Genomic DNA, 56,528 nt, shown 5'->3' with positions numbered 1-56,528 from the left:
CGTGGATTTCTCCGGCAGCGATTTCCCGGCCGTGGCGCAGGCGCTCGGCGGCGTCGGCCGCTGGGTCGATGATGCGGAGACGCTCGCGGGGGAAGTCGAAGCTGCGCTTAGCCGCGCCGCATTCACCGTGCTGGCCTGCCGCATCGCGCGGCGCGCTTATGACGGGAAGATCTGAGGCGGCGGACAGAGACGGCCCGGCTGGAGCTGGAAAAGGGCGGGCGATCTTCGCTTGAAGTCGCTTGCCAACTCGGCAGGATGAATGCTGCCTGCTATCGTCGCGGGCTCTCAATCTAAGAGTGAGAGCAGGATCAATGCGAAAAACCGGTGCCCACTTTTTCGCACCTTGCTCTTGCGGAGGGTCTGCCGTGCTTCGTGTCCTGACAGCCTTTTCGCTCGGCCTCGCCTTCACCGCCGCGGCACTCGCGCAGGAGGCCCCGGCCAAGGGCGAATTTCAGCAGTCGCCGGCTTTGCGCGCGCGCTATGCCGATGTGCCGGTGACATTGCGCTCGCCTTTCTTCGCGGAGGCGCGCGCCCGCGGCTATGATCCGGGGCGGGAGGCTGCCGGCTTCACCACCCAGGCCGAGATGGAGGCCTTCATCGCCGCGCTGGGCAATGCCGCCAATCTCGGCATCGGCTCGCTTGGGCGCTCGCTCGAAGGCCGCAACATTCCCTATCTCCTGTTCACGGCCGAGGGCGCTCGCAGCCTGGAGGAGGCGGCCAGGAATCAGCCCGCCGACCGGCCGGTGGTCTGGCTGATCGGCCAGCATCACGGCAATGAACCCGCCGGCGGCGAGGCGATGCTGGCGCTGGCGAAGGACCTCGCCTCGGGCGGGGAGCTCGCCGAGCTGATGCGGGCGCTGACCATCGTCATCGTGCCGCGCTCCAATCCCGACGGCGCCGCAGCCTTCACGCGCGACACCGCCGCCAAGGCCGATCCGAACCGTGATCACCTGCTCCTGACCCTGCCCGAAACCCGCGTCCTGCAGACGGCAGCTGCGATCTTGCCGCCGGATCTCGTCATCGATGCGCATGAGTTCACGGTCGGTGGTCGTTGGCTGGCGAAGTTCGAGGCGCTGCATGCGACGGACTTCGTCTATATGCGCGCGACGCATCCGCTGGTGCCGGCGCGCGCCACGGCGCTGGCCGACCAGCTCTTCCTGCCCGCGATCGAGGCCGCGGCCGCAAGCGCCGGGCTGACGGCCTATGTCTATCAGACCTCCCCGAACGCCAAGCCGGAGGACAAGACCGTCGCGACCGGCGGCAATGCGGCCGGCATCGCGCGCAACGCCTTCGGATTGATGGGCGCGGTCTCGATCCTGCTGGAGACGCGCGGCGTCGGCATCGGCACGCAAGGCTTCCAGCGCCGCGTCGCCACTCACTACCTCGCCGCTATCGGCGCCTTGCGGGCCGCGGCTGCCGATCCTGCCCGGCTGCGGCGTGCCGTTGCCGAGGGGCGCCAGGAGGCGGCGCGTTCGCATGCGGACCTCGTCGTCGCGCATCGCGTCCCGGTGGTCCAGGGTTTCGTGCCGCTGGTCGACCCCGTCACGGCGGCGCCGCGCCCGACCGCGGTGCCTTTCATCGATGCCCGCCATATTGAGCCGACCGTGGTGCGCCCGCGGCCCGCCGGCTACTGGCTGGCGGATGGCGAAGCGACGGCGCCGGTGCGCGAGGCGCTGGCACGGCGCGGCATCCGCTCTTGCATCCTCACAGTGCCCGCGACCGTGTCGGGGGCTGAAGCCTTCACCGTGACGGCACGCCGGCAGGTCGACCGCCGCGCCATCAATCCCGAAGGCGGCGTCTCCACGAAGAGCGAACGCGACGCTGCGCCCGTCACCTTGCCGGCCGGCTCGAGCTATGTCCCGGTCGAGCAGCCTCTGGTCGGCCTCGTCGTCGCCTCGCTCGACCCTGACGCCGCCGGCGGCTTCGTCAGTGCCGGCCTGTTCCCCGGTGAGGTCGGCGCCCGTCTGCCGCTGCTGCGCTTGCCGGCCGGCGCTGGCGCAATCGACTGCCCAGCCAAGCCTGATTGAGCGGGCCTCGGCAGCGTCGCTACGCGCGGCCCGGGCAAGCTACGCTTGCGCGGCATGAGAGGGGCGCGTCGCCGGGTGATTGTCGGGGCCGGCTGGATGCGGGCATGGTGCGTACCATTGCTGGAGCGGTTTCATGCCTGAGATTCACAACCTGCTTGCTTTCGTGCTGCTGGCCTTCGGCATGGTGCTGACGCCCGGCCCGAACATGATCTACCTGATTTCCCGCTCGATCTCGCAGGGCCCGGGCGCCGGCCTGATTTCGCTCGGCGGCATCGCGCTCGGCTTTCTCTTCTATGTGTTCTGCGCCGCCTTCGGCATCACCGCCTTCGTCCTGGCGGTGCCGTTCGCCTATGACGCGCTGCGGCTCGCCGGCGTCGTCTATCTGCTCTATCTTGCCTGGCAGTCGCTGAAGCCCGGCGGCCGTTCACCCTTCCATGTGCGCGAGCTCGCGCCCGACGGCCCGCGCAAGCTCTTCGCGATGGGCTTCCTGACCAGTCTGCTCAATCCCAAGATCGCGGTGTTCTACCTGGCGCTGCTGCCGCAATTCATCGATCCCGCTGCCGGCAGCGTGCTGGTGCAGTCGATCATGCTCGGCTTCATCCAGATCGCGGTCAGCCTCAGCGTGAATGCGCTGATCACCCTTGCCGCCGGCAGCATCGCGCTGTTCCTGCGGACGCGGCCGTTCTGGTCCCTGGTGCAGCGCTGGCTGATGGGCACCGTGCTTGCGGGCTTTGCCCTGCGCATGGCGATGGAAGCCAGGCGCTGAGGCCTTGGCGGTTGATCGCGCAACCGCATCCTTCCTCGAACACCGACATCGCCGCCGCGTCGCGAAGCTCGTTCTATCACTGCGCGTCGCCGTTGATTAAGTTGGCAACATTGTCCCGCCTGGAACGAATGTGAGTATGCGCGATGAGCGATTTGACGCCTGAGGAAGCGAAGGTCACGGCCTGGCTCGCCAGCCGCAAGGAGGCGATGGTCGGGCTGTTGCGCGAGATGGTCGACACCGATTCAGGCTCCTACGACAAGGCCGGCGTCGACCGGGCAGGGCAGGTGCTGGCGCGCTTCCATGAGGCGAACGGGCTCGTCGTCGAGATCGTCCCGGATGCCCGCTATGGCGACGCCGTCAAGGCGCGCCTGCCCAACCCGTCGGCCAATGACCAGCGCCCGGTGCTGCTGCTCGGCCATCGCGATACCGTCTTCCCGCAAGGCGAGCCGACGCGCCGGCCCTTCACCATCAAGGGCGGCCGGGCCTATGGGCCAGGCGTCGCCGATATGAAGGCCGGCCTCGTCATCGAGGCTTTCGTGGCGGCGGCCTTCGCCGAATGCGGCGGACTTCCCGCACCGCTCCTGATGCTGACGACGAGCGATGAGGAGATCGCCTCGCCATCCTCGCGGCCGATCATCGAGGCCGCTGCCCGCGAGGCGCGCTGCGTCTTCAACGCCGAGCCGAGCCGCCTGCCGGCCGGCACCGAATTCAGCCGCGACCAGAAGCAGTCGATCACCTCGGGCCGCAAGGGCGGGGTCTTCATGCGCGCCGAATTCACCGGCAAGGCCGCCCATTCCGGTGCGAATTACGACAAGGGCGTCTCGGCCATCGTCGATCTCGGCCACAAGATCCCCAGGCTTCAGGGCCTCACCGATCTGGAGCGCGGCGTCACCGTCAATGTCGGGCTGATCGGTGGCGGCCAGACCGTCAACACCATCGCCCCCCATGCCTGGTGCGAGATCGACCTGCGCTATGTCACGGCCGCCCAGCGCGACGAGTTGGTCGGCGCGATCAAAACCATCGTCGAGACGCCGGTGGTGCTAGGTGCGACCGGAGCCCTGACCATCAAGGGCGAGTTCGTGCCGCTGGAGCGTTCGCCCGAATCGGCTGTCCTGTTCGAGACCTATCGCGATGCGGCGGCGGGTTTCGGCATCAGCGTCGCCGCCGAGTTCACCGGCGGCTGCGCCGATTCGGGCTTCACCGCCGCGCAGGGCTGCCCGACCTTGTGCAGTGTCGGGCCGATCGGCGGCCTAGCCCACACGCCCGACGAGTTCCTGGAGGTCGAGAGCATCGTCCCCGCCGCGCAGGTCCTGGCGCTGGCGGTGATGCGGACCGCGGCCAGGATGGAGTGAGCTAGGCTCAGCGGCAGAGCAGGGCGATCTTGTGCGGCAGCGAGGGCTCGTCCTCGCTTAGCCGGTCGGTCAGCACATGCAGCCAGTTGAAGCCGACCCAGAGTTCGAGACGGTCGTCGATCTCGTCGGCCGGGAACTCGCTGCGCTCGGCAGCCCGCAGGAACATTTTGCGGGGTGAAGCCAGTCTTTCCGGCATGAATTTGAAGCGCAAGGCGGCGAGCGCGCCCTCGCTGGTCTGCGCTTCGGCGATCAGGCCCCGAAAGACGCGCCCTGCTGTATCCTCGCGCCAGAAGCGCCAGAGATCCTTCGTGTAGAGCAGGAGATCATCGCGAAGCGATCCCGTGTCCGGCACAGGGATCGCGGCGTCTTTGTCCGCCCCGTAGATGGCGATGAAGAGGTCGGCCTTGCTTGGCCACCAACGGTAGATCGTCGGCTTGCCAGCGCCGGCGCGTCGGGCGACCTCCTCGATCGAGAAGCCGGCATAGCCCTTCTCCGCCAGCAGCTCCCGGGCCGCTGCCTTCACGGCCGCCTCTGTCTCGGGGCTGCGGCGTGCGCCGATCGAGGCCCGGCGCTTCGTTTTCGGTTCCATCGTTCCACCTTCCGTAGGCGCGACCGCCACCGTCTAGAGCATTTTCGAGCGAAGTGGACACCGGTTCGCGTGAAGAAAATACGATAAAACAAATAGTTAGAGTACTTTCGCGATTCGGAGAAACGCGGAAATGCTCTAGCGTAGCGGACAGGCGGGAGCCGGTCGGCCATTCAAGCCGTGGCGCTATGCAGGTAAATTCCACGCTGCGGTCAGGCAGGCGCGTTCATCGCTCGCTCCTTGACATAACGAAACGGTCCGTTTAGATCAACAATAGAAACGATACGTTTCGTTATGAATGGAGTTGCCCGATGGGCTCACCTTCTTCTTCGACCTCGCATACCGCACTCCTGTCGCGCCTCGTGGCGCGGCTGCGCTTCTTGATTGTCGCAACGCTGGGCGCTTATGCCGCCATAAATCTGCTGCTGGCGGCGCTTGCGCCATTCACCCAGGGCTGGCCGACCCTCGGTGTCACGGCACTGGCCGTGCCGCCGATGGTGCTGGTGATGGTCTACGCGGTGATTCCGGTCGCCTTCCGCTTCGGTTCGCCGCGCTGATCCGGCACGTGCGCTCTCAGAACGCCTCTTCCCAGTTGCGGCTGAGCCGCATCGCCGAGTTGATCAGCCCGACCATCGAATAGGTCTGCGGGAAATTGCCCCAGAGCTCACCCGTAGCGAGGTCGGCATCCTCCGAGAGCAGGCCAAAGCTGTTGCGCCGCTTCAGGATGCGGCCGAACAGCTCCTTGGCCTCGTCGACCCGGCCGATCGCGTAGAGCGCGTCGACATACCAGAAGGCGCAGATCAGGAAGCCGGTGTGCATGAAGCCGAAATCGTCCTGCGTCGCGTAACGCAGCAGCAGGTCGCCACGTGTGAGGTCGCGGCCGATCGCCTCGACGGTCGCGATATAGCGCGGATCGTCGGCCTTGACGAAGCCGAGCTCGGCAAAGAGCAGCAGCGTCGCGTCGAGCTCCGTTCCGTCGAAGGTCGAGACGAAATGGCCCTTCTCCTCATTCCAGATGCGCTCGCCGATGATGCCCTTCAGGCGCTTGGCCTCGGATCTCCAATACTCCTTGCGGTCAGCCCGGCCGAGCGTGCCGGCGATGCGGGCGAGGCGGTCGCAGGCCGCCCAGCACATCACGCTGGAGAAGGAGTGCACCACCTGCCTTTCGCGTAGCTCCCAGGGGCCGGCGTCGGGCTTGTCGAAATAGGCGATGGCGAGCTCGCCCATGCGCTCGAGCTGGGCGAAGAGCATGTCCTTGCCGGGCTGGATCAGGCGCTGGTCGAAGAAGGAATGCGTCGCTGCGAGCACGACCGCGCCGTAGCCGTCGTTCTGAATCTGCGTCGCGGCGCCATTACCGAAGCGCACCGGCTGGTGGCCGCGATAGCCTGAGAGGTTGGGCGCCTCGAACTCCTCCAGCGTGCCGCTGCGTGTGATCGGGTAGAGCGGCGGCAGATGCTCGGCCCCGCTTTCGGTGAAGGTGTCGACGATATTGGTGATGAAGCCGAGATAATCCTCCATCGTCCGCGTCGTACCCAGGCGATTGAGCGCATGGACGACGAAATAGGCGTCGCGCAGCCAGCAGAAGCGATAGTCCCAGTTGCGCTGCGTGCCGGGCGCCTCGGGGATCGAGGTGGTGAGCGCGGCGACGATCGCGCCGCTCTCCTCGAAGGAGCAGAGCTTCAGCGTGATCGCGGCGCGGATCACCTCTTTTTGCCAGTCGAACGGGATCGAGAGCGAGCGCACCCAGTCGCGCCAGTAATCGGTCGTCTTGTCCAGGAATTCTCGCGAGGTCGTCTCGATCTCGGCGCGCAGCGCCTCGTCCGAGCCGATGAAGAAAGAGAAGGGCCGGTCGACCGCGAAGGGGATGCTGTCGACGACATAGGAGACCGGTGCGTCAGTGGTCAGGCGGATGGTCTGATCGGCGCCGACGAAGCGGACATGGTTGGAGCCGCGCGTGATCTCGTCGGGCTCCTCGCCGAGGCCCAGGCTCGGCTTCAGCACGACGCGGATGCGCGGCCGGCCCGAGATGCGCCTGACGCGCCGCACCAGCTGCGGCGGCCGGAAGAAGCGCTCAAAGCGCACGAAACGCGGCGCGAAATCGAGAATCTCGATGGCGTTGCCCTGATCGTCCGATAGGACGGAGGACAGGATCGCGGTGTTGTCGAGATAATTTTGCTCGCAGCGCGTCATCCCGACCAGCTCGATCGCGAAGACGCCTTTCTTCGGCATCGCTCCGTCATCGTCCGGCTGGTTGTCGATCAGCGCGCAGAACACCGGGTCGCGGTCGAAGCGCGGGAAGCAACCCCAGACGATGCGGGCGCGCCGGTCTATCAGCGCGGCGATCGAGCAATTGCCGATCACGCCGAGGTCGAGCGAGACGGAGTTCCGTCCCGCGATCGTCGTCGAAACTGTCATCGGTAACCTTATGAGAAGCTGGAAGCGGTCAGACGGCCGTGTTCGGCCGCAGCGAGAAGGATCGTGCGCAGGGCGGTCGGCGAGGCAATGCGGTGCGCGGCACAGGTCTCGCCGTCGCCGATCCGGATCGAGAGCCCGCCCAATGCGTTCACCGCCTTGAAGCCGGCCTCGTCGGTGATGTCGTCGCCGATGAAGACGGGCCTGCGTCCGGCATAGGGCGCGCTCTGCATCAATTGAACAATGGCGCCGCCCTTGCTGGCGCCGGCGGGAACCAGTTCCGCCACCGACTTGCCTTCCTGGAGCCGGACGGCCGGTCCCATACGCGCGGCAATCGCGCGGATCAGATCCAGCGCCTCGTCCTTCAGCGTGGGCGCGAGCCGCCAGTGCACGGCGATGGAAATGTGCTTGTCCTCGACGATGATGCCGACATGGCTGTTGGCGAAGCGCACCAGATCGCGTGTCGCCTCGCGCATCGCGTCGGGGACCGCAGACTGCGAACGGATTTCGCCATCGACCCGAATTTGCGCGCCGTGCAGCCCTGCGGCGTCGAATCGATAGGGGGCGAGAACCTCGTCGAGAAAGCTGACGGGCCGGCCGGAGACGAGCGCCAGCGCTCCGCCGAGTGAGGCGCGCAGGGATTCCAGCGCCGGAGCGACCTGTCGGTCGAGCTGCACGGCGTCGGGCACGGGGGCGATTTCGACAAGCGTGCCGTCGAAGTCGAGAAACAGGGCGATCTCGGACTCCGTCGGAGCGATGTCGCGGATATCGTGAAGCAATTCAGTTTCTGCCAGTGTCATCATCTTTGTCTATCTGAGCCAAATCTCGATCTATCTGAGCCATGAGTCGGGCGAAAACACGGCCCTTCAGCTTGAGCGTTCCTTGTGCCGAAGCGCCGACGTGCCTCCCGGATCGTGTCTCTGTTCGTGAACTCGCCACATTTATTGTCCAGCTTCCCGTTGTCGTCACGATCTCGACGTGGCGTTGCCACCGCTTCGCCATCGGCGAATACGGAGGCCTCGGAAACATTACGTGCTCAGCCGCGTTCTGTTCCTGCCACTGGTGTCGAAATTCTGGCGACCAGTCGCAATTCAAAAGGAGAGCTGTCGCGCCATGCGTCTCGTCATCGTCTCGAATCGCGTCACCATTCCCGATCGTCACGAGAAAGCGGCGGCAGGGGGATTGGCGGTGGCGCTGCGCGAGGCGCTGGAGAAACGCGGCGGGCTCTGGTTCGGCTGGAGCGGCGATGTCAGCGACGCCCCCAGTGGCCAGGCTGTCCGCACGGTCCAGCGCGGCAAGGTGACCTATGCGGTCACGGATCTCAGCGAGAGCGAGCGCCAGACCTATTATCTCGGTTTCTCCAACCGGGCGCTCTGGCCCAATATGCATTACCGGCTCGGCCTGACGGAATTCTCGCGCACGGATTATGCCGGCTATCTCGCGGTCAACCGCCGCTTCGCCAAGGCGCTCATTCCGCTGCTGAAGCCCGACGATCTGATCTGGATCCACGATTATCACCTGATCCCGCTGGCCGCCGAGCTGCGCCGGCGCGGCGTGACCAACCGGATCGGCTATTTCCACCACATTCCCTGGCCCCCGGCTGAGGTTTTCGGCGCTCTGCCCTTCAGCGCCACGCTGATCAGCACGATGGGCGCCTATGATCTCGTCGGCGTGCAGACGCAGGTCGATGTCCGCAATCTGATCAGCGGCCTCGTTTCGCTCTGCGGCGCGAGGGTGGAGGGCGGCAAGGTCAGGATGGGCCGCCGCGAAACCACTGTGCAGGCCTTCCCGATCGGCATCGATGTCGAGGCCTTCCGCAAGCTCGCTGCGGCCTCCGAGCGGGCCGCGACGCGTCCGATCAAGGCCACCAGGGAATCGCTGGGCGCCCGCAAGCTCGTCATCGGCGTCGACCGGCTCGACTATTCCAAGGGCATCGTCCAGCGCCTGGAGGCGTTCGGACAATTCCTGCGCAGCCATCCCGAGCATCGTGGCCGGGTCGGCATGCTGCAGATCGCGCCGCCCTCGCGGACCGACGTGCCCGAATATGCCGAGCTCGACCGTCAGTCGGACGAAACTGCGGGCCGCCTCAACGCCGCACTCGGCGAGTTCGACTGGACGCCGATCCGCGTGGTCAAGAAGGCCTATTCGCGCAATGCGCTGGCGGGGTTCTACCGGCGTGCCCAGGTCGGGCTGGTGACGCCGATGCGCGACGGCATGAATCTCGTCGCCAAGGAATATATCGCAGCGCAGGATCCCGCCGATCCCGGTGTGCTCGTGCTGTCGCGCTTCGCCGGCGCAGCGCAGCAGATGGGCGAGGCGCTGATCGTCAACCCCTACGACACCCATGAAGTCGCCGAGGCGATCCGCACCGCGCTCGCCATGCCCAAATCCGAGCGCATTCGCCGGTTCGAGCGTCTCTACGAGATCATCGACGCGACCGATATCGGCTGGTGGACGCAGTGCTATCTCGATGCGCTCGCGGGCATCGAAGCGCCAACTCAGGACGGCGCTGAGACATTCGGACCGAAGCGCAGCGCGTCGAAAAAAGCGGCGCCCAGACTACGGGTCGTGACGCCGGAGCCTCGGCCCGATACGGAGAGCCGAGGCCAGGGCGAAACGGCTCTGGAAGCGGCTCCGCCGGTGCCGAAGCGGAAAGGCGGGGCTTCGGTGAAACCCGCTGTCGCCGCCACGCCGGCGCGCAACGGCGCCGCGCTTGGACCGGCCTAGAGCCGGATGATTTCAGACAGGATCACAGAGTGATCCTGTCTGAAATCTGAATCCGTCTCTCTTCCAAGAGTGAGAGCAGGATTAATGCGAAAAACCGGTTCCCACTTTTTCGCATCCTGCGAGAGCCGGATGATTTCAGATGGGATCCCATCTGAAATCTGAATCCGTCTCTCATCTAAAAGTGAGAGCAGGATTAATGCAAAAAACCGGTTCCCACTTTTTCGCATCCTGCTCTTGCCGCGGAACTGACGATTTGCCGAAGATAAGGCGTTGCCCCGGCGCACGGCCCTTGCCGAACAGGCCCTTGCCTCGCTAGAAGCGGCGGGAACCGAGGTTCGCTTGCGACTCGGCCACGACAGGTGTCAGGTCTGCGATGGACATCGGCCGCAATGGCTGAGGAGGCGGGCGGAGGGCTGGGATTGATGCGAGGCGCTCTCGGAGGACCAGGCGTTCTGCTGCGCCGCCTCCGCGAGGTGATGGCAGCGTCGATCAGCCCGCAGGAGCGGCTGGATCGGCTCGTCGTCCTGATCGCAGGCAATCTCGTCGCCGAGGTCTGCTCGGTCTACGTCCTGCGCGAGGACGGCTCGCTCGAACTTTACGCCACCGAGGGCCTCAACCGCGAGGCGGTCCATCTCACCTTGATGCGCGCCGGTGAGGGCCTCGTCGGTCTGATCGCGCGCGAGGCCGAGCCGCTGGCGCTGTCGGACGCGCAAAACCACCCAGCCTTCTCCTACCGCCCCGAGACGGGCGAAGAGATCTACCGCTCCTTCCTCGGCGTGCCGATCCTGCGCGGCGGCGCGGTCATGGGCGTCCTCGTCATCCAGAACCGCGCGACGCGGCTCTACAGCGAGGAGGAGATTGAATCGCTGCAGACCACCGCCATGATCATGGCGGAGATGATCGCGGCGGGCGGCTTGAAATCGCTCGCGCCGCCCGGCGCCTCGATCGGCCTTGACCGCCCGATCCATGGCATCGGCGTCTCGCTTGCCGATGGCGTCGGTCTTGGCCACGCCGTGCTGCACGAGCCGCGCGTCGCCATCACCAACCTGATCGCCGAGAATCCGGCGAGCGAGGTCAAGCGGCTCGAAGCCGCGATCGCCGAGATGCGGACCTCGATCGATGAGTTGCTCGAACGTGGCGACGTCGCCCATACCGGCGAGCACAGGGAGGTGCTCGAGACCTTCCGCATGTTCGCCCATGACCAGGGCTGGCTCAGGCGCATGCGCGAGGTCGTGATGACCGGCCTGACGGCGGAGGCTGCCGTCGAGCGCGTCCAGTCCGACACGCGCGCCAAGATGCTGCGCCAGACCGACCCTTATCTGCGCGAGCGCCTGCACGATCTCGACGATCTCGCCAACCGCCTGCTGCGCACGCTGATGGGCAAGGCCAACGGCGTCGCTCGCGAGGAGCTGCCCGAGAACGCCATCCTGATCGCGCGCTCGATGGGCCCTGCGGCGCTGCTCGACTATGACCGCGCCAATCTGCGCGGCCTGGTGCTGGAGGAGGGCGGCCCGACCAGCCATATCGCCATCGTGGCGCGTGCGCTCGGCATCCCGGCCGTCGGCGAGATCGTCAACGCGACCGCACTCGTCCAGCCGGGCGATGCCGTCATCGTCGACGGTCAGGCCGGCGAGGTCCAGATCCGGCCGCAGCCCGACGTCGAGAACGCCTATAAGGACAAGGCGCGCTTGCGTGCCCGCAAGCAGGAGCAGTACCGCAAGCTCAAGACCATGCCCGCCGTCACCAAGGACGGCGTCCCGATCCTGCTCCAGATCAATGCCGGGCTTCTCGTCGACATGCCCAATATCGAGGCGACGGCGGCGTCGGGTATCGGTCTGTTCCGCACCGAGCTGCAATTCATGGTCGCCGAGCACATGCCGACGACCAGCGAGCAGCAGGCCCTCTACAACGCCGTTCTGGACCAGGCGCAAGGCCGGCCCGTGACCTTCCGCACGCTCGATATCGGCGGCGACAAGGTGCTGCCCTATATGGAGCGCGTCGAGGAGGAGAACCCGGCCCTGGGCTGGCGCGCCATCCGGATCGGTCTGGACAAGCCGCGGCTCCTGCGCGCGCAGCTGCGGGCGCTGCTGCGCGCCGGCGCCGGCCGCGACATGAAGATCATGCTGCCGATGATCGCGACCGTCGACGAGTTCCAGCGCGCCCGCATGATTGTCCGGCGCGAGCAGGCGATGCTGGCCAAGCAAGGCCATGCGCCGCCGCTCAGCCTCCAGCTCGGTGTCATGGTCGAGGTGCCCTCGCTGCTCTTCGAGCTGGCGGAGATTGCGCGCGAGGCCGATTTCCTCTCGATCGGCACCAATGACCTGATGCAGTTCCTGTTCGCGGCCGACCGCGAGAACAAGCGCGTCGCCGATCGTTTCGATCCGCTGAGCGTGAGTGCCTTGCGGGCGCTGCGCAGCATCGTCGAGGCCGCCTCCGAGGCGAAATGTCCGGTTACGGTCTGCGGCGAGATGGGCGGCAAGCCCTTGGAGACGATGGCGCTGATCGGCCTCGGCTATCGCGCCTTCTCGATGTCGGCGGCCTCGATCGGCCCGGTCAAGGCAATGCTGCGCGCGCTCGACGTGGAGAAGCTGCACGAGCGGCTCGACTGGATGCTGGCCTCGCCGGATGGTGTCGCCAGCCTGCGGCCGCAACTGGCGGCGCTCGCCGCCGAATTCAAGGTTCCGGTCTAGCGAGTGTTCTCGTCGCCCGAACCCTCACGATGTCACCTGTCCGAGTTCCCTTATGTCCCTTCAGCTTCCGCAAGATCGTCTCGATGCCATCATGGCGCGCCATGCCGCCGCCATGGCCGAGATCAACAGCGCGACCGATGCGGTGCGGACCGTCGAGCTCGCCAAGGAGCTCTCCGAGCTCGATCCGGTGGTGGCCGCCATTGCCGCCTGGCGACAGGCGCTCACGACGCTGGACGAGGCGCAGGCGCTGATCGAGGATCCCACCACTGACGCCGAGTTCCGCGACCTGGCCTATGAGGAGCGCGACGCCGCGCGCAGCGAGATCGAGACCCGCGCCCGCGAGATCCTGATCGCGCTTTTACCCAAGGATGCCGCCGACGAGCGCGGTGTCATCCTCGAGATCCGGGCCGGCACGGGCGGCGACGAGGCCTCGCTCTTCGCCGGCGATCTCCTGCGCATGTATCAGCGCTATGCCGCCCAGAAGGGCTGGAGCGTCGACATCATGTCCGAAAGCGAGGGCACGGTCGGGGGCTTCAAGGAGGTCATCGCCGAGATCGCCGGCAAGGGCGTCTATGCGAAGCTGAAATACGAATCCGGCGTGCACCGCGTCCAGCGCGTGCCCGACACCGAGACGAGCGGGCGCATCCACACCTCGGCGGCGACGGTGGCGATGCTGCCGCTCGCCGGCGATGTCGACATCGTCCTGAAGGACGACGAAATCCGCATCGATACGATGCGGGCCGGCGGCGCCGGCGGCCAACACGTCAACAAGACGGAATCGGCTGTCCGCCTGACCCATCTTCCCAGCGGCATCGCGGTCGTGGTCCAGGACGAGCGCTCCCAGCACAAGAACAAGGCCCGCGCCTATGATTTGCTGCGGGCAAAGCTCTACGACATCGAGCGCAGCCGTGCCGATGCCGACCGTGCCGCCGACCGGCGCTCCCAGATCGGTTCCGGCGACCGCTCCGAGCGCATCCGCACCTATAATTTTCCGCAAGGGCGCGTCACCGATCACCGCATCAACCTGACGCTCTACAAGCTCGACGAGATGATGCAGGGGCTCGTGCTCGACGAGATCATCGATGCGCTGACGGCCGAGCAGCAGGCGAGGTTGCTCGCCACCGAAAACGGCGCCTGAGCATGGCGATGAAACCTCCGCAGCCCTTGGGCGTTGATCTCGTACCAAATCAACAATCGGCGGGAGGCGACCATGATCAAACTCGTTTCGGGCATAGCACTGGCGGGCATGATGATGCTGACAGTGGCGAGCACGGTGCAGGCGCAGGAGCGCACGTTCCGTCGCATCACGGCGGGCCCCTCGGCTCCGCTAGGGAAATCCATGACGCAGAGCCAAGCGCGCCGGCTCTGCCAGATGGAGATGCGCGGCACGCGCGAGAGCCGCTCCGCCATCCGCCAGAAGATGGCGATCTGCATGCGCAAGCGCATGGAAGGTATGTGAACGGGGACGCCTCTGGCGTAGACGATAAAGTACCCAACATGTTCGACGCGCGGCGAAATCTCGCCGCGCGCCTGCGCGGGGCCGGTGTCGAGACGGCGGCGCTGGACGCGCGCATCCTGGTCGAGGTGGCGATGGGCGAGAACGCGGATCTCGATCCGCTCCAGCCACTCGATGTCGCCATGCTCGGCAGGCTCGATGGTTTTGCGACGCGGCGGCTGGCGGGCGAGCCGGTCTGGCGCATTCTCGGCGAGCGGGAGTTCTGGAGCCTGCCCTTTCGCCTGTCGCCGGCAACGTTGGAGCCGCGTCCCGACAGCGAGACGATCGTGGAGGCAGCGCTTGGCGTGCTCGCAGAGCGCCGCGATCAGGCCATCTCGATTCTCGATCTCGGCACCGGTACGGGCTGCCTGCTGGTCGCCTTGCTGAGCGAATGCAAGGCGGCGCGCGGCGTCGGCATCGATCTCTCGCAGGAGGCGTGCGAGACGGCTGCGGGCAATGCCGAGCGCAATGGCGTCGGCGCGCGCGCGTTCTTCCGCCAGGGCGACTGGATGGCCGGTTTGAGCGAACGCTTCGACCTCATCGTCTCGAACCCGCCCTATATCCCGGCCGGAGACATCGCCGGGCTGGATGCCGCCGTCAGGGTGTATGACCCGTTGCGCGCGCTCGATGGCGGGGCGGACGGGCTCGTCGCCTACCGGGCGCTCGCCGCCGGCCTGCCCCAGCGGATCGCTCCGGGAGGTGCGGTCGTGCTCGAGATCGGCGCGGGTCAGGAGGCGGATGTGGTCGCTATCATGGAGGCCGTGGGGCTGGTCCATCGCGGCTCGCGGCGCGATCTTGGCGGGCATCCGCGGGCTCTGATCTTCACGCTTGAATGATATGCACAGGCATTCGTGCGAATTTGCTTGGAGGCGGACAGGAAAACCGCTATGTAGGTCGCAGCCGAAGCTGGTGTTGTCAGAACCGAGCCTTGGCCAGCCCCCTCAGTGGCAAGGCCTAGCTTCCGGAAGCGTCCGACGATCGACGTGACTGACAGACCAGATTAGACATCCGAAGGCGTCGAGACGCCAATCGGCTCATGGGGCGGAGAGGCCCTTTTGGAAAGAGCGCGTGAAGACCAGGAACGGCGTATCGCCCCTTCAGGTCAACTCCACCCGGTGCAGCGTCGCAACCCGCTGTGCACCGGAGCGCGCATGACGACCCAACGGTTGCTTTGAACACAGAGCGCGAGACAGACGCGAATGAGACCAGGTCAGAACCGGCGTATGCGCGGCCGTAACAACAACAATAATAACAGCAACAACAACGGCAATCGGAAAACCCCCAATCCGCTGCAGCGCGGCTATGAGTCGAACGGGCCGGACGTCAAGGTTCGCGGCACTGCGCAGCATGTTGCCGAGAAGTACTTGCAGCTGGCGCGCGACGCGCAATCCTCCGGGGATCCGGTGGCGGCCGAGAACTACTTCCAGCATGCGGAGCATTATTACCGCATCCTGCTCGCCGCGCAGGAGCAGATGTCGCAGCAGTTCGGCCACAGCTTCCCGCCCAATCGCGGCTTCGTCGATGATTCCGAGGAAGGCGAAGAGGAGGGGGATGACGATGGCCAGTCCTTCCAGCCAGGTGGTCAGCAGCCTGATTTCCGCAATGGCGGCATGAACGGCAACGGCAACGGCTACTCCGCCAATGGCGCGCCGCGTCAGGATGGCGAATCAGGCGATGGCCAGCAGAACAACGGCCAGCGCTTCGATCGGCAGCCTCGCAATCAGCAGGACCGTCCCAGCAACGATCGCCAGAACAATGATCGGAACGGCAATCGTCGCTTCGACCGGAACGATCGCAATGATCGTGGCGAGCGCAGGTTCGACCGTCCCGAGGGTGGCCAGAGCAACCAGGGGGGCTATGCGCCCCGCCCCGATGCGCCGCGCTCCGATATCCCGGTCGTGTCGTCCGAGCAGCCCGAGGTGGTGGCGGCTCCCGTGCAAGGCGAGCGTCGCTTCGAGCGCACGGATCGTCCTGAGCGCACTGATCGTCCCGAGCGCGCACCGCGCCCCGAGCGCCGCCCCCGTCGCGAGGTGGAAGCCGAGCCGGCTGACGATGTCTCAGGCGCGCTGCCGTCCTTCCTGACCACGCCGGTCAGGGTTCCGGCTGCGGTTGTCGAAGAGCCTGTCACTGTAGCGCCCGCGCAGGCGCCTACGGGTGCGGAAGAGGCTCCGGCCGTCGAGGCCGCCGCCAAGCGCCCGCGCGGCCGTCGCCGCTCGCCGCGCGAGGTCATGGATGCGCTCGGATCGGACGCAGACAACATCACGGAGTGAGGTTTACCCTCACTGCGCCTTAGGAATGAGGGGCCCGCGAGGGCCCCTTTTTCATTGGGTCAGGCGATGCCTGAGCGTCATCAAGGTTTCAACGCCATCCAGGCCGTCATTGCGAGCACAGCGAAGCAATCCAGGGGACGTAGAGCTCTGCCGCCCCTGGATTGCTTCGTCGCTTTGCTTCTCGCAATGACGGGGTGGTTCAAGCCAAAATCGCCCCCAGCGCTTCGCCCTCCGTCAGCGTGCCGCCTTCGAGGACCTCGCAATAGATGCCGCAATCGGCGTGGCCATAGGCGTCCATCAGGGCCTTGGGGATCTGCTGGTCGCGCAAGCCCGTCTGCGGATCGACATTGGTCGCGGCGCAGCGGACGATCCGCTTGGTCACGCGCAATCGCGCGCCCGAGTTCGTCGCGAGCTCCTGCCCAACGAGGTCGAACTCGGCCCAGGGCGCCAGCCCCTCGACCATGACATTGCCACGGAAGCGCAGGGGATCGAGCGGCGAGCCGACACGGCTTTCCAGATCGGCGACGCTGGCGAGGTTGATGATCGAGACGAAGCCCTTGGGCGAATCGGTGAAGCGATAGCCCTCCGGCGCGCCGAGCCAGCGCGGCGTGCCGCGCAATTCGTCGGGCATGAAGGCTTCGAAGAAGGCCGTGATTTGCTGGTGCCCCTCAGCGGTGACCGTGCTGGCGCGCAGCGCCTGCTCGCCCTCATGCTCGATGATGAGATCGCCGCTGGCGTCGTCATAGCGCGTACGCAATCGCGCCAGCGCTTCATTGCGCATCAGCATCAGATATTTGATCTTCGGCTGATGGACCGGCTCCGCCGGGTCGAAGCCGGAGGGACCGTTCTCGATCGCGAAGAGGCGGTCTCCCGGAAAATACTGGCCTCTGGTCAGCGCGGCGCGGGGCAGGCGTTCGGGCGACAGCCCCTTGACCGGATAGCGATAAAGCGAGGCGATGCGCATGGAGTCTATGTCCGCAGGATGGCCGGGACAGGCAAGATAGCGGTATCCAGCTCGCGCGATCGATGAAATCCTTGCATCGGTTCGATCATCGCCGCTGCAGATGCGCCTTGAGCGCCTCCTCCTCCGCCTCGCCGGTTTCGCTCACGGAACGCTGGCAGCCCCAGCCCGCAAGCACCGAGTCGGTCTCGTCGGCGACGAAGAATCGCGCCGCTTCGCGTTCATAGCCATCGGCAAGCAGCTGCTCGTAATCGGTATGGACATGGCGGACATGGCTGCCAAGTGAGAGCCAGAGCGCGGTGGCGGGCGGCAGGTCCTTCATGTGGCGGCGCTCGGCGAGTGCCAGGACGGCCTCAGCGTCCGATAGCGGGATGCCGGGCGCGAGCGCCCGCAGCGCCTTGCGAATCGCCTGCTGCCGTTTTGTGCCCGCCATGAGCGAAAGCTGCCCTCGCGATTTGATCGCCGTCAATGCTTTGCGTCTCATCCCCTCTTACGTTGCGCGGATGCCACACCTATCTCTGTCGGGAAGGGCGTCCCCGAGGGAGCCCTATCCTGACGAAAGGCAGCCGGACAGCGTCGCTACGGGGCGCACCGGCGGGCGGAGAGAACCGAATGAATATCGAGAAATACACCGACAGATCCAAGGGTTTCCTGCAGGCGGCGCAGACCATCGCGCAGCGCGAGGGTCACCAGCAATTCACGCCTGAGCATCTGCTCAAGGCGCTGCTCGACGACAATGAGGGCATGGCGGCGGGCCTGATCGGGCGCGCCGGCGGCGACGCGAAGCTTGCCTTGCAGCTCACCGACGCGGCGCTCGCCAAGCTGCCGAAGGTCTCGGGCGGCGGTGCCTCGGGCCCGCATCTGACGCCGGGCCTGGCCCGTGTCTTCGATACGGCGGAGAAGGCGGCGGAGAAGGCAGGGGATAGCTTCGTCACGGTCGAGCGGCTGTTGCTGGCGCTCGCCATCGAGAAGGATTCCGAGGCCGGCAAGGCGCTCGCCAAGGCGGGCGTCAATCCGCAGGGGCTCAACACTGCGATCGAGGCGATCCGCAAGGGCCGCACCGCCGATTCCGCTTCGGCCGAGCAGAGCTATGACGCGCTGAAGAAATACGCCCGCGATCTCACCGCCGCGGCGCGTGAGGGCAAGCTCGACCCGGTCATCGGCCGCGACGAGGAAATCCGCCGCACCATTCAGGTGCTGTCGCGCCGGACCAAGAACAACCCCGTGCTGATCGGCGAGCCCGGTGTCGGCAAGACCGCGATCGCCGAGGGTCTGGCGCTGCGCATCGTCAATGGCGACGTCCCTGAAAGCCTCAAGGACAAGGAACTGCTCTCGCTCGACATGGGCTCGCTGATCGCCGGCGCGAAATATCGCGGCGAGTTCGAGGAGCGGCTGAAGGCGGTGCTGAACGAGGTGTCTGCGGCCGATGGCGGCGTCATCCTCTTCATCGACGAGATGCACACGCTTGTCGGCGCCGGCAAGGCCGATGGGGCGATGGACGCCTCCAACCTGCTGAAGCCCGCCCTGGCGCGCGGCGATCTGCATTGCATCGGCGCGACCACGCTCGACGAGTATCGCAAATATGTCGAGAAGGACGCGGCCCTGGCGCGGCGCTTCCAGCCGGTCTTCGTCGATGAGCCCTCGGTCGAGGACACGGTCTCGATCCTGCGTGGCCTGAAGGAGAAATACGAGCAGCACCACCGCGTCCGCATCACGGATTCGGCGCTGGTTGCGGCTGTCACGCTGTCGAACCGCTACATCACCGACCGCTTCCTGCCCGACAAGGCGATCGACCTGATGGACGAGGCCTCGGCACGGTTGCGCATGCAGGTCGATTCCAAGCCGGAAGAGCTGGACACGATCGACCGCGAGATCGTGCGTCTCAGGATCGAGCAGGAGGCACTCAAGAAGGAGAGCGACGCCGGTTCGAAGGAGCGGTTGAAGCGACTTGAATCCGAGCTTGCCGATCTGGAAACCCGCTCGGCGACGATCACTGCGAAGTGGAAGGCCGAGAAGGACAAGCTCGGCCAGGCTGCCGAGATCAAGACGAAGCTCGACAATGCCCGCAACGAACTCGCGCAGGCGCAGCGCAAGGGCGAGTACCAGCGCGCCGGTGAGCTCGCCTATGGCGAGATTCCGCAACTCGAGAAGCTGTTGGGCGAGATCGAGGCCATCGGCGACACGTCGGGCATGGTCGAGGAGGCGGTCACGGCCGACCATGTCGCCCAGATCGTCAGCCGCTGGACCGGCGTGCCGGTCGATCGCATGCTCCAGGGCGAGAAGGAAAAGCTGCTGCACATGGAGGATGTCCTGGCGGCGCGCGTCGTCGGCCAGCGCGAGGCGGTCGAAGCCGTCTCGACAGCGGTTCGGCGTGCCCGCGCCGGCCTGCAGGATCCCAACCGGCCGATCGGCTCCTTCATGTTCCTTGGCCCGACCGGCGTCGGCAAGACCGAGCTGACCAAGGCGCTGGCGGCGTTCCTGTTCGACGACGACACCGCCATGGTGCGTCTCGACATGTCCGAATACATGGAGAAGCACTCGGTCGCCCGCTTGATCGGCGCGCCTCCAGGCTATGTCGGCTATGAGGAGGGCGGGGCCCTGACGGAAGCCGTGCGGCGCCGGCCTTATCAGGTCGTGCTGTTCGACGAGGTTGAGAAGGCCCACCCGGATGTCTTCAACGTGCTGCTGCAGGTGCTCGACGACGGGCGCCTGACCGACGGCCAGGGCCGTACGGTCGATTTTCGCAACGTGCTGATCATCATGACCTCGAACCTCGGTTCGGACTATCTGGTGAACCAGCCTGAGGGCGAGGATTCAGATGCGGTCCGCGACGAGGTCATGGGCGTGGTCAGGCAGGCCTTCCGGCCGGAATTCCTGAACCGCATCGACGACATCATCCTGTTCCACCGCTTGCAGCGGGCGGATATGGGCGCGATCGTCGATATCCAGATGACCCGCCTCGCCAAGCTCCTGACCGACCGCAAGATCGTGCTGGAGCTGTCCGAACAGGCCCGCGAATGGCTGGCCGAGAAGGGCTACGACCCGGCCTACGGCGCGCGTCCGCTCAAGCGCGTGATCCAGAAGTCGGTGCAGGATCCGCTGGCCGAGCTGTTGCTGGCCGGGAAGGTCCATGATGGCGAGACCGTGCCGGTCACGGTCGGTCCGACCAGCCTGATGCTCGGCGACATCGCGGCCGTGAAGGAGAAGCGGCCGGCCGGCGTGGCGTTGAACTGACGCGGCGAAAGCCGCGTCATCCTCGGGCGTCGCGCAGCGGCGACCCGGGGATCTCTGACAAGAGATGCTCGGGTCAAGCCCGAGCATGACGATCGCAACCTTTTTGTCGCCTTACCAATGTCCCTTTCGCCGGTTCCAGGCGTAGAGTAGATCGGCAAAACGGTCATAGGCGAAGCGTGTCAGCGGCAGCGTCGCTCGGTTGCCAAACAGCTTGGCGAGCCAGCCTTCACCCGGCGTGCGGCGCCAGGTCTCGATGGCGACATTGGCACCGACAACCAGCCTGCCGGCATCGTCGGTTGCATGGAGGCGTCGCCTGATGTCGTCGAGCGTCGCGCCGTGGGCCGTCAGCGCTTCCGGCTCAAGGTTGATGTCGCGGAACGCGATCGTGCCGGCCTTGACGGCTTCGATCAGGCGGCGCTGCTGCCGGCTGATCCCGGCGTTACAAACCGGGCAGCGTGTATTGTACCAGACGGTGAAAGCCATCGGTCCTCCGCCGTGTGTGCAGCCACATCGGACCTTATCCCCGCTTCAGCAGGAACACCGCCTGTGCGCCGAACAGGTTCCAGAACCACCAGGGCGCGCTGACGCCGACCTTGCCGCCCGCAGCATCGAGGGCGACGGCGCGCTCCTTTTCCGCACCGATCGTATCGCAGAGCGCCATGAAGTCGCGGATCGTGCAGAAATGGATGTTGGGCGTGTCCCACCAGGCATAGGGCAGGGAATCCGTCACCGGCATGCGGCCCATGAAGAAGACCTGCGAGCGCATCCGCCAATGCCCGAAATTCGGGAAGGAGACGATGGCGCGGCGGCCGATCCGCAGCATGTGCTCCAGCACGAGGCGCGGATTGCGCGTCGCCTGGATGGTCTGGGACAGGATCACATAGTCGAAGCTGTCGTCGGGGTAATCGGCGAGGTCGGTGTCGGCATCGCCCTGGATCACGGAAAGCCCGCGCGCGACGCAGCCGGCCACGCCCTCGCGCGAGAGCTCGATGCCGCGTGCATCGACATTGCGGCTCTCGGCCAGCAGCGCCAGCAATTCGCCATCGCCGCAGCCGACATCGAGCACGCGCGAGCCCGGGGTCACCATCTCGGCGACGAGCTTCAGGTCGATGCGGTTGGTGTGGAGATCGGTCAGGGCCATGGCGTGGCTCTCATCGCGAAGGCGGGTTGCCTTCCCGTCATGGTCGGGCTTGTCCCGACCATCCACGTCTTCACTGGTCGAGGGTGGCGTTCAAGTCGTGGATGCTCGCCACAAGGGCGACCATGACGGTGCTGCTTCGGTACATGAAAGGCCATCAAATCCCCCTTGCCCGCGCCGCTGCGCCGATGAAGCCGCGCGTCGTGGCGAAGAGGTTCGGCTCCTCCAGCAGGAAGGCGTCATGGCCCTTGTCGCTCTCGAGTTCGACGAAGGAGACCGACGCGCCGGCGGCGTTGAGCGCATGCACGATGGCGCGTGAATCCGCCGTCGGGAACAGCCAGTCGGAGGTGAAGGAGGCGACGCAGAAGCGGGTCTTCGTGCCCGCGAAGGCTTTTGCCAGCACGCCGCCATGGTCGTCGGCGAGGTCGAAATAATCCATGGCGCGGGTCATGTAGAGATAGGAATTGGCGTCGAAGCGCTCGACGAAGCTGACGCCCTGATGGCGGAGGTAACTTTCGACCTGGAAATCCGCGTCGAAGGAGAAGGTCGGCGCCTCGCGGTCCTGCAGCTTGCGGCCGAATTTGCGGTGCAGCGCCGGCTCCGAGAGATAGGTGATATGGGCGCCCATGCGGGCGACGGACAGGCCCTTGGCCGGGCGCGTGCCCTCTTCGAGATAGCGCCCGCCGCGCCAGTCGGGATCAGCCATCACCGCCTGCCGGCCGACTTCGTGGAAGGCGATGTTCTGGGCCGAATGCTTGGCGCCGGTCGCCAGGGGCAGCGCCGAGAACACCCGCTCGGGATAGCTCGCCGCCCATTGCAACACCTGCATGCCGCCCATCGAGCCGCCGGCGACGCAGAACAGGCTCTCGATGCCGAGCGCATCGATCAGATGCCGCTGGGCGCGCACCATGTCGCGAATGGTGACGACGGGAAATTGCAGGCCCCAGGGCTTGCCGGTCGCGGCATTGGTCGAGGCCGGCCCCGTCGTGCCGGTGCAGCCGCCGATGACATTGGAGCAGATCACGAAGAAGCGCTCGGTGTCGATCGGCTTGCCCGGCCCGATCATCGCCGTCCACCAGCCGCCCTTGCCGGTAATCGGGTTGCGGCTGGCGAGATGCTGGTCGCCGGTCAGCGCGTGGCAGACCAGGATGGCGTTGGACCGGGATGCGTTCAGCGAGCCATAGGTCTGGTACGCGATCTGCCAATGGTCCAGCGAGACGCCGCAATCCATCAGCAGCGGCGTGTCCGGGCCGAAGCGTGCAACCAGGCTCGAAGGCTCATTGGCCTCCTTCAACGGGTCTGCGAGGCTGGGAGAGAGATCGCTCATCATCGTCCGCTTTGACAGGATGATTTGTCTTGCCGGTCAACTTGTTCGAAAGATCGAACTCTAGCGATGCCGCGATGCAAGCGTTCTGTCAATGTGCGGATGCGCGCGACGGCTTTGCCAAGGCTTGTGATGACGGCAAGAGCCGGATGATTTCAGATGGAATCACAAAGTGATCCCATCTGAAATCATCCGGCTCTCATCAAAGAGTTAGAGCAGGATTGATGCGAAAAACCGGTTTCCACTTTTTCGCATCCTGCTCTACAGAGACGCGCGCAACCGATGTGATCAGGCCATGACCGAAGCCGCTCCGACCACCCTTGCCGATCTGCGCACCGAGATCGATCGCATCGACAGCGAGATGCATGCGCTGTTGATGGAGCGCTCCTCGATCATCGAGACGCTGATCGCGATCAAGAACACGCAAGTCTCGGGCTCGGCCTTCCGCCCCGGCCGCGAGGCCGACATGATGAAGCGCCTGGCGCTGCGCCATAAGGGCCTGCTGCCGCTCGACACCATCGAGGGCATCTGGCGCATCATCATCGCGACCTTTACCTATGTGCAGGCGAATTATTCCGTCCATGCCGATGTCTCGGGCGGCGATGCGGCGATGCGCGATTCCGCCCGCTTCCATTTCGGTTTCACCGTGCCCTTCGTCACGCATGAGGATGCGCGCGCCGTCATCAAGGCGGTGGCCGACTCGGCTGGCGATCTCGGTATCTTCCGCATGGACCAGGGCGCCAGCGCCGGCATCTGGTGGCGCGATCTGATCGGCAGCGACGCACCCAAGATCATCGCGCGCCTGCCTTTCATCGAGCGGCCGGACCACCCGGCCGGCACGCCGGTCTACTGCGTCGCCAAGCCCCTGGCCGACGCCGCGGTGCGCGAGATCGTGCTCTATGCGGCGCGTGTCGAGCGCTGGTCCGAGGTTTTGCGTTCGGGCCTCGCCCAGCATCTGGCCGAGGTCTCGGCTTCGGCAGCCGACGGCTCGCATCTCTCGCTCCTGGTCGCCGCCTCCGGCGAGGTCGACCAGAGTGCGATCCGCAAGGCGCTGGAGCCTGCCGGCCTCAGCGATTTTTCCGAGATCGGCAGCCACGCCGCCCGCTTCGCCGTCAAATCCGTCCGTTCGTGAACCTGCCCATGTCTCCCTCCTGATCCACCGCCGTCATCCCGGACGCAGCGAAGCGGAGATCCGGGATCCATCGTAGAGTGCTGAGCCCTCCGATGGATCCCGGGTCTCCCTCCGGTCGCCCGGGATGACGGCGAGGGGTAATGAAACCGAAAGCCAACTGACCATGACCGCAGCCTCCCGCCCCGTGCCGCGCCCCGGCGTCCTCGACATCCAGGCCTATGTGCCGGGCAAGTCCGCAGCCCCTGCCGGCGTGAAGCTGCACAAGCTCTCCTCCAACGAGACCCCGCTCGGCCCGAGCCCCAAGGCGGTCGCGGCCTATGGTTCGCTCAGCGGCAAGCTCGAGTTCTATCCCGATGGTTCCTCGACGAAGCTGCGCGAGGCGATCGCGGGCCGCTACGGGCTCGATGCCAACCGGATCCTCTGCGGCACCGGTTCCGATGAATTGCTGCAGCTCGTCACCAAGGCCTATCTCGGCGATGGCGATGAGGGCGTCTTCACCGAGCACGGCTTTCTGGTCTACCGCATCGCGATCCTGGCCGCCGGCGGCAAGCCGGTCGTCGTCAAGGAGAAGAACTTCACCGCTGATGTCGACGCGATTCTCGCGGCGGTGACGCCGCGGACCAAGATCGTCTTCCTCGCCAACCCCAACAACCCGACCGGCACCTATCTGCCCTTCGACGAGGTCAAGCGCCTGCATGCCGGCCTGCCCGGCAATGTGCTGCTGGTGCTCGATGCGGCCTATGCCGAATATGTCCGCCGCAACGACTATGCCTCGGGGCTCGAACTGGTCGCGGAGAGCGAGAACGTCGTGATGACGCGCACCTTCTCCAAGATCTACGGCCTCGCCAATCTCAGGCTCGGCTGGCTCTATGGGCCGGCCCATGTCGTCGATGCGCTGGACCGCATCCGTGGCCCGTTCAACGTCAACGGCGCGGCGATCGAGGCCGGTGCTGCGGCGATCGCAGACGAGGCTCATGTCGCCTCGGCCATCGAGCACAACGACAAATGGCTCGCCTGGACCACGGCCGAGCTGGAGAAGCTCGGGCTCTCGGTCACGCCCTCCGTCGGCAACTTCATCCTGATCCATTTTCCGGCCAAGCCCGGCGAGATGGCAAAGCCCGGCAAGACCGCCAAGGAAGCCGACGCCTTCCTGACCCAGCGCGGGCTGATCCTGCGCGCAGTCGCGGCTTATGGCCTGCCCGACGCGCTGCGCATGACGATCGGCTCGGAGGAGGCCAATCGCCTCGTCGTCGCGGCGCTCGCCGATTTCCTCGCGGGCAAGGCATGACGACCCCGTCCGAGAGCTTTGCGCCGCGCCGCAGCGAGCCGATCTTCGGCCGCCTCGCCATCATCGGCATCGGCCTGATCGGCTCCTCGATCGCGCATGCGGCCAAGGAGCTCAACCTCGCCGGTCGGATCGTGCTCTCCGATCGCGACGAGGCCGTGCGCGCCCGGGCGCGCGAACTCGGCCTCGGCCATGAGATCGCGGAGACGGCACTCGAGGCCGTCCGCGATGCCGACCACATCATCCTCTGCGTGCCGGTCGGCGCCTGCGGCGCTGTCGCGGTCGAGATCGCGCCCGCGCTGAAGCCCGGCGCGATCCTCTCCGATGTCGGCTCGGTCAAGAACGCGGTGGTCGAGGCGGTCATGCCGCATCTGCCCGAAGGCGTGCATTTCGTTCCGGCCCATCCCGTCGCCGGCACTGAGAATTCCGGCCCCGATGCCGGCTTCCCGAGCCTGTTCCTCAACCGCTGGTGCATCCTGACCCCGCCCGAGGGCACGGATGCGACGGCGATTGCCAGGACCCGCCAGTTCTGGGAGGGCATGGGCGCGCTGGTCGAGATCATGACCGCGCAGCACCACGACCTCGTACTCGCCATCACCAGCCATCTGCCGCATCTGATCGCCTACAACATCGTCGGCACGGCCGAGGATCTGGCGGCGGTGACGCAGTCGGAGGTGATCAAGTTCTCCGCCGGCGGCTTCCGCGATTTCACCCGCATCGCAGCATCCGACCCGACGATGTGGCGCGACGTCTTCCTGCATAACAAGGAGGCGGTGCTGGAGATGCTCGGCCGCTTCAGCGAGGACCTCTCGGTGCTGACGCGGGCCATCCGCTTCGGCGATGGCGAGACGCTGCACAAGCATTTCACCCGCACCCGCGCCATCCGCCGCGGCATCGTCGCGCTCGGCCAGGAAAAGCCCGAGACGGAAAAACTACGGAAATCCTGAACCGGGCGCTAGAGCCGGATGATGTCAGATGGAATCACGGAGTGATCCCATCTGACAGCTGAATCCGTCTCTCATCTAAGAGTGAGAGCAGGATCAATGCGAAAAACCGGTACCCACTTTTTCGAATCCTGCTCTCGCATCTCCCGCTTCGCCTTGCCAAGAATCGGCAGGGCTGGTAGACGCCTCGCGTGTCGCCGCTTTAGCTCAGCTGGTAGAGCACCTCATTCGTAATGAGGGGGTCGGGGGTTCGAATCCCTCAAGCGGCACCATTTGCCTCTTATTTGATGTTTGCGAACCGGCCCGGAAGGCCGGTTTTTGTATTTCGGGTTCATGGACGATCAGGCGCATTCGTCGGTCACTGTGTCGCCGCCCCGGCATCGCCATCGACGCGCAACACGATAGCCACGATCACCCGCCCGCCTTCTCCGGCTTTCCGGGCTTGCTGAAATCGATCTGCTTTTGCAGCCCCAGCATCAGGCTGAAGGAGGTGACCGGTTCGAGACCGGTTTCCTTGGTCTTGCGCAGCGAGGCGGAGGCGGTTGCGGTCAGGCCGTTGCCAAGGGCGCGCTGATAGTCGACGCCGACGCTCTTCTGGTCCGAGAGCGCCTCGAGGCCGAGATAATTGTCGGTCTTGCGGCGCAGGCTCAGCGCCACTGCGTTCGCCTCATTGATCTTGGCGGTCAGCTTGATCTCATGGGCGGTCACGAGGTCGATGGCCGAGAAGGGGAGCGTGGTGTCCTCGACCGTCCGGCTCGAGGCGAACTCGAAGGCCAGGGCGCCATAGGGAATGCGCCCCTTGGCGGTGTAGAGCAGTTCGCTGACGGTCTCGAACTCCTTCTTGGGGAAGATGGCGCGGAACGGCGAGAGCGAGCCTTCGAGCGTCGCCTCGCCGATCTTGGTCGAGATGAACAGGTTCGGCTGCACGCGGTCATGGTCGCGCCGGAGCCCGAGATAATCGACCCCGTCGAGGAAATGCGTTCGCGATCCGGTGAAGGAGGCGCCGACCTCGCTTTCCCCGATGCGCCAGGCGGCGCCCGAGGTCAGCGAGGCCGTGCCGAAATTCTCGTCTTTCGGCAGGAAGTCGCCGAGATTGAAGACATTGCGCTCGTTCAGCGCCGTGAGCCGGCCTTCCACGCTTGCGAACAGGCGCAAGGCGCCGATGGCATGGTCGATGCGCCCGCGCAGGCCCAGGCTGCTCCTGCGGCGCGACCAGCTCTGTTCGTTGGAAGCCAGGATCGAGGTCTGGACCACCGTCGCATCGCCGATCGGGACCGCATGCTTCAAGGTCAGCGTGTGCAGGCGCGCCGCGGCCAGCACGCGCGGGTCATATTGGGTCTCGGCCAAGGTGAGGTTGACGCCATAGCCGTCCTGCAATGTCCCGTGGAGATAATCCCAGGTTGCAAAGACCGTGGCGGTGGGGCTGCCCTTCTCGCCTTTCAGCGTCAAAGGATTGCTGTCGTAACCGCCGCGCAGGCCGATGACGGCGACCGAACTCTCCGCCGGCTGCACGTCCTTCTCCGCCGCATGAGCGGCTCCAGCCATGAGGAACGGCAGGAGATAGAGAGTGAACAGGCTCTGTTTCATCGCTGCTCGCGCTGTAGAGGCGCCGATAATCAGGCGATCGTACTTAAAATTTTCTAAACGCCAGAAGGTATTACACTCTGTTGCTAGAGTTATATTAAAAGAAGAATTGAATAGATTTAGATCTCACAGAACATGTCTCTACAGACAGCTGGGTTAAGATTATCAAGTATGGTTAATATTCGTCTAAGATTGCATCTCGCGGTTGTTGCAACTTATACGTTTGTCATCGCTTCGAACCCCGAGGCGGACCCAGGGAGAGTACAATGAAATACGCTTATGTTCTCGCTATGGTTGCAGCTTTCGCCGTTTCTCCTGCCATGGCTGGTGGGCTTGGCGGCAAGGGTGGCTCGCTCATCGGCGGCATCATCACCCCGGTGACGACCAGCATCTCCAAGGTGAGCGTGCTCAACAATGTCAGCGTCCTCAGCGGCAACAACGTCGCCAACAATGTCGGCAACGGCAACAAGGTGAACGTCATCGCCCCGGTCAAGGCGGTCGTCGGTGGCCTGCTCGGCGGTCTCGGACGTGGCCATGGCTGCGGCTGCAACTGACCCAGCCAAGTGATCCTGAACGGCCCCGGCCGCGGCTTCGGCCGGGTCGGGCGGGAAGGGGCCGGTGCAGACCGGCCCCTCTTTTTATGGGCGGTGCTGTTCCAGAGCGTTTCGAGCGAAGTGGACACCGGTTCGCGTGAAGAGAACGCGTCAAACCAAGGATCTAGAGCTATTGAACGATCCAGTCGGATCGGACATTGCTCGAGCCGCCGTGCCGGTCAGGCGCTCTCGACCGCGATCAGCACGTCGCCGGCCGCGACGGTGGCGCCGGCCCGCGTGCCCAATCGCTTGACCCTGCCTGAAGCCGGGCTCTTCAGCTCCATGAACAGCTTCATCGATTCCAGCACGACGACGATCTGCCCGGCCTCGACGTTGTCGCCCTCCGCCACATGGAGCGAGATCACGGTGCCAGGCATGCTGGCGCGCAGCGTATCGCCGGTCTCGCCGCTTGCGCCGCGCTCGGCTGCTGCAGCGACCACGGCCAACGCGATCCCGACTCGACCTTCGAATCCGCCATGGCGAAGGAACACCTCCTCCGCGTCGCAGACCGCATCCACGGCCGTGTTCACGCCGTCGACCGTGACGTTCCAGCGATCCGGTCCGGCCTTGCTGACGGCGACGTCATGCAGGGTGCCGGGACTGGTCACGCGCAGGAAGCCATCATGGGTTTCGACGGCAAGCCGCGCCGCATCTCCTCCCGGCTGGACTGACAGATAGGCCGTGGCGGGGCGTCCCGCCAGAGCGAGCAGCCTGAAGCCGGCAAGCCTGTTCCAGGGTCCGCTGCCCTGCGCCGGCCTGTTGGCGGTGAGCCAGATCGCCGCTGCGACGGCGTTTCGCACGGCCTCGTCGACGGGCCGGGGCCTCCAGCCGCCGGGCCAGGCCTCGGCGATGAACAGGGTCGTCGCTTCGCCCGTGATGAAGGCGGGCTGGCGCAAGGCATCCGCGAGGAAGGGCCGGATCGTGCCGGGTCCGAGCACGCTCAGGCGGTCGAGGCCGTCAGCAAGCTTGCGAATGGCGGCCAGGCGATCGGGCGCATATGCGATCAGCTTGGCGAGCAGGGAATCGTAATGCGTCGAGACCTCGCTGCCGGCCGCAACGCCGCTGTCGATGCGCAGGCCCGCGGGCTCGCGCCAGAGCCGGATCGTGCCCGTATCGGGCCGGAAGCCTTCATCGGCGCGTTCGGCCGTCAAACGCGCCTCGATCGCATGGCCGGTGCAGGTGATCTCCGCTTGAGCCAAGGGCAGCGTCTCGCCGGCCGCGATCCGGATCTGCCATTCCACCAGGTCGAGCCCGGTGATCGCCTCGGTGACGGGATGCTCGACCTGGAGGCGGGTGTTCATCTCCAGGAAGAACACCGCCTGCGTCGAGGCATCGACCAGGAACTCGACCGTGCCGAGATTGTCGTATGAAATCGCACGCGCGAGCCTGAGCGCATGCTCGTGCAGCACTGCCCGCGTCTCCGGCCGCAGATTGGGCGCCGGCGCTTCCTCCAGGAGCTTCTGGTTGGCGCGCTGCACGGAGCAGTCGCGCTCGAACAGGTGGACGATGCTGCCGTGTCTGTCGCCGGCGACCTGCACCTCGACATGGCGCGGCCGCGTCACGAATTTCTCGATCAGGAGCCGGCCGTCGCCGAAGGCTGCTTGCGCCTCACGCGCGGCCGCGACGATGGCGCCGTCGAGCTCGTCCTCGCGCTCGACCTTGCGGATGCCCTTGCCGCCGCCGCCGGCCGAGGCCTTGACCATCACCGGCAAGCCGATGCGCAGCGCCTCCCTGCGCAAGACCTCCGGCGACTGGTCGGCGCCGTCATAGCCGGGCACGCCCGGCACGCCGGCGTCACGCGCGATCTGCTTGGAGCGGATCTTGTCGCCCATCGCGTCGATCGCCGCGCTGGAGGGCCCGATGAAGCTGATCCCGTTGGCCTCGCAGGCGGCAATCAGGTCGAGCCGCTCGGACAGGAAGCCGTAGCCGGGATGGATCGCCTGCGCGCCGGTGGCGAGCGCCGCCGCGATGATCTTGTCCGCGCGCAGATAGCTCTCGCGGGCAGGTGCTGGGCCGATATCCACGGCCTGGTCGGCAAGGCGCACATGCAGCGCCTCGCGGTCGGCCTGCGAATGCACCGCGACGGTGCGGATCCCCATCTGCCGGCAGGTCTTGATGATGCGGCAGGCGATTTCGCCGCGATTGGCGATCAGGACGGTGTCGAACATCAAATGCCTCGCCGGAGATCTGTTGGAACCACACCCGTCATTCCGGGGCAGGCCGTAGGCCTGAGCCTGGAACCCAGAGCCGATGCCCTTCCGGAATGAGCGGCATCGCGCCCTCGTTTTTCCTTGAGCCGGCATCGGTTCTGGGTTCCGGGCTCGGCCCTGCAGGCCGCCCCGGAATGACAGCGGAGGTTCCTGAGCATCACCATCACATCCTGTAGACGGGGCGGGGCGAGGTATCGCGCGGCTCGCCTGCTGCCAGCGAGAGGCACAGGCCGAGCACGTCGCGCGTCTGCGCCGGCTCGATGATGCCGTCGTCCCAGAGCCGGGCGGTGGCGTAATAGGGGTCGCTCTGCTCCTCGAACTGGGCGCGGGTCCTGGCGTCGAGCGCAGCGATGGCGGCCTCATCAGTGGCGCCCTTGAGCGATTGCCGGCGCAGCTCCGTCACGACATTGGCTGCGACCTCCGGGCTCATCGTGGCGATGCGGGCATTGGGCCAGGAGAACAGGAAGCGCGGGCGGAAACCGCGCCCGCACATGCCGTAATTGCCCGCGCCATAGGAGCCGCCGATCAGCACGGTGTATTTCGGCACGCGCGCATTCGAGACGGCATAGACCAGCTTGGCCGAATGCTTGGCGATGCCGCCGCGCTCGGCCTCGGTGCCGACCATGAAGCCGGTGATGTTTTGCAGGAAGATGAGTGGAATCTGGCGCTGGTCGCAGAGCTCGATGAAATGCGCGCCCTTCACCGCGCTTTCGGAAAACAGCACGCCGTTATTGGCGATGATGCCGACGGGGTGGCCGTGGATGCGGGCGAAGCCCGTCACCAGCGTCGCGCCATAATCGGGCTTGAACGCGTTGAAGGCGCTGTCGTCGACGATGCGGGCAATGACCTCGCGCACGTCGTAAGGGCGTCGCAGGTCGGTCGGGACGAGATCGACGAGATCCGCCGGGTCGAGCTTGGGCGGGGCAGGCTCATGCGGCGGCTCGACCAGCTTGCCTGCGTCGCCGAGCGCGCCGGCGATCTCGCGCAGCTTGGCCAACCCCTCCATTTCCGTCAGCACGAGATGGTCGGCGACGCCCGAGACCTGCGTGTGCATCTCGGCCCCGCCCAGCGTCTCCCCGTCCACCACCTCATGGATCGCCGCCTTCACGATCGGCGGACCGCCGAGATGGATGCGGCCGGTGCCCTTGACCATGATGACCTCGTCCGACAGCGCCGGGATATAGGCCCCGCCCGCCGTCGCGCCGCCGAAGACCAGTGAGATCTGCGGGATTCCCGCCGCCGACATCCGGCACTGGTTGTAGAAGGAGCCGCCGAAATGATCGCGATCGGGGAAGACGCGGTCCTGCTCGGGAAGATAGGCGCCGCCGCAATCGACGAGGTAGAGGCAGGGCAGGCGATGCTCCCCGGCGATCTCCTGGGCGCGCAGATGCTTGCGCACGGTTTCGGCGAAGAAGGAGCCGCCCTTCACCGTCGCGTCATTGGCGATCAGCATGCAGGCGCGGCCCTGCACCATGCCGATGCCGGTGACGATCCCGGCGCCCGGCACCTCGTTGCCATAGAGCCCCCAGGCCGCGAGCGGCGAGAGTTCGAGGAAGGGCGTCTGCGGATCGAGCAGGAGATCGATGCGCTCGCGCACCATGATCTTTCCGCGTTGCTCGTGACGGGCGCGCATCCTGTCGCCGCCGCCTGCGGCGACCAGCGCATGGCGCTCGCGCAGAGTGTCGAGCATCGCGGCGAGCGGGGGAGGGGAGCTGGCTGTTTCCACCCGATTGGTGTCGTTCATGGCTCTGTTCCTGGCGCGCCGCCGTCAACCGTCATTGCGAGGAGGTGGAGCCGACGAAGCAATCCAGGGGGATCGAGCGAGACCTCCTGGCGAGACCTCCTGGATTGCTTCGCTGCGCTCGCAATGACGGGTTGAACGCCGCTGCAAATTCACCTACCGTCCGTTAGGTAGGCGGATTGAAGCGCATAGGTCAAGCGCGGGAGAACAGACCATGACGGCAGCCGAGATGATCAAAGCGGGCAGCGAAGCCTCGCGCCGCTCGCCCTATTTCACCGAGGAGCATGAGGCGCTGCGCGACCAGGTCCGCCGCTTCGTCGAGACCGAGATCAAGCCGCATGGGCTGGCCTGGGAGGAAGCCGGCTTCGTGCCGCGCGAGGTGTTGAAGCGCATGGGCGCGCTCGGCTTCTTCGGTATCCGCTATCCCGGCGAATATGGCGGCTCGGAGATGGACACGCTGGCAACCGTGGTGCTGGCCGAGGAGCTCGGCCGATCGACCTTCTCGGGCGTCGCCATCACGGCGCTCGTCCACACCGACATGGCTTCGGTCCATATCTTCAATGGCGGCAGCCAGGCCCAGCGCGACAGGTTCATGCCCGACATCATCGCCGGCGAGAAGATCGTCGCGGTCGCCGTCACCGAGCCGGATGCCGGCTCCGATGTGAAGGGCATCCGCACGACGGCACGGCGCGAGGGCGACCATTACGTGCTCAACGGCGCAAAGATGTTCATCACCAACGGCGTCCATGCCGATCTCTACTGCGTCGCCGCCAAGACCGACCTCTCGGCCAAGCCGTCGCAATCGGTCTCGATCTTCCTGGTCGAGAAAGGCACGCCGGGCTTCCGCGTCTCGCGCGCGCTCGACAAGCATGGCTGGCGCTCCTCCGACACCGCCGAGCTGGTCTTCGAGGATTGCCGCATCCCGGCCGAGAACCTGCTTGGCCAGGAGGGGCGCGGCTTCTATGCGATCATGAGCAACTTCCAGAACGAGCGCACGGTGATCGGCGCCATGGCGATCGGCGAGGCCCAGGCCGCGATCGATCTCACCCTCGACTACGTCAAGACCCGCAAGGCCTTCGGTGCGCCGCTCTGGGACAAGCAGGCGATCCGCCAGAAGCTGGCGACGCTGGCCGGCAAGGTCGAGGCCGGCCGCCAGCTCGTCTACCACGCAGCCTGGCTCGACGCGCAGGGCTTTGAGGCGACCAGGGAGGTCTCGATGGTCAAGGCCTATTGCGGCGAATTGGTCAACGAGGTGATGTATGCCTGCCTGCAGTTCCATGGCGGCATGGGTTTCATGCGCGAAAGCACGATCGAGCGCATGACCCGCGACGCCCGCGTCCAGTCGATCGGCGGCGGCGCCACCGAGGTGATGCTGGAAGAGGTCGCGAAGCGGCTGTGAACCTCCCTCGTCCTCTTTTCCCGCGCGCGCCGTCGTCCCGGGCGGAGCGAAGCGGAGACCCGGGACCCATGCCAGAACGCTTTTTTGAAAGGTTCAGGCATGGATCCCGGATCGGCGCGGCTTCGCCGCTTGTCCGGGACGACACGCGGTGATGGTGGCGGTAGACAAGGGCGGTCGTGAGCCCGTCGAAGGCGGTTCGCGCCGGCTCATCCTCGACACCGCCGCGCGCCTGCTGCGCTCGGGCGGCTATCACCAGACGACGTTGCGCGAGATCGCCGAGGCCGTCGGCATCCGCAAGGCGAGCCTCTACTACCATTTCGCTTCGAAGGAGGAGATCGTCGAGGCGGTGGTCAATGACGGCGTCCGCTTCGTCCATGAGGCGGTCGTCGCGGCCCTGGCCGGGCATGCCGAGGCGACGCCGCGCGAGCGGCTCGAGGCGGCGATCGGCGCGCATCTCACCGCGCTCCACGGCCATGGCGACTACACCTCGGCCAGCATCAAGACCTTCACATTCGGGGCGTCGCCCGCGCCCGACAGCGTGCGCCGGGTGCGCCGCGCCTATGAGGAGGTCTGGCGTGAGCTTGTCGCCGAGATGCAGGCCGCTGATGTGCTGCCGGCCGAGCGCGCGCCCGAGGCGCTGCGCAATTTCCTGCTCGGCGCGCTGAACGGCTCGACCGACTGGTACCGCCCAGGCCGCTACGAGGTCGCCGAGCTCGCCGCCGAATTCGCGGCGCTGATCGCGCCGAAAGCGACGCCGTAACGGCCTGGCCGCGACGCGCGCGATGCTTCGTGAGGCCATTGGTGGGAGCCGGAGATTTTCTTGCTCTTACCTGATGCACACGCATTTCGTGTAGGTAGAGCTTTGCTTTAACTCTGTCTTGACGGTCGCCGACCGACGATGCGGCATGAGTGATCCAGGCCTTCACGGTGCAAGTCTTCGATTCGGCGGCGAGTTCCGCGACGCCGCGCAGGAAGCAGCCTTCCAGGCTGGCCGCTTGCCTGAGACATTGCGGCAGTGCCGCCTGATCTTCCTGCTCTCGGCGGTGCTGAATACGCTCTTCCTCGTCAGCGACTGGCGCTTCCACGGCACGCCGCAGTTCTTCATCGCGGTTCCGGCGCGGCTGGCGGTGATCGCCGCCTCGCTGGTGTGTGTCGGCCTGATCCGCAAGGTGGCGGGCTTCCGGCAGGCCGAGATGGTGACGATCCTGTGGGAGGTGTCCTGCGCGCTCGCCGTCGCCTTGATAGTGAGCTCGCGCAGCGAGCTCGCCCTCTTCGTCGTGCTGCTGCTGCCGTCGATCTTCTACTTGGTTGCGCCGACCTCTTTCCGCACCACCTTCGTGCTCGGGGTCGGCTGCAGCATCCTCATGCTGCTCGGCTATCTCGGCCCCGGCCCCTATCCGGCGACGACGCTGGGCCTCGTGCTCCTGCTCGTCATGCTCAATTTCGCGCTGGGCCTCGTGGTGGTCCATGCCAACCGGCTGCGCCGGCTCGAATGGACCGCGACCCAGTCGGAGCGCGCGGCCAAGGAGGCGCTGGGCGAGAGCCGCGCCTTGGTCGAGCGCATGTTCATGGCGGTGCCGATCCCCCTCGTCGTGGCCTCGCTGGGCGATGGCCGCTTCCTGCGTACCAATGATGCGGCGCTGCGCTATCTCGGCGAGCCGGGGGCGACGGATCTCGCGGGCCGCACCATGGCCGAGTATGTCGATCGCGACGATCGGCGCGTCTTCATGAGCGAGCTTGAGCATGAGGACAGGGTCAACGCTTTCGACGCGACGATCCGGGACGGCCGCGGCGCGATCCGCGACGCCGTCATCACCGCAGCCTCGCTGCCGATGGGCCAGAATCGCGCTGTCGTTGCCGGCATCGTCGACATCACCGAACGCAAGGCCGCCGAGGCGCGTGCGCGCTGGCAGGCGACGCATGATGCCCTGACCGGCCTGCCCAACCGGCTCCTCTTCCAGGAGCGTTTGCAGCAAGCGCTCGCCAGGCGGTCAGAGGGCGAGACGGTCAGTCTCCTGCTGGTCGATCTCGACGACTTCAAATCGGTCAACGACACGCTTGGCCATGATGCCGGCGACGCGCTGCTCGTCGAGGCCGCGCGGCGTTTGGTCCGCGAGGTCGGCCATGCCGATCTCGTGGCGCGGCTCGGCGGCGACGAGTTCGTCGTACTCTCCGGGAGCCTGCCGGGGCCGGCGGCGGCCCAGATCAGGGCCGATGGCCTGTTGGACGCCTTGCGCGCACCCTTCGTGCATGGCGGGCAGATGGTCTCGACGCGGGCGAGCCTCGGTTTCGCGCTCGCACCGTTGCATCATGCGGATGGCGGCGAATTGCTGAAGGATGCCGATCTTGCCCTCTACCGCGCCAAGGCGCTCGGCCGGAACATGGCGGTCATCTATGACGCCTCGATGCGCGAGGCGATGAATGCACGCGTCGCGATCTGCGCCGAATTGACCGAAGCCGTCTCGCAGGGCCGCATCCTGCCCTTCTACCAGCCGCAGGTCGATCTGGTGACGGGCGTCGTCGAGGGCTTCGAGGTGCTGGCGCGCTGGAAGCATCCGGCTCGGGGCATCGTCCCGGCGAGCGCCTTCCGGCTCGGCCTGGACGATCCCGAGACGAGCAAGCTGATCGGCGAGGCGATCCTGAACGCCGCCATCTCCGATCTGCGGGGCTGGCTGGAGCAGGGCGTGGTTGTGCCGCGCATCTGGATCAATCTCGCGCCCAGCGCTTTCCACGATCCGCAACTGCCGGCAAATCTGCTGGCGCGGCTGGCGCGGGCGGGCATCGCGCCTGAGCATTTCGGCGTCGAGGTCACCGAGACGGTCTTGCTGACACGCAATGGCGACGAGGCCGAGCGGGCGCTGCGCAGCCTGCGTGCGAATGGCGTGCGCGTCGCGCTCGACGATTTCGGCACCGGCTACGCATCTTTGACACATCTCAAGCGCTTCCCGGTCGATGTCATCAAGATCGACCGCAGTTTCGTCAGGCATGTCGGCGAGGAGGGCGAGGACGCGGCGATCGTGCGCGCCGTCCTCGGGTTGGCGGCCGATCTCGGATTGGCCGTGATCGCCGAAGGCGTCGAGGCCGTCCCGCAGGAGGCTTTCCTGCAGCGTCATGGCTGTGGCTTCGTGCAAGGCTACCGCTATTCGAAGCCTGTCGCGGCGAGCCGCGTGCCCTGGCTCGTCAATCGGCCGAGCCTCATGCCGGCGAACCCCTCGACTGATGCAGGGCGGGGCAGCGTCGTTGCGGCCTGACGGCGCGGCGCGGGCTTTGCTAGCATCTCTCCCCTCTGCTCAACTATCCTGCCTTCGCTCGTTCCAGGGACCGTCTCACGCATGCGCGCCTTCTATCACCCCGACCAGTCGCTTCATGACCCGCAGCAATATATGCGCTTCGGCAAGATCGTGGCGCCCAAGGACCTGCCCGAGCGCACGGCGCAATTGCTCGGCGCGCTGAAGAAGCACGGCGTCACGCCCGAGCAGCCGGCGGCCAGCGGCACCGACCCGATTCTGGCCGTCCACAGCGAAGGCTTCGTGCGCTTCCTCGAGACGCTCTGGCCGCGCTGGCTGGAATTGCCCGAGCGCGGGCCGGAAGCCTGGCCCAACACCTTCCCCTATTGGAGCGGGCGCACCGACGAATCCGTCCGGCCGCCTTGCCGGCCGACCGGGATCATGGGCCAGCTCGGCTGGTATCTCGGCGATCTTTCGGTCCCGGTCGGCGAGCATTGCTGGACCTCGACCTTGCGCTCGGCCGAGACGGCGGTGGCCGGCGCCGACGCAATCCTGTCCGGCGAGCGCGCGGTCTATTCGCTCTGCCGCCCATCGGGCCACCATGCCCGCGCCGACCGCGCCACCGGCTTCTGCTACATCAACAACACCGCTGTCGCGGCGCAGCGCCTGCGCTCGAAATTCGGTAAGGTCGCGATCCTCGATGTCGACGCCCATCACGGCGACGGCACGCAGCAGATCTTCTATCGTCGCGACGACGTGCTGACGATCTCGGTCCATGCCGACCCGGTGAACTACTATCCCTTCTTCACCGGCTATGCCGACGAGACCGGCAACGGCCCGGGCGAGGGCTTCAATCTCAACCTGCCGCTGGCCCATGGCGCGGGTGGAGAGGCGATGGCGGCGGCGGTCGACGAGGCCGGCGCGGCGATCAAGGCTTTTGGGGCCGAGGCGCTGGTGATTGCGCTCGGTTACGACGCCCACAAGGACGACCCGATCGGCGTGCTCAAGCTCGACGCAGCGGATTTCGGCACGATCGGCGCGAAGGTGAAGGCGTTCGGCCTGCCGACGCTGGTGGTGCAGGAGGGCGGCTACGCGATCGAGGCGATCGGCGGCTGCCTCGATGCGTTCCTGGGTGGGTTCAAGTAGCGCCTGTCATCCCGCACGCGCTGCGGCGCGCAGTGCCGCTGCGCAGATGCGGGATCGTCGTCAGAATAAGGCGCCCTACCCGTCATGCGATCCCGTGTCTGCGCAGCGGCATTTACATGCCGCAGCGCGCACGGGATCACACCCTCAGATCACCGCCTCGATCAGGAACGGCCCCTTCCTGCCGAGCGCGCCCTTGAACAGCTTGGTGAACTCCTCTGCCGTCGTGGCGCGGGCGGCTTCGACGCCCATGCCGCGCGCCATCGAGACCCAGTCCAGCGCCGGCTCGTCGAGGTTCAGCATCAGCTTGGCGTTGCGGCCGAAGTCGTTGACGCCGACGGCGCGCATCTCGCCATGCAGGATCGCATAGGTCCGGTTGGCGAAGATCACCGTGACGACATCGAGATTCTCGCGCGCCTGCGTCCACAGCCCCTGCACCGTGTACATGCCCGAGCCGTCCGCCTGCATGCCGATGACCTTGCGGTCCGGGCAGGCGACCGCAGCGCCGACCGCGAGCGGGATGCCCTCGCCGATCGCCCCGCCGGTGAGCTGGATATAGTCGTGCTGCGGCGCGCTGTGGCAGTCGAAATAGAACATCCGGCCGGAGGAGACGGATTCGTCGCAGACGATGCAATTCTCCGGCAGCAGGGTCGAGACGATGCTGCAGACCTTGTCGGCATCGAGCGTTCCCGTCGGCAACGCCGGCTGCTCCCGGCGCGGCGGGGCGATGAAGGCAGGCGCCGTCTTCGTCGCGCCGAGCTCGTCGGTGAGGGCGGCGACCGTGCCGGGCAGGTCGTCGCCCGGCCGGGCCAGCGTCACGATCTCGCAGCCCTCATGGACCAGCCGGCCGGGCTTGCCGGGATAGGCGAAGAAGCCGACCGGGATCTGTGCGCCGACCAGCACGAGATAGTCGACGTCCTTGAGCTGATCGAGCGCCTTGTCGACGGGGTAGTGGATCTTGGGCATGGCGACGCGGCCGGCGCCGCGCTGAACGCGCCCGTTCGACATCTGGCTGAAGATCTTCGCCCCCGTCGCGGCGCAGGCGCGCGCCGCCATCTCCATCGGTGCCTCGCGCAGCGCGAGCCCGGTCAGCATGATCGCGGCGCGTGCGCCATGCTTGCGCAGCCCGGCGGCGACGTCGCGAATCGTGGCGGCGTCGACGCTCTTCAGCGCAGATAGCTTCACCGGCTTCAGCTCGGCCGGCTCGACGCCGTTCCAGGCACAATCGGCCGGCAGGATGACGGTGGTGACCCCCGGCAGCGTCAGCGAGGCGACATAGGCTTCCTCGATCGCCGGGCCGACATCCTCGGCCGAGGCGATACGGCGGACGAAATGCGACATCGGCCTGGCCAGGCTCTCGATGTCGCTGGTCAGCGGCGCGTCATGCTGGAGGTGGTAGGTTGCGTGGTCGCCGACGACGTTGATCATCGGCGTCCAGGCGCGCCTTGCATTGTGCATGTTGGCGAGCGCGTTCGCCATGCCGGGCCCGCAATGCAGCAGGGTCGCCGCCGGCTTGTCGGCCATGCGGGCATAGCCGTCGGCGGCGCCCGTCACCACGCCCTCGAACAGGCCGAGCACGCAGCGCATCTGCGGCTTGCGGTCGAGCGCCGCGACGAAATGCATCTCGGAGGTGCCGGGATTGGCGAAGCAGACATCCACGTCGTTGACGAGGAGCGTGTCGCAGAGGCGGTCGGCGCCGTTCATTCGGATCATCCCGGACAGGGTTGGTGGAGAACGCGCTGAGCGCGAAAGGAGGCCTCAGGGGAAAAGATGTTTGGCGCACTGTCAAACGCGAGAAATTCATGGCGGGGTCGAGATCGCGTGATGGGTGCCAAGGGGGCGGCTCGGGCGCAACTTGAGGGCACGGCTTGACGGATTTGCATATGCATTTAACCTTCTTTGGAACGAAGGTTGCATCTGGGCTCGCTTCAGGGCGCGGTGGCGTCTCGCCGCCCGGATCATCCGACGACAACAGGGGAAAGGCTCACATCATGACAGGTTTGAAGCGTATCGCGGCATTGGCCGGCGTCGGTCTCGCCGGCTTCATTGCGGCGGGCGCCGCGCAGGCGCAGACCAAGGTCGCCATCGGTATCTCCGGCTGGACCGGCTTCGCCCCGCTGGTGCTGGCCAAGGAGGCCGGAATCTTCGCCAAGAACGGCCTCGACGTCACAATGAAGAAGATCCCGCAGAAGGACCGCCATCTCGCCATGGCTTCGGGCGACATCCAATGCGCCGCGACCACCGTCGAGACCTGGATCGTCTGGGACGGTGCGGGCGTGAAGAGCAAGCAGATCTTCCAGCTCGACAAGAGCTACGGCGCCGACGGCATGGTGACCCGCAACGCCACGGCCTCGATCAAGGAGCTCAAAGGCAAGACCGTCGCAGCCTCGGCGCCCGGCACCTCGCCCTATTTCGCGCTGGCCTGGATGCTTAAGGAGAACGGCATGTCCGTGAAGGACGTGACCGTGGTCAATATGGAGCCAGGTCCAGCGGCGCAGGCCTTCATCGCCGGCCAGAACGACGCGGCCCTGACCTATGAGCCCTATCTCTCCGCCGTGCGCGACAAGCCCGAGGCCGGCAAGATCATCGCCACCACACTCGACTACCCGATGGTGATGGATACGCTGGGCTGCACGCCCGCCTTCCTTGCCGCCAATGACAATGCCGCCAAGGCGCTGACCAAGAGCTATTTCGAGGCTCTCGACCTGATCAAGGCCGAGAAGGACAAGGCCTATGGCATCATGGGCGCGGATGTGAAGCAGAGCGGCGAGCAGTTCGGCAAGTCGGCCGCCTATCTGCGCTGGTCGGATGCCGCGGGGAACAAGACGTTCTTCTCCGGGGAATGGCAGGCTTTCTCCGCCAAGGCTGCCGACCTCCTGCTCGAGATCGGCCTGATCAAGGCGAAGCCGGATCTCGGTACGCTGGTCGAGACGAAATACGTCATCGGCGGCTGAACCGGGTGATCCTGCCCGATATCTTGCGTCCCGGCTTGCGTATCGTGTTTTGCGGCACGCAAGCCGGGGCGGCCTCCGCGCGTCGCGGGGCCTATTATGCCGGGCCGGGCAACAAGTTCTGGAAAACGCTGCATGAGGTCGGGCTGATCACCGAGCGGCTCGGCCCGATGGATTTCCACGATCTGCCGCGATACGGCATCGGGCTCACCGACGTCGCCAAGGCGACTTCGGGGCCGGACGCCGCCCTGCTGCGATCCCATTTCGATGTCGAGGGCTTCATGAGCAAGATCCGGGCGCATGCCCCAGCCGTCGTCGCCTTCAACGGCAAGCGGGCGGCGCAAGCGGCTCTCGGACTCTCCGGCCCGGCGCTGTCCTACGGCCTGCAAGCGGCGAAGATCGCGGAAACCGCAGCCTTCGTCCTGCCTTCGACCTCGGGCGCGGCGGCCGGCTTCTGGTCGATCGAGCCCTGGCGGGAGCTGGCCTCGGTCGCAGGGACCATGGGAGCCGCCGCATGAAACCGCTTCAGCCGGTCTCCGGCGGCGCAAGGGTCGGCTACGGCGTCGCCTTCTTCGCACTGTTCGTCGTGCTCTGGTCCGTCGCAACCTTCGGCGGCTATGTGCAGCGGCTCTTCCTGGCCGACCCGCTCACCATGCTGCGGGAAGGCTACAGCCTGCTGGTCCAGTACGGCTTCGCCTTCGATATCGGCATGACGATCTGGCGCGTCATCGGCGGCTTCGTGCTGGCGGTCGTCGTCGCCTTGCCGCTCGGCATCCTGATGGGCGCCTACAAGCCGGTCGAGGCGTTCCTCGAACCCTTCGTTTCCTTCGCGCGTTATCTGCCGGCCTCGGCCTTCATTCCCCTCCTGATCCTCTGGGCCGGCATCGGCGAGGCGCAGAAGCTGCTCGTCATCTTCATCGGCTCGGTCTTCCAGCTCATCTTGATGATTGCGGTCGCGGTCGGCGGCGTCCGGCGCGATCTCGTCGATGCAGCCTATACGCTGGGCGCCAGTGACAGCTCGGTGGTCAGGCGCGTGCTCCTGCCCAATGCCGCCCCCGAGATCGCCGAGATTTTCCGCCTCGTGCTCGGCTGGGCCTGGACCTATGTCATCGTCGCCGAATTGATCGGCTCGTCATCGGGCATCGGCCACATGATCACCGACAGCCAGGCGCTGCTCAACACCGGCCAGATCATCTTCGGTATCATCGTCATCGGGCTGATCGGCCTGGTCTCGGATTTCCTGTTCAAGGCGGTCAACCAGCGCCTGTTTCCATGGGCTAGCGCGTGAGCAAGCTGATCATCGAGAATGTCGGCAAGGTCTTTCCGGCCCAGCGTGGCGGCCAGTCGACGCGGGCTCTGACGCCGACGACGCTCAGCGTCGCGGATAACGACTTCATCACGATTCTTGGCCCGTCGGGCTGCGGAAAATCCACGCTGCTGCGCATCATCGGCGGGCTGGAGACGGCAAGCGAGGGCCGCATCCTGCTCGACGGTGCGCCTGTCTCCGGACCGGGCGCCGATCGCGGTTTCGTCTTCCAGAGCTACACGCTGTTTCCCTGGCTGACGGTGATCGAGAACATCGCCTTCGGCCTGCGCGAGAAGGGCGTGCCCGAGCGCGAGCGGCTCGCTCTCGCCCGCGACTGGGCCGGCCGCGTCGGGCTCTCCGCCTTCGTCGATCATTTCCCGAAACAGCTCTCGGGCGGCATGCAGCAGCGCACCGCGATTGCGCGCGCGCTCGCCAACGACCCCAAGATCCTGCTGCTCGACGAGCCTTTTGGGGCGCTCGACAACCAGACCCGCGCCTTGATGCAGGAGATGCTGCTCGGCATCTGGGAGCGCGAGCAGAAGACCGTGCTCTTCGTCACCCACGATATCGAGGAGGCGATCTTCGTCGGTTCGCGCGTCGTGGTGATGAGCGCCCGGCCCGGCCGGATCAAGGCCGATATCGCGGTCGATCTGCCCCATCCGCGGCCCTACACCATCAAGACGAGCCCGGAATTCGTGGCGCTGAAGGAGCGGCTGGTCGAGGAGATCCGCGTCGAGGCCGTGCTGGCGGCGGAGGTCCACTAGCGTTGAGGTGCTCTTGGAGCTCGTTTGGAAACTCCGCGAGCCCTCATCCTTCGAGACGCTGCTGCGCGACTCCTCAAGATGAGGGCTCGAATATCCAAACGAGCTCTTAGAACCACCCGGCATATCTAGCACCCGGTTGCTCATCCGGCATGCGGCTGGCGATGGTCGGAATTGCACCAAAAGGGCTATTTTATTGCGCTAGTCGCTTGCCATCTTATCTGTAGAGGGGTGCTGCCATGAGGTGGGGCCGATGCACGCGCTTATCGCAAGGATGTTGTCCCGGCTGGTGAAGGAGCCGCGGATCGATGTTGTGTTCGCCGATGGATCGCTGCAATCCGTCGGAAAGGGGAGTACGCCCGCATTCAGGATGCGCATCGCCGACCGGCCGACCGAGCTCCAGCTCGCGTTGGACCCGGAGCTGGCCCTGGGCGAGGCGGTGATGGAGGGGCGCGTCGTGGTCGAGCGCGGCAGCCTCTACGATCTGCTCGACGTGCTGGTCGCCGGTGTTCACCGCAGCCACCCGACGGCCTTGGCCAGGGCGCTGGCGAAGCTGAGGACCAGCGTCCGGCGCTTCCATCAGCACAACACGCTTGGCTGGGCGCGGCGCAATGTCGCCCATCACTATGATCTCAAAGCGGAGTTCTTCCGGCTCTTCCTCGATGAGGATATGCAGTATTCCTGCGCTTATTTCCCGACGCCGCAGACCTCGCTCGCCGAGGCCCAGATCGCCAAGAAGCGGCACATCCTGGCCAAGCTCGCGATCAGGCCGGGCCATGATGTGCTCGATATCGGTTCGGGTTGGGGCGGGCTCGGCCTGACGATCGCGCGCGAGACAGGCGCGAACGTGACCGGCGTCACGCTCTCGCAGGAGCAGCTCGCCGTCGCCAGGGAGCGCGCGACCGCCGCAGGCCTGCCGGTCGATTTCCGCCTGCAGGACTACCGCGACGTCCCGGAACGCTTCGACCGGGTCGTCTCGGTCGGCATGTTCGAGCATGTCGGCGTCGGCTATTACCGCACCTTCTTCCGCAAGGTCGCGGAACTCTTGAAGGATGACGGCGTCGCGCTGATCCACACGATCGGCCGCAGTTCGCCGCCCGGCGCGACCAACCCCTTCATCGCCAAATACATCTTCCCCGGCGGCTACATCCCGGCGATGTCGGAGGTGACGGCGGCGGTTGAGCATGAGGGTCTGATCATCTCCGATGTCGAGGTGCTCCGGCTGCATTATGCCGAGACGCTAAAGGCCTGGCGCGAGCGCTTCCTGGCCCGCCGCGCTGAGGCGGTTGCGATGTATGACGAGCGTTTTGCCCGGATGTGGGAGTTCTATCTCGCGGCCTCGGAGGCGAGCTTCCGGCATGACGACCTCGTCGTCTTCCAGTTCCAGCTCACCAAGCGGCTCGACACGCTGCCGATGACGCGGGGCTACATGGAGCAGCCGCAATAGCGGCTGCGGCCATTTCGCGGCGAAGGGCCGAGGCTTCTCGTCATGGTCGGGCTTGTCCCGGCCATCCACGTCTTCGCTGGTCGCAGACCTCAAGATGTGGGTGCTCGCCACAAGGGCGAGCATGACGGCACGGCGTCAGGCCAATGGCAGCAAACTGATCACAAACAGCTCGCCATCGGCCTCGGCCGCGCTGAGCTCAACGGTCCCAGGGCCTTCCAGAAGCGCGCTGTCGCCGGGCGCGAGCGCTTCGGTCCGGCTCGCCGCTCTCGCGGTCCAGCCGCCGGCATGGGCGACAAGGACGAGCAGGCCCGCATCGATCCTGACGGCCTGCGGGCTCGCTCCGGTGATGCGCCGCATCGCATGAGTCCAGCTGCCACGCCGGCTCATCACGTTGAGGTCGTCGATCGGCCCGGCCACGAGCTGCCCCGCGACAGCGCGGTCCGCCGCGAAGGCGAAGGGCTTCGTCTGCCGGTCGAGCGTGATCGCCTCGCCATCGTCGAAGGCGAGGCGGATGCCGTCGCCGCGCAGCACCGCAAGGGTCCGGTCGATGCCGGGGAAGCTGGAGAACGGCCCGTCGCCGCCGACATGCGCCATGGAGATGCGCCAGTCGAAGGCATCGAGCGAAGCGCCCGGCGGATGCACGGCGATTTCGGTCGTGGTGCCGCCGCCATTCTTCCATGGCATGGCGCGGCACTCGCTGGCTCGGATCAGGCGCATGGTCACCCCAGGATGCCTGGCAGCTTCAGCCCCTTCGCCTTGGCGCAGTCGATCGCGATCTCGTAGCCCGCATCGGCATGGCGCATCACGCCGGTCGCCGGGTCGTTCCAGAGCACGCGCTCCAGCCTTTTCGCGGCTTCGGGCGTGCCGTCGGCGACGATGACGACGCCCGAATGCTGCGAATAGCCCATGCCGACGCCACCGCCATGATGCAGCGAGACCCAGGTCGCGCCGCCCGCTGTGTTCAGCAAGGCATTCAGCAGTGGCCAGTCGGAGACCGCGTCCGAACCGTCCTTCATCGCTTCGGTCTCACGGTTGGGCGAGGCGACGGAGCCTGAATCGAGATGGTCGCGGCCGATCACGACCGGGGCCTTGAGCTCGCCCTTCGCCACCATCTCGTTGAAGGCGAGGCCGAGCCGGTGCCGGTCGCCCAGCCCGACCCAGCAGATGCGGGCGGGCAGGCCCTGGAACTGGATGCGCTCGCGCGCCATGTCGAGCCAGTTGTGCAGATGGGTGTCGTCCGGCATCAGCTCTTTGACGCGCTGGTCGGTGCGGTAGATGTCCTCGGGGTCGCCCGAAAGTGCCGCCCAGCGGAACGGCCCGATGCCGCGGCAGAACAGCGGCCGGATATAGGCCGGCACGAAGCCGGGGAAATCGAAGGCGTCAGCGACGCCCATATCCTTCGCCATCTGGCGGATATTATTGCCGTAATCGAGCGTCGGCACGCCCATCTTCTGGAAATCCAGCATGGCGCGCACATGCGTCGCCATCGATTCCTTCGCCGCCAGGATCGTCCCGGCGGGGTCGCGCTCCCGACGCTCCTCCCATTCCTGCAGCGTCCAGCCGGCCGGCAGATAGCCGTTGAGCGGGTCATGCGCCGAGGTCTGGTCGGTGACGACATCGGGGCGGATGCCGCGGCGGACCATGTCGGGAAACACGTCGGCCGCGTTGCCGAGCACGCCGACCGAGACGGCCTTGTCCTGCTTGTGGGCGCGCTCGACGATCTCCAGCGCCTCGTCGATGCTATCGGCCTTCTCGTCGAGATAGCGGGTGCGAAGGCGGAAATCGATCGAGGAGGGCTTGCATTCGATGGCGATCATCGAGGCGCCGGCCATGGTGGCGGCGAGCGGCTGCGCCCCGCCCATGCCGCCCAGGCCTCCGGTCAGGATCCATTTGCCCTTGAGCGAGCCGCCATAATGCTGGCGGCCGACCTCGACGAAGGTCTCGTAAGTGCCCTGAACGATGCCTTGCGTGCCGATATAGATCCAGGAGCCGGCCGTCATCTGGCCGTACATCATCAGCCCGAGCTTATCGAGCTCGTGGAAATGCTCCCAATTGGCATAGGCCGGGACGAGATTCGAATTGGCGATCAGCACGCGCGGTGCGTCCGGATGCGTCCTGAAGATGCCGACGGGCTTGCCCGATTGCACAAGCAAGGTCTCGTCGGCCTCGAGCGAGCGCAGCGAGGCGCAGATCCGGTCGAAATCCTCCCAGGTGCGGGCGGCGCGGCCGATGCCGCCATAGACCACGAGCTCGCCCGGCTTCTCCGCGACATCGGGGTCGAGATTGTTCATCAGCATGCGCAAAGGCGCCTCGGTCAGCCAGCTCTTGGCCGAGAGCTCGCTGCCGCGTGGGCTACGGATGACGCGGCTGTTGTCGATACGGGTCATGCTTGAGCCTTTTCAAAGCTGGCGGCCGCGTCCAGCGCGGCTGCGATGATGCTGGAGAGAGCGGCTTGGAGCTTGGCGGCCTTGGCCTCGTCGAAGGTCCAGGGCGGCGCCTCATCGGCGAGATAGGCGCAGAGTGCGATCTCCATCTGGATCGCGTGCACATGCGCGGCCGGCTTGCCGTAATGGCGCGTGATCCAGCCGCCCTTGAAGCGGCCATTGACGATCTGGGTGAAGGGCTGGCCCGCCATCGCGGCGACGGCCGCCGCCTCGACGGGCGCCGCGCAGCTCGCGCCCGAATTCGTGCCGAGGTTCAAGATCGGCAGCGCACCGGGAAACAGGCGCGAGATCACCGATTTGATCGAGTGGCAGTCCCAGAGCAGGCACCAGCCATGAAGCGCCTTCACCCGCGCGATCTCAGCGGCCAGCGCCTCATGATAAGGCTGGAAATAGGTTTGGCGTCGCCGCTCGATCTCGGCCGCATCCGGCGGCTGAGCCCAGATCGGCTCGCCGTCGAAACGCGTGGTCGGGACGAGCTCGGTCGTCGCCTGGCCGGGATAGAGCGACACGCCGGAGGGGTCACGATTGACGTCGATGACATAGCGCGACAGCCCCGCCTCGACGATCGTCGGCTGGAAGCGCTCGGCGAAGCCGTAGAGCTGGCGCATGTGCCAGTCGGTGTCGGGCACGCTGCGGCCGGTCTCGTTGAGAGCGGCGCGGACCTGGTTGGGCAGGCCGGTGCCGGGATGCGGCATCGAGAGGATGAAAGGCGAGGGGCCTGGGGTGACGGTGACGATGTCGGTCATGCTCGCAGTCCCTGCCGCCGGACCCTGGAGCCGGGCGACATCCCAATGGGAAAAGGCGCGGGGAACCCCTCTCCTGTAAGGAGAGGCGCAGGGGTGAGGTGTGGGCCTGATATCGTTGGCTCAAATCTGAGTGTGCGGTGAGCGCGGCGCTCATCTGGTCGAACGGCCGACCCCTCACCCTGTCCTCTCCCTCCGGGAGAGGGTTCCCCGCGCTTATTATTGTGAGGGCTCACGCCGAAAACTCCGCAAAACTATCCAACCCTGCCGCCTGGCCGACCGCGCCGCTGAGCACGAGGTCGGTTGCCGCCGCGAGGTCCGGGGCGAGATAGCGGTCGGCCGTCAGCGGCGCGATGCGTCCGCGCAGCAGAGCCAGCACCGGCTCCAGCCGCGGGCTCGTCTTCATCGGCCGGTGATGCTCGATTGCCTCCGCCGCAGCCATCAATTCGATGCCGATGACGCTGGCGGCGTTCCTCGCCATATCGAGCAGGCGATAGGCGCCATGCGTCGCCATCGAGACATGGTCCTCCTGGTTGGCGGAGGTCGGGATGGTGTCGACGGAAGCCGGATAGGCCTTCTGCTTGTTCTCGGACGCCAAGGCGGCGGCCGTCACCTGCGCGATCATGAAGCCGGAGTTGAGCCCGGCGTCGCGCGCCAGGAAAGGCGGCAGGCCGCTCATCACCGGGTCGACCAAAAGCGCCATGCGCCGCTCCGAGAGATTGCCGATCTCGCACAGCCCCATGGCGAGGATGTCGGCGGCGAAGGCGACCGGCTCGGCGTGGAAATTGCCACCCGAGACGATCTCGCCCGGCCCCAGCACCAAGGGGTTGTCGGTCACGGCATTTGCCTCGATGCCGAGCGTCGCGGCAGCGTTGCCGAGGAGGTCGCGCACCGCGCCCATCACCTGCGGCTGGCAACGCAGCGAATAGGGATCCTGCACCTTCGTATCGCCGAAACGGTGGCTGTCGCGGATTTCGCTGCCCGCAATCAGCGTCAGCAAGGTGGCGGCAACCTTGATCTGGCCGGGCTGGCCGCGCAGCGCCTGGATGCGGGGATCGAACGGCGTATCCGAGCCCTTCAGCGCGTCGACCGAGAGCGCGCCGGCAACGAGCGCGGCGTCGAAGACGCGCGCGATCTCGGACAGCGCCGTGATCGCGATCGCGGTCGAAACCTGTGTGCCGTTGATCAGCGCGAGCCCTTCCTTGGCGCCGAGCGCGAGCGGGGCCTGGCCGATGCGCGACAGGGCCTCTGCCGCTGGCAGCCCCATGCCCTTCAGCCTGATTTCGCCGACCCCCATCAGGGCGGCTGTCAGATGCGCCAGCGGGGCGAGGTCGCCGGAGGCGCCGACCGAGCCCTTCGCCGGAACCACCGGCAAGGCATCGGCAGCGAGCGCGCCGAGCAACGCCTCGACCACGACGGGGCGCACGCCGGAGGCGCCGCGCGCCAGGCTCGCCGCCTTCATGGCAAGGATCAGGCGCACCACGCTGTCGGGCAGGGCCGGGCCGGTGCCGACCGCATGCGACAGGATGAGGTTGCGCTGCAGCGTCGCGAGGTCCGCATCGGCGATGCGCACGCTGGCGAGCTTGCCGAAGCCGGTATTGACGCCATAGGTCACGGTGCCGGCGGCGACGATGTCGTCGACGATCGCCTGGGCTGCGGCGATGGCGCCGGCGCTCGCCGCATCAAGCGTGAGCGATGTGCCGGTGAGCACGTCGCGCCAATGCGTCAGGGGGGCGTGGCCGGGTGTGAGCAGGAGAGGCGAGGTCATTGTCCATTCCAGATGCGGGCGTGAAGCGGGTTGAAGCCGATGCGATAGGCAAGCTCGGCCGGGCGCTCGATCTCCCAGATCGCGAGGTCGCAGCGTTTGCCGGCTTCCAGCGTGCCGATCTCGCGGCTTAAGCCCAGCGCCTGAGCGGCGTTGCGGGTCAGGCCGGCCAGCGCCTCCTCCGGCGTCAACCGGAACAGTGTGCAGGCCATGTTCAGCACCAGGAGCGGCGAGGTCAGCGGCGAGGAACCCGGATTGGCGTCGGTTGCGAGCGCGATCGGCACGCCATGTTGGCGCAGTAGCGCGATCGGCGGCTTTTGTGTCTCGCGCAGGAAATAGAAGGCGCCGGGCAGGATCACCGCGACCGTGCCAGCCTTCGCCATGGCGATGATGCCGGCCTCGTCGAGATATTCGAGATGGTCGGCCGAGAGCGCACCATGTTCGGCGGCTAAGGCGGCCCCGCCGAGATTGGAGAGTTGCTCGGCGTGGATCTTGATCGCGAGGCCCTTGGCCTTGGCCGCAGTGAAGACGCGTGCCGTCTCCTCGGGCGAGAAGGCAATGCCCTCGCAGAAGACATCGACCGCATCCGCCAGTCCCCGCGCGGCGACAGCGTCGAGCATCGGCCCGGCGACGAGCTCGGCATAGTCACTGGCGCGGCCCTTATAGTCCGGCGGCACCGCATGCGCGCCCAGAAAAGTCGTGCGCACGCCGACCGGTCGCTCGCGCCCGAGCCGGCGTGCGACCGAAAGCTGCTTCAGCTCGGTTTCCGTCTCCAGCCCATAGCCGGATTTGATCTCGACGGTGGTGACGCCTTCCGCGATCAAGGCGGCGAGCCGCCGGTCGGCGCTGGCGAAGAGTTCGGCCTCGCTTGCAGCCCGCGTCGCCTTCACGGTGGAGAGGATGCCACCGCCAGCGCGCGCGATCTCCTCATAGCTCGCGCCCTGCAGGCGCAGCTCGAATTCATGGGCGCGGTCGCCGCCATAAACGAGATGGGTGTGGCAATCGATCAGGCCGGGCGTGATCCAGCGATTGCGGCAATCGATCGTATCCACCGCATCGAACGCAGGCGCCTCGCCTTTCGCTCCAGCGAAGACGATGCGCCCGTCGCGTGCGGCGATGACGCCATCTTCGATCGCGCCATAAGGCGTGCGGGAGCCTGCCGCCATCGTGGCGAGCCGGGCATTCGTCCAAACCCGGTCGCAGATCAGAAATTCATCCGGCCGTTGCGCCACCCGCGTTTCCTCTCGACAATCTCCATCCCAGGACTATGCTAGCTAATTGCATATGCAATTGGCAAGCGGACCGCAAATGACTGCTGGAGCGATCGCGTGAACCAGACCCTGCATCTCGCGCAGGCCCTCCTGCCGGACGGATTTGCCGATGACGTGACGCTGACGATCGCGGACGGCGTCATCACGCGCGTCGAAGCCGGCGTTGCGCCCGCAGTGGATGCGGAGCGTTTGCCCGGCCTCGCCTTGCCCGGCATGCCGAACCTGCACAGCCACGCCTTCCAGCGTGGCATGGCCGGCCTGTCGGAGCGGCGCGGTGCGACCGATGATTCCTTCTGGACCTGGCGCGAAGTGATGTACCGCTTCCTCGACAGGCTCGATCCCGACGACGTCCAGGCCATCGCCGCTCAGGCCTTCGTCGAGATGCTGGAGGGCGGCTTTACGGCACTCGCCGAATTCCACTATCTGCATCACGACAAGGACGGGCGCGCCTATGCCAATATCGCCGCCATGGCGGGCGCGGTCGCTGCGGCGGCGCAGGAGACGGGGCTCGGGCTGACCTTGCTGCCGGTGCTCTACCGTTTCGGCAATTTCGGCGGCGCGCCCTCCGTCCATGGCCAGCGCCGCTTCGTCAATGAGCGCGACGCCTATCTGCGCCTGATCGAGGCGAGCGCGGCGGCGATCCGCCCGCTGCCGGATGCGCGGCTGGGCCTCGCCCCGCATTCGCTGCGCGCGGTCGCGCTCGACGATCTCGATTGGCTGGCGGGTTTGCGGCCGGAAGGCCCGCTGCATATCCATGTCGCCGAGCAGATGCGCGAGGTCGAGGACAGCCTCAGGATCACCGGCCGCCGCCCGGTCGAATTGCTGATGGAGAATACAACGCTCGATCGGCGCTGGTGTCTGGTCCACGCAACGCATCTGACCGAGGCCGAGCGCGACGGCATCGCGCGCAGCGGCGCGATCGCCGGCCTCTGCCCCATCACCGAATCCAGCCTGGGCGACGGCATCTTCGACGGCGTCCGCTATCGCGCGGCCGGTGGAGCCTTCGGCGTCGGCAGCGATTCCAATATCCAGATCGATGCGGGGGCCGAGCTGCGCCAGCTCGAATACTCCCAGCGCCTGCGCGACCGCGGCCGCGCCTTGATGGCGGATGCCGGCGCCTCGACCGGGGTTGCGCTCTGGCAGGCGGCTTGCGTAGGCGGCGCGCAGGCCTGCGGTCGCGCCATCGGGCGGCTCGCGCCGGGCTGCCGCGCCGATCTCGTGACGTTGGCCGCGGACCATCCGGCGCTGATCGGCAAGGCCGGAGAGATCGCGCTCGACAGCGCGATCTTCGCCGCTAACGCCCTGCCGTTGCGCGATGTCTTCGTCGGCGGCCGCAAGCTGGTCGCGGAGGGGCGCCATCTCGGGCGCGAGCCGGTCAAGGCGCGCTTTGCCGCGACCATCCGGAAATTACTTGGCTGAAGATTACTTGGCTGAAAATTACTCGGCTGCAAATTGCTTGGCTGAAAGCGGCGTGACGACCATGACGATGGCGGAAACCAGGTTGGAGGCGGTGAGGCTCGATGGGGCCGGCCCGGTCTATGACCAGATCAGGCGGGCGATCCGCGATCTGATTCTGAATGGCGTCTGGGCGCCGGGCACCTCGGTCCCGCCCGAACACGCGCTGATGGAGCAGCTTGGCGCCTCGCGCATGACCGTGCACCGCGCCCTCGTCCAGCTCGCGCGCGAGGGCCTGATCACGCGGCGGCGGCGGTCGGGGACGATCGTGGCGAGCCCGCCGGCAAGCCACGCCATGCTCGACATCCTCTCGATTCCCGACGAGGTCAGGGGGCTCGGCCAGGCCTATGCCTATGAGATCCTGTCGCGGCGCGATGGCCGTCCCTCAGTCGAGCTCGCCTCGCAATTCGGGCTGAAGCGCGGCGAGAGAGTAGCGCATCTCGTCACACGGCATTTCAGCGGCGGCCAGCCCCATGTGCTGGAGGAGCGGGTGATTCATCTCGCCACGGTGCCCGCCGCCACTGATGAGGATTTCAAGGAGACGCCGCCGGGCGACTGGCTCTTGCAGCACAGTCTCTGGTCGCAGGCCGAGCACGCGATCAGCGCCATCGCCGCCGAGGCGGACGAGGCCCGCCTGCTCGCCATCGAGGCCGGCACGGCCTGCCTGCTGGTCGAGCGCCGGACCTGGAACCAGGGGGCCCCGGTTACGGCAGTGCGGCTGCTCTATCCCGGCACGCGCCACCGCTTCGTCGGCCGTTTCGGGCCTTATGGGCAAGTCTGAAGGGGCAAGTCTGAGCAAATTAACAGGTCTGAGCAAACCGTCGGCGACGCGAAACGAAAAGGGCCCGCCTCCTCTTGGGAAGGCGGGCCCTGTCGCTGAAAGCTGAGGTCGATCAGCAGGCGTAGCGGTAGCGACGGCCGTATTCGTCGCGGCCATAGCAGGTGTCCGGCGTCGTTGCGTTGCCGATGATGGCGCCGCCGGCGCCGCCGATCGCGGCGCCCGCCAGCGCGCCGCCGGCGCGTCCTGTCGCAAGCCCACCGATGACAGCGCCTGTACCTGCGCCGATCAGGGCGCCAGCCCCCGTATTCTGCTCGCGCTGCGTGCAAGCCCCGAGGGAGGCGGCCAATGCGGCGAGGATTACGAGCTTCTTCATCAGATTTCTCCTTGGCGTCCGGGCATCGGCCGATGCCTTGCGCCCATAACGAGGGATGGCGGGGAAAGTTCCCCACGTGAGGGCCCACGCGGTGCGCAGGCGATATCATTGGATCCCTCGATTTGAACGACAGATGAATTTTTGGCCGGAACCTTTTCCCGGGAAGCGACGTTCTCCAGTCAGCCTGCGGCGAGACAAGCCGCTCGAACCCGAGGAGCAGCTGATGACAGCTCAAACCATGGCCGTCTCATCGAAGAATCCGCTGATCGCGGGAGCACGCGTCGCCGGGACTGACGTCTACAACGCAACCGGGGACCATCTCGGCGAGATCTACGACGTCATGCTGGACAAGCAGACCGGCAAGGTCGCCTACGCCATCATGTCCTTCGGCGGGTTCCTCGGACTCGGCGAGAAATATCACCCGATCCCCTGGAGCGTGCTCGACTACGACACCAATCGCGGTGGCTACGTGGTTCCGCTGACCAAGGACAAGCTTCAAGCGGCGCCCATGTATGACAGCGAGGGCGAGCCCGACTGGGACGACAAAGCCTATGGCAAGCGCGTCCACGATTATTACGGCACGATGCCCTACTGGATGATGTAGGGCCGGCCTTAAGAAGGTCGCGGCGGTTGCTATCCCCCCAGCCGAATCGCCGTGGCGGCGGGATGCGGGTCTTTATGGCCCGCATCCCGACCATTTTCGGGGGAGCGCGATCAGGGCGTGGCGCGTTCTGAATTCGACACGCGCGAACGCTTCATGATCCAGCACGATCGGATCGAGCGACGATTGCCCTCACGGTGAACCCAGGAGAGCGCCATGCAGATTCGCTACGGCTATCGTATCGAACTCGTCTGCCAGCAGGACTTGCCACTGATCACCCTGCTCGACATTCATCCCTCGCGTCGCCATGACCTGATGCGGCCTGACGAGATGATGGCGACCGCGCTCAGCGATCCGCACCGGCCGGTGCCGATTTCGCAATATCTCGATCAGTTCGGCAATATCTGCCGGCGCATCGTCGCCCCGGCCGGCGGTGTCCTGCTTTATTCCGAAGGCGTCGTGCATGATTCCGGCGAGCCCGATCCGGTCAACCTCGCGGCTCGGGAAGTCCCGCCCTCGCGGCTTCCCGACGAGGCGCTCGTCTATCTGATGGGCAGCCGCTATTGCGAGACCGACAAGCTCGCGGCCCAGGCCTGGAGCCTGTTCGGCCAGGTCGAACCCGGCTGGCAGCGCGTTCAGGCGGTGGTCGATTTCGTCCATAACCACCTCACCTTCGGCTACCATTTCGCCCGCAACACCCGCACCGCCTTCGAGGCTTTCGAGGAGCGCATCGGCGTCTGCCGCGATTTCGCGCATCTGGCGGTCGCACTATGTCGTTGCCTGAACATCCCGGCGCGCTACTGCAATGGTTATCTCGGTGACATCGGCGTGCCGAAGGACCCGGCCCCGATGGATTTCAACGCCTGGTTCGAGGTGTTCCTCGGCGGCCGCTGGTACACGTTCGATGCCCGTCACAACATGCCCCGGATCGGGCGCATCGTGATCGCGCGCGGCCGCGACGCGACCGACGTCGCGATGCTCAACTCCTTCGGCCCGCATATCCTGCAGCGCTTCGAGGTGGTGACCGAAGAGGTCGAGGAGGCCCTGCCGGTTCACACGCTGCCAAGATCTGATAATCATTCAAGACCCGGCCAGCATCATTGGCACCAGCCCGCCTTGTCATGAACCTGGCGGATCTGCCATCCCCGACCGAACCGCAACGGCTCGGGGGCGAATCGTCGATGCATCACACCGTCGTGGTCAACGCCAAGGCAGGCACGGTCCTGGCTGCAGGTGCCGAGGCGTTCGCACAGCGCCTTCACGCTGCCTTCACCGCTCATGACTGTTCGGTCGCGGTCAAGCTAGTGCATCCGCGCGAACTCGGCGACGCGCTTGCCCTGGCGATCGGGGACGAGAGCTGCATTCCCGTCGTCGCTGGCGGCGATGGCACGATCAACGGCGTGTTGCCGGTCCTGCTCGAGGCGGGCCGGCCGGTCGGTGTGCTGCCGCTGGGTACCGTCAACGTGCTCGGCCGCGATCTCGGCCTCTACGGCACGCTCGAGCATCAGATCGAGGCGCTCTGCAAGGGCGAGCCGGTCGCGCTCGACATCGGCCAGGTCAACGACAGGCTGTTCCACTCCATCTCGGGCATGGGCTTCTTCAGTCTGATGGCGCGCGAGCGCGAATATGCGCGACGGCGCTTTCCCTTCAGCCGCCACGTCGCCTTTGCCGTCGCGGCGACGCGCTCGATCCTGTTCACGCGCTCGATCTCGGTCGAGATCCGCACTGCCGACGGTGACCGCCATGTCGAGGCCGACGCGGTGCTGGTGACCATCAACCGCTTCGATGGGGCCGAATGGCGGCGCGCCAGGCTCGATGGCGGCGTCTTCGAGGTCCATATCCTCAATGCCGGTGGGCTCTATTCGCGCAGCAAGGCCGCGCTGTCTGTCGTGACCGGCGGCTGGCGCCGCTCGCACAACCTGACCTCCTTCACGGCCGATGAGGTCACCCTGACGCGGCGCGACAAGAAGCGCGGGCATATCACCTTCGACGGCGAGGTCGAGCGCAAGGCCGGCGCCTTGGTCTATCGGCTGCTGCCCAAGGCGATCCGCCTCATCGGCGCACGCGCCCTTGTCTGAACGGCCGGAGCGACCCTACATCTCCCGGCTCTCATCAAAGAGTTAGAGCAGGATTGATGCGAAAAACCGGTTCCCACTTTTTGCATCCTGCTCTAGCCGTCAACCGCCGGAACCCGATGTCCTTCCTTCATCCCCGCCTCCTGGTTCCGCTCGCAGCGGGCTTTACCTTCATCGGCCTGGCGCTGCTCATCGTCTCCGGACACAGCTTCGCCTTCGACAGTCGCCTCGTGCTGCTGCTGCGTGTGCCTGGCGACCCCGCAACCCCGCTCGGCCCGCTTTGGCTGGGCGAGGCGATGCGTGACCTGAGCGGGC

The 56,528-nt window shown here is 66.3% G+C and carries 49 protein-coding genes and 1 tRNA gene (2 of these 50 cut by a window edge); 32 read left to right on the top strand and 18 right to left on the bottom strand.

The annotated features are described in order from the left end of the window. From BMZ97_RS13380 to BMZ97_RS13365, 4 genes are all read left to right on the top strand, one after another. On the top strand, positions 1–175 hold the final stretch of the coding sequence (locus tag BMZ97_RS13380) for a thiamine pyrophosphate-binding protein (RefSeq protein WP_092170014.1). It extends 1,451 nt beyond the left edge of the window; the window shows 175 of its 1,626 coding nt (coding positions 1,452–1,626); the start codon falls outside the window, past its left edge; it ends in the stop codon at positions 173–175. A 190-nt stretch (positions 176–365) separates the two neighbouring features. Next, positions 366–2,027, top strand: coding sequence for a M14 family metallopeptidase (locus BMZ97_RS13375; protein ID WP_175525545.1), 1,662 nt, complete (start codon positions 366–368; stop codon positions 2,025–2,027). Positions 2,028–2,160: 133 nt separating this feature from the next. Beyond that, entirely contained in the window at positions 2,161–2,793 is a 633-nt protein-coding gene (locus BMZ97_RS13370) for a LysE family translocator (RefSeq protein WP_092170009.1), read from the top strand. A 143-nt stretch (positions 2,794–2,936) separates the two neighbouring features. Next, positions 2,937–4,145, top strand: coding sequence for a M20 family metallopeptidase (locus tag BMZ97_RS13365; RefSeq protein WP_092170006.1), 1,209 nt, complete (start codon positions 2,937–2,939; stop codon positions 4,143–4,145). 7 nt (positions 4,146–4,152) lie between these two features. On the opposite strand, the gene BMZ97_RS13360 is transcribed toward BMZ97_RS13365, so the two are convergent. Next, positions 4,153–4,734, bottom strand: a complete 582-nt coding sequence (locus BMZ97_RS13360; protein WP_092170004.1) for a TetR/AcrR family transcriptional regulator — start codon at positions 4,732–4,734, stop codon at positions 4,153–4,155. 308 nt (positions 4,735–5,042) lie between these two features. Between BMZ97_RS13360 and BMZ97_RS13355 the strand changes: the two genes are divergently transcribed. Then, complete coding sequence (locus tag BMZ97_RS13355) at positions 5,043–5,288, top strand: hypothetical protein (protein WP_092170001.1); 246 nt, start codon at positions 5,043–5,045, stop codon at positions 5,286–5,288. Between the two features lie 16 nt (positions 5,289–5,304). On the opposite strand, the gene BMZ97_RS13350 is transcribed toward BMZ97_RS13355, so the two are convergent. Then, positions 5,305–7,146, bottom strand: coding sequence for a glycoside hydrolase family 15 protein (locus tag BMZ97_RS13350; protein ID WP_092169999.1), 1,842 nt, complete (start codon positions 7,144–7,146; stop codon positions 5,305–5,307). A gap of 8 nt (positions 7,147–7,154) precedes the next feature. Next, positions 7,155–7,943: a trehalose-phosphatase gene (otsB, locus tag BMZ97_RS13345; protein ID WP_092171382.1), complete on the bottom strand. Its 789-nt coding sequence runs from the start codon at positions 7,941–7,943 to the stop codon at positions 7,155–7,157. 313 nt (positions 7,944–8,256) lie between these two features. On the opposite strand from otsB, the gene otsA reads away from it, so the two are divergent. The 6 genes from otsA to BMZ97_RS13315 all read left to right on the top strand — a co-directional run bounded on the left by otsA (position 8,257) and on the right by BMZ97_RS13315 (position 16,325). Further along, positions 8,257–9,870, top strand: coding sequence for an alpha,alpha-trehalose-phosphate synthase (UDP-forming) (gene otsA / locus BMZ97_RS13340; protein WP_092169996.1), 1,614 nt, complete (start codon positions 8,257–8,259; stop codon positions 9,868–9,870). 422 nt (positions 9,871–10,292) lie between these two features. Beyond that, positions 10,293–12,560 (top strand): phosphoenolpyruvate--protein phosphotransferase, encoded by a 2,268-nt coding sequence (ptsP, locus tag BMZ97_RS13335; protein ID WP_092171380.1) that lies wholly within the window; start codon positions 10,293–10,295, stop codon positions 12,558–12,560. A gap of 52 nt (positions 12,561–12,612) precedes the next feature. Next, positions 12,613–13,698 (top strand): peptide chain release factor 1, encoded by a 1,086-nt coding sequence (gene prfA, locus BMZ97_RS13330; protein WP_092169994.1) that lies wholly within the window; start codon positions 12,613–12,615, stop codon positions 13,696–13,698. 72 nt (positions 13,699–13,770) lie between these two features. Beyond that, on the top strand, positions 13,771–14,019 hold the full coding sequence (locus tag BMZ97_RS13325) for a hypothetical protein (RefSeq protein ID WP_139221215.1): 249 nt from the start codon (positions 13,771–13,773) through the stop codon (positions 14,017–14,019). Positions 14,020–14,057: 38 nt separating this feature from the next. Further along, the gene (gene prmC, locus BMZ97_RS13320; RefSeq protein WP_092169989.1) at positions 14,058–14,891 is read left to right on the top strand and encodes a peptide chain release factor N(5)-glutamine methyltransferase; all 834 of its coding nucleotides are present in this window, start codon (positions 14,058–14,060) and stop codon (positions 14,889–14,891) included. 387 nt (positions 14,892–15,278) lie between these two features. Continuing rightward, positions 15,279–16,325: a DUF4167 domain-containing protein gene (locus tag BMZ97_RS13315; protein ID WP_244546396.1), complete on the top strand. Its 1,047-nt coding sequence runs from the start codon at positions 15,279–15,281 to the stop codon at positions 16,323–16,325. Positions 16,326–16,524: 199 nt separating this feature from the next. Here the strand turns inward: BMZ97_RS13315 and BMZ97_RS13310 are convergent, their stop codons facing one another. Together BMZ97_RS13310 and BMZ97_RS13305 are read right to left on the bottom strand one after the other, a co-directional pair. Continuing rightward, positions 16,525–17,289 carry an MOSC domain-containing protein gene (locus BMZ97_RS13310; protein ID WP_092169983.1) on the bottom strand — a complete coding sequence of 255 codons (765 nt, stop codon included), beginning with the start codon at positions 17,287–17,289 and terminating at the stop codon, positions 16,525–16,527. Between the two features lie 85 nt (positions 17,290–17,374). Then, positions 17,375–17,719, bottom strand: a complete 345-nt coding sequence (locus BMZ97_RS13305; RefSeq protein ID WP_244546395.1) for a DUF2293 domain-containing protein — start codon at positions 17,717–17,719, stop codon at positions 17,375–17,377. A 179-nt stretch (positions 17,720–17,898) separates the two neighbouring features. Here BMZ97_RS13305 and clpB point away from each other — a divergent pair, with 179 nt between their 5' ends. Next, complete coding sequence (gene clpB, locus BMZ97_RS13300; protein WP_092169978.1) at positions 17,899–20,520, top strand: ATP-dependent chaperone ClpB; 2,622 nt, start codon at positions 17,899–17,901, stop codon at positions 20,518–20,520. A 111-nt stretch (positions 20,521–20,631) separates the two neighbouring features. Here the strand turns inward: clpB and BMZ97_RS13295 are convergent, their stop codons facing one another. From BMZ97_RS13295 to BMZ97_RS13285, 3 genes are all read right to left on the bottom strand, one after another. After that, positions 20,632–21,003 (bottom strand): thiol-disulfide oxidoreductase DCC family protein, encoded by a 372-nt coding sequence (locus BMZ97_RS13295; RefSeq protein ID WP_092169975.1) that lies wholly within the window; start codon positions 21,001–21,003, stop codon positions 20,632–20,634. A gap of 34 nt (positions 21,004–21,037) precedes the next feature. Continuing rightward, entirely contained in the window at positions 21,038–21,661 is a 624-nt protein-coding gene (metW, locus tag BMZ97_RS13290) for a methionine biosynthesis protein MetW (protein WP_092169973.1), read from the bottom strand. Positions 21,662–21,815: 154 nt separating this feature from the next. Continuing rightward, positions 21,816–22,985: a homoserine O-acetyltransferase MetX gene (locus BMZ97_RS13285; RefSeq protein WP_092171377.1), complete on the bottom strand. Its 1,170-nt coding sequence runs from the start codon at positions 22,983–22,985 to the stop codon at positions 21,816–21,818. A 292-nt stretch (positions 22,986–23,277) separates the two neighbouring features. Between BMZ97_RS13285 and BMZ97_RS13280 the strand changes: the two genes are divergently transcribed. From BMZ97_RS13280 to BMZ97_RS13265, 4 genes are all read left to right on the top strand, one after another. After that, positions 23,278–24,114 (top strand): chorismate mutase, encoded by an 837-nt coding sequence (locus BMZ97_RS13280; protein WP_092169970.1) that lies wholly within the window; start codon positions 23,278–23,280, stop codon positions 24,112–24,114. 163 nt (positions 24,115–24,277) lie between these two features. Continuing rightward, positions 24,278–25,402, top strand: a complete 1,125-nt coding sequence (locus BMZ97_RS13275) for a pyridoxal phosphate-dependent aminotransferase (RefSeq protein WP_092169967.1) — start codon at positions 24,278–24,280, stop codon at positions 25,400–25,402. Beyond that, positions 25,399–26,346, top strand: coding sequence for a prephenate/arogenate dehydrogenase family protein (locus BMZ97_RS13270; protein ID WP_092169964.1), 948 nt, complete (start codon positions 25,399–25,401; stop codon positions 26,344–26,346). Before BMZ97_RS13275 ends, BMZ97_RS13270 begins: the two co-directional genes overlap by 4 nt. 193 nt (positions 26,347–26,539) lie before the next feature. Next, a tRNA-Thr gene (locus BMZ97_RS13265) sits at positions 26,540–26,615 on the top strand. Positions 26,616–26,754: 139 nt separating this feature from the next. On the opposite strand, the gene BMZ97_RS13260 is transcribed toward BMZ97_RS13265, so the two are convergent. Next, on the bottom strand, positions 26,755–27,930 hold the full coding sequence (locus tag BMZ97_RS13260; protein WP_092169960.1) for a hypothetical protein: 1,176 nt from the start codon (positions 27,928–27,930) through the stop codon (positions 26,755–26,757). Positions 27,931–28,193: 263 nt separating this feature from the next. Here BMZ97_RS13260 and BMZ97_RS13255 point away from each other — a divergent pair, with 263 nt between their 5' ends. Then, positions 28,194–28,481 carry a hypothetical protein gene (locus tag BMZ97_RS13255; protein WP_139221214.1) on the top strand — a complete coding sequence of 96 codons (288 nt, stop codon included), beginning with the start codon at positions 28,194–28,196 and terminating at the stop codon, positions 28,479–28,481. A 218-nt stretch (positions 28,482–28,699) separates the two neighbouring features. Here the strand turns inward: BMZ97_RS13255 and BMZ97_RS13250 are convergent, their stop codons facing one another. Both BMZ97_RS13250 and BMZ97_RS13245 read right to left on the bottom strand, forming a co-directional pair. Further along, positions 28,700–30,688 (bottom strand): ATP-binding protein, encoded by a 1,989-nt coding sequence (locus BMZ97_RS13250; RefSeq protein WP_092169955.1) that lies wholly within the window; start codon positions 30,686–30,688, stop codon positions 28,700–28,702. A 205-nt stretch (positions 30,689–30,893) separates the two neighbouring features. After that, positions 30,894–32,474: an acyl-CoA carboxylase subunit beta gene (locus BMZ97_RS13245; RefSeq protein ID WP_092169952.1), complete on the bottom strand. Its 1,581-nt coding sequence runs from the start codon at positions 32,472–32,474 to the stop codon at positions 30,894–30,896. A gap of 211 nt (positions 32,475–32,685) precedes the next feature. Here BMZ97_RS13245 and BMZ97_RS13240 point away from each other — a divergent pair, with 211 nt between their 5' ends. The 4 genes from BMZ97_RS13240 to BMZ97_RS13225 all read left to right on the top strand — a co-directional run bounded on the left by BMZ97_RS13240 (position 32,686) and on the right by BMZ97_RS13225 (position 38,243). Continuing rightward, positions 32,686–33,870 (top strand): acyl-CoA dehydrogenase family protein, encoded by a 1,185-nt coding sequence (locus tag BMZ97_RS13240; RefSeq protein WP_244546394.1) that lies wholly within the window; start codon positions 32,686–32,688, stop codon positions 33,868–33,870. A 151-nt stretch (positions 33,871–34,021) separates the two neighbouring features. Further along, positions 34,022–34,630 (top strand): TetR/AcrR family transcriptional regulator, encoded by a 609-nt coding sequence (locus BMZ97_RS13235; protein WP_092169950.1) that lies wholly within the window; start codon positions 34,022–34,024, stop codon positions 34,628–34,630. A gap of 145 nt (positions 34,631–34,775) precedes the next feature. After that, entirely contained in the window at positions 34,776–37,121 is a 2,346-nt protein-coding gene (locus BMZ97_RS13230) for a putative bifunctional diguanylate cyclase/phosphodiesterase (protein ID WP_092169947.1), read from the top strand. A gap of 81 nt (positions 37,122–37,202) precedes the next feature. Next, complete coding sequence (locus BMZ97_RS13225) at positions 37,203–38,243, top strand: histone deacetylase family protein (RefSeq protein ID WP_092169944.1); 1,041 nt, start codon at positions 37,203–37,205, stop codon at positions 38,241–38,243. A gap of 144 nt (positions 38,244–38,387) precedes the next feature. Here the strand turns inward: BMZ97_RS13225 and BMZ97_RS13220 are convergent, their stop codons facing one another. Next, positions 38,388–39,944: an acetolactate synthase large subunit gene (locus tag BMZ97_RS13220; protein ID WP_092169942.1), complete on the bottom strand. Its 1,557-nt coding sequence runs from the start codon at positions 39,942–39,944 to the stop codon at positions 38,388–38,390. Positions 39,945–40,231: 287 nt separating this feature from the next. Here BMZ97_RS13220 and BMZ97_RS13215 point away from each other — a divergent pair, with 287 nt between their 5' ends. The 5 genes from BMZ97_RS13215 (at position 40,232) to BMZ97_RS13195 (ending at position 44,705) form a co-directional block, all read left to right on the top strand. Next, complete coding sequence (locus BMZ97_RS13215) at positions 40,232–41,194, top strand: ABC transporter substrate-binding protein (RefSeq protein ID WP_092169939.1); 963 nt, start codon at positions 40,232–40,234, stop codon at positions 41,192–41,194. Positions 41,195–41,199: 5 nt separating this feature from the next. Then, entirely contained in the window at positions 41,200–41,709 is a 510-nt protein-coding gene (locus BMZ97_RS13210) for a mismatch-specific DNA-glycosylase (protein WP_244546393.1), read from the top strand. Beyond that, on the top strand, positions 41,706–42,479 hold the full coding sequence (locus BMZ97_RS13205) for an ABC transporter permease (RefSeq protein ID WP_092169932.1): 774 nt from the start codon (positions 41,706–41,708) through the stop codon (positions 42,477–42,479). Before BMZ97_RS13210 ends, BMZ97_RS13205 begins: the two co-directional genes overlap by 4 nt. Beyond that, positions 42,476–43,261 (top strand): ABC transporter ATP-binding protein, encoded by a 786-nt coding sequence (locus tag BMZ97_RS13200; RefSeq protein ID WP_092169929.1) that lies wholly within the window; start codon positions 42,476–42,478, stop codon positions 43,259–43,261. The genes BMZ97_RS13205 and BMZ97_RS13200 overlap by 4 nt, the downstream gene beginning before the upstream one ends. A 367-nt stretch (positions 43,262–43,628) precedes the next feature. Then, complete coding sequence (locus BMZ97_RS13195) at positions 43,629–44,705, top strand: SAM-dependent methyltransferase (protein WP_244546392.1); 1,077 nt, start codon at positions 43,629–43,631, stop codon at positions 44,703–44,705. 135 nt (positions 44,706–44,840) lie between these two features. On the opposite strand, the gene BMZ97_RS13190 is transcribed toward BMZ97_RS13195, so the two are convergent. The 5 genes from BMZ97_RS13190 to hutI form a co-directional block, all read right to left on the bottom strand. Further along, positions 44,841–45,422, bottom strand: a complete 582-nt coding sequence (locus BMZ97_RS13190; RefSeq protein WP_092169924.1) for a HutD/Ves family protein — start codon at positions 45,420–45,422, stop codon at positions 44,841–44,843. Positions 45,423–45,424: 2 nt separating this feature from the next. Next, on the bottom strand, positions 45,425–47,092 hold the full coding sequence (gene hutU / locus BMZ97_RS13185) for a urocanate hydratase (protein ID WP_092169921.1): 1,668 nt from the start codon (positions 47,090–47,092) through the stop codon (positions 45,425–45,427). Beyond that, complete coding sequence (hutG, locus tag BMZ97_RS13180) at positions 47,089–47,895, bottom strand: N-formylglutamate deformylase (RefSeq protein ID WP_092169918.1); 807 nt, start codon at positions 47,893–47,895, stop codon at positions 47,089–47,091. Before hutG ends, hutU begins: the two co-directional genes overlap by 4 nt. 229 nt (positions 47,896–48,124) lie before the next feature. Further along, a complete protein-coding gene (gene hutH, locus BMZ97_RS13175; protein ID WP_092169916.1) occupies positions 48,125–49,660 on the bottom strand; it encodes a histidine ammonia-lyase in 1,536 nt (511 codons plus the stop codon). Then, a complete protein-coding gene (hutI, locus tag BMZ97_RS13170) occupies positions 49,657–50,865 on the bottom strand; it encodes an imidazolonepropionase (protein WP_092171372.1) in 1,209 nt (402 codons plus the stop codon). The genes hutH and hutI overlap by 4 nt, the downstream gene beginning before the upstream one ends. A gap of 120 nt (positions 50,866–50,985) precedes the next feature. On the opposite strand from hutI, the gene BMZ97_RS13165 reads away from it, so the two are divergent. Both BMZ97_RS13165 and hutC read left to right on the top strand, forming a co-directional pair. Continuing rightward, entirely contained in the window at positions 50,986–52,347 is a 1,362-nt protein-coding gene (locus BMZ97_RS13165) for a formimidoylglutamate deiminase (protein ID WP_092169913.1), read from the top strand. A 61-nt stretch (positions 52,348–52,408) separates the two neighbouring features. Then, positions 52,409–53,164 carry a histidine utilization repressor gene (gene hutC / locus BMZ97_RS13160; RefSeq protein ID WP_244546436.1) on the top strand — a complete coding sequence of 252 codons (756 nt, stop codon included), beginning with the start codon at positions 52,409–52,411 and terminating at the stop codon, positions 53,162–53,164. Between the two features lie 112 nt (positions 53,165–53,276). Here the strand turns inward: hutC and BMZ97_RS13155 are convergent, their stop codons facing one another. Then, on the bottom strand, positions 53,277–53,537 hold the full coding sequence (locus tag BMZ97_RS13155) for a glycine zipper domain-containing protein (RefSeq protein ID WP_092169908.1): 261 nt from the start codon (positions 53,535–53,537) through the stop codon (positions 53,277–53,279). A gap of 223 nt (positions 53,538–53,760) precedes the next feature. On the opposite strand from BMZ97_RS13155, the gene BMZ97_RS13150 reads away from it, so the two are divergent. From BMZ97_RS13150 to BMZ97_RS13135, 4 genes are all read left to right on the top strand, one after another. After that, the gene (locus BMZ97_RS13150) at positions 53,761–54,141 is read left to right on the top strand and encodes a PRC-barrel domain-containing protein (RefSeq protein ID WP_244546391.1); all 381 of its coding nucleotides are present in this window, start codon (positions 53,761–53,763) and stop codon (positions 54,139–54,141) included. Between the two features lie 213 nt (positions 54,142–54,354). Further along, positions 54,355–55,263, top strand: a complete 909-nt coding sequence (locus BMZ97_RS13145; RefSeq protein WP_092169902.1) for a transglutaminase-like domain-containing protein — start codon at positions 54,355–54,357, stop codon at positions 55,261–55,263. A gap of 56 nt (positions 55,264–55,319) precedes the next feature. Next, a complete protein-coding gene (locus BMZ97_RS13140; protein ID WP_175525544.1) occupies positions 55,320–56,216 on the top strand; it encodes a diacylglycerol/lipid kinase family protein in 897 nt (298 codons plus the stop codon). A 116-nt stretch (positions 56,217–56,332) separates the two neighbouring features. Then, positions 56,333–56,528 carry the 5' portion of a phosphatase PAP2 family protein gene (locus BMZ97_RS13135; RefSeq protein WP_175525543.1) on the top strand. 485 nt of this gene lie beyond the right edge of the window, so the window shows 196 of its 681 coding nt (coding positions 1–196); its start codon is at positions 56,333–56,335; its stop codon lies beyond the right edge, outside the window.

This window comes from Allobosea sp. OK403, from assembly GCF_900113835.1.
GTDB lineage: Bacteria > Pseudomonadota > Alphaproteobacteria > Rhizobiales > Beijerinckiaceae > Allobosea.
This window is presented reverse-complemented; position numbering and strand designations above follow the sequence as displayed.

What these genes read in the sequence shown, in the direction of transcription:
- BMZ97_RS13370 (WP_092170009.1), top strand. Translation starts at nt 2,161, where the DNA reads ATGCCTGAGATTCACAACCTGCTTGCTTTCGTGCTGCTGGCCTTCGGC.
- BMZ97_RS13365 (WP_092170006.1), top strand. Translation starts at nt 2,937, where the DNA reads ATGAGCGATTTGACGCCTGAGGAAGCGAAGGTCACGGCCTGGCTCGCC.
- BMZ97_RS13360 (WP_092170004.1), bottom strand. Translation starts at nt 4,734, where the DNA reads ATGGAACCGAAAACGAAGCGCCGGGCCTCGATCGGCGCACGCCGCAGC.
- BMZ97_RS13355 (WP_092170001.1), top strand. Translation starts at nt 5,043, where the DNA reads ATGGGCTCACCTTCTTCTTCGACCTCGCATACCGCACTCCTGTCGCGC.
- BMZ97_RS13350 (WP_092169999.1), bottom strand. Translation starts at nt 7,146, where the DNA reads ATGACAGTTTCGACGACGATCGCGGGACGGAACTCCGTCTCGCTCGAC.
- otsB (WP_092171382.1), bottom strand. Translation starts at nt 7,943, where the DNA reads ATGACACTGGCAGAAACTGAATTGCTTCACGATATCCGCGACATCGCT.
- otsA (WP_092169996.1), top strand. Translation starts at nt 8,257, where the DNA reads ATGCGTCTCGTCATCGTCTCGAATCGCGTCACCATTCCCGATCGTCAC.
- ptsP (WP_092171380.1), top strand. Translation starts at nt 10,293, where the DNA reads ATGCGAGGCGCTCTCGGAGGACCAGGCGTTCTGCTGCGCCGCCTCCGC.
- prfA (WP_092169994.1), top strand. Translation starts at nt 12,613, where the DNA reads ATGTCCCTTCAGCTTCCGCAAGATCGTCTCGATGCCATCATGGCGCGC.
- BMZ97_RS13325 (WP_139221215.1), top strand. Translation starts at nt 13,771, where the DNA reads ATGATCAAACTCGTTTCGGGCATAGCACTGGCGGGCATGATGATGCTG.
- prmC (WP_092169989.1), top strand. Translation starts at nt 14,058, where the DNA reads ATGTTCGACGCGCGGCGAAATCTCGCCGCGCGCCTGCGCGGGGCCGGT.
- BMZ97_RS13315 (WP_244546396.1), top strand. Translation starts at nt 15,279, where the DNA reads ATGCGCGGCCGTAACAACAACAATAATAACAGCAACAACAACGGCAAT.
- BMZ97_RS13310 (WP_092169983.1), bottom strand. Translation starts at nt 17,289, where the DNA reads ATGCGCATCGCCTCGCTTTATCGCTATCCGGTCAAGGGGCTGTCGCCC.
- BMZ97_RS13305 (WP_244546395.1), bottom strand. Translation starts at nt 17,719, where the DNA reads ATGGCGGGCACAAAACGGCAGCAGGCGATTCGCAAGGCGCTGCGGGCG.
- clpB (WP_092169978.1), top strand. Translation starts at nt 17,899, where the DNA reads ATGAATATCGAGAAATACACCGACAGATCCAAGGGTTTCCTGCAGGCG.
- BMZ97_RS13295 (WP_092169975.1), bottom strand. Translation starts at nt 21,003, where the DNA reads ATGGCTTTCACCGTCTGGTACAATACACGCTGCCCGGTTTGTAACGCC.
- metW (WP_092169973.1), bottom strand. Translation starts at nt 21,661, where the DNA reads ATGGCCCTGACCGATCTCCACACCAACCGCATCGACCTGAAGCTCGTC.
- BMZ97_RS13285 (WP_092171377.1), bottom strand. Translation starts at nt 22,985, where the DNA reads ATGAGCGATCTCTCTCCCAGCCTCGCAGACCCGTTGAAGGAGGCCAAT.
- BMZ97_RS13280 (WP_092169970.1), top strand. Translation starts at nt 23,278, where the DNA reads ATGACCGAAGCCGCTCCGACCACCCTTGCCGATCTGCGCACCGAGATC.
- BMZ97_RS13275 (WP_092169967.1), top strand. Translation starts at nt 24,278, where the DNA reads ATGACCGCAGCCTCCCGCCCCGTGCCGCGCCCCGGCGTCCTCGACATC.
- BMZ97_RS13270 (WP_092169964.1), top strand. Translation starts at nt 25,399, where the DNA reads ATGACGACCCCGTCCGAGAGCTTTGCGCCGCGCCGCAGCGAGCCGATC.
- BMZ97_RS13260 (WP_092169960.1), bottom strand. Translation starts at nt 27,930, where the DNA reads ATGAAACAGAGCCTGTTCACTCTCTATCTCCTGCCGTTCCTCATGGCT.
- BMZ97_RS13255 (WP_139221214.1), top strand. Translation starts at nt 28,194, where the DNA reads ATGAAATACGCTTATGTTCTCGCTATGGTTGCAGCTTTCGCCGTTTCT.
- BMZ97_RS13250 (WP_092169955.1), bottom strand. Translation starts at nt 30,688, where the DNA reads ATGTTCGACACCGTCCTGATCGCCAATCGCGGCGAAATCGCCTGCCGC.
- BMZ97_RS13245 (WP_092169952.1), bottom strand. Translation starts at nt 32,474, where the DNA reads ATGAACGACACCAATCGGGTGGAAACAGCCAGCTCCCCTCCCCCGCTC.
- BMZ97_RS13240 (WP_244546394.1), top strand. Translation starts at nt 32,686, where the DNA reads ATGACGGCAGCCGAGATGATCAAAGCGGGCAGCGAAGCCTCGCGCCGC.
- BMZ97_RS13235 (WP_092169950.1), top strand. Translation starts at nt 34,022, where the DNA reads ATGGTGGCGGTAGACAAGGGCGGTCGTGAGCCCGTCGAAGGCGGTTCG.
- BMZ97_RS13230 (WP_092169947.1), top strand. Translation starts at nt 34,776, where the DNA reads ATGAGTGATCCAGGCCTTCACGGTGCAAGTCTTCGATTCGGCGGCGAG.
- BMZ97_RS13225 (WP_092169944.1), top strand. Translation starts at nt 37,203, where the DNA reads ATGCGCGCCTTCTATCACCCCGACCAGTCGCTTCATGACCCGCAGCAA.
- BMZ97_RS13220 (WP_092169942.1), bottom strand. Translation starts at nt 39,944, where the DNA reads ATGAACGGCGCCGACCGCCTCTGCGACACGCTCCTCGTCAACGACGTG.
- BMZ97_RS13215 (WP_092169939.1), top strand. Translation starts at nt 40,232, where the DNA reads ATGACAGGTTTGAAGCGTATCGCGGCATTGGCCGGCGTCGGTCTCGCC.
- BMZ97_RS13205 (WP_092169932.1), top strand. Translation starts at nt 41,706, where the DNA reads ATGAAACCGCTTCAGCCGGTCTCCGGCGGCGCAAGGGTCGGCTACGGC.
- BMZ97_RS13195 (WP_244546392.1), top strand. Translation starts at nt 43,629, where the DNA reads ATGCGCATCGCCGACCGGCCGACCGAGCTCCAGCTCGCGTTGGACCCG.
- BMZ97_RS13190 (WP_092169924.1), bottom strand. Translation starts at nt 45,422, where the DNA reads ATGCGCCTGATCCGAGCCAGCGAGTGCCGCGCCATGCCATGGAAGAAT.
- hutU (WP_092169921.1), bottom strand. Translation starts at nt 47,092, where the DNA reads ATGACCCGTATCGACAACAGCCGCGTCATCCGTAGCCCACGCGGCAGC.
- hutG (WP_092169918.1), bottom strand. Translation starts at nt 47,895, where the DNA reads ATGACCGACATCGTCACCGTCACCCCAGGCCCCTCGCCTTTCATCCTC.
- hutH (WP_092169916.1), bottom strand. Translation starts at nt 49,660, where the DNA reads ATGACCTCGCCTCTCCTGCTCACACCCGGCCACGCCCCCCTGACGCAT.
- hutC (WP_244546436.1), top strand. Translation starts at nt 52,409, where the DNA reads ATGACGATGGCGGAAACCAGGTTGGAGGCGGTGAGGCTCGATGGGGCC.
- BMZ97_RS13155 (WP_092169908.1), bottom strand. Translation starts at nt 53,537, where the DNA reads ATGAAGAAGCTCGTAATCCTCGCCGCATTGGCCGCCTCCCTCGGGGCT.
- BMZ97_RS13150 (WP_244546391.1), top strand. Translation starts at nt 53,761, where the DNA reads ATGACAGCTCAAACCATGGCCGTCTCATCGAAGAATCCGCTGATCGCG.
- BMZ97_RS13145 (WP_092169902.1), top strand. Translation starts at nt 54,355, where the DNA reads ATGCAGATTCGCTACGGCTATCGTATCGAACTCGTCTGCCAGCAGGAC.
- BMZ97_RS13140 (WP_175525544.1), top strand. Translation starts at nt 55,320, where the DNA reads ATGCATCACACCGTCGTGGTCAACGCCAAGGCAGGCACGGTCCTGGCT.